The 55,392-nt window shown below is 69.1% G+C and carries 57 protein-coding genes (2 of these 57 running past the window's edge); 25 read left to right on the plus strand and 32 right to left on the minus strand.

Annotation, left to right across the window (positions count from 1 at the left end):
• Positions 1 to 1,073: the 3' portion of an alpha/beta hydrolase gene (locus AB0J16_RS36425; protein ID WP_358548209.1), read on the plus strand. The gene continues 478 nt to the left of window position 1, outside the view; the window shows 1,073 of its 1,551 coding nt (coding positions 479–1,551); its start codon lies off the left edge, out of view; the stop codon is at positions 1,071 to 1,073.
• Between the two features lie 55 nt (positions 1,074 to 1,128).
• Positions 1,129 to 1,353 (plus strand): hypothetical protein, encoded by a 225-nt coding sequence (locus AB0J16_RS36430; protein WP_358548211.1) that lies wholly within the window; start codon positions 1,129 to 1,131, stop codon positions 1,351 to 1,353.
• Here AB0J16_RS36430 and AB0J16_RS36435 read toward each other — a convergent pair.
• Together AB0J16_RS36435 and AB0J16_RS36440 are read right to left on the minus strand one after the other, a co-directional pair.
• Positions 1,337 to 2,101: an NAD(P)-binding domain-containing protein gene (locus tag AB0J16_RS36435; RefSeq protein WP_358548213.1), complete on the minus strand. Its 765-nt coding sequence runs from the start codon at positions 2,099 to 2,101 to the stop codon at positions 1,337 to 1,339. The genes AB0J16_RS36430 and AB0J16_RS36435 overlap by 17 nt on opposite strands.
• A 73-nt stretch (positions 2,102 to 2,174) precedes the next feature.
• A complete protein-coding gene (locus AB0J16_RS36440) occupies positions 2,175 to 3,089 on the minus strand; it encodes a LysR family transcriptional regulator (protein WP_358548216.1) in 915 nt (304 codons plus the stop codon).
• Positions 3,090 to 3,219: 130 nt separating this feature from the next.
• On the opposite strand from AB0J16_RS36440, the gene dnaE reads away from it, so the two are divergent.
• A complete protein-coding gene (gene dnaE, locus AB0J16_RS36445) occupies positions 3,220 to 6,762 on the plus strand; it encodes a DNA polymerase III subunit alpha (RefSeq protein ID WP_358548219.1) in 3,543 nt (1,180 codons plus the stop codon).
• 26 nt (positions 6,763 to 6,788) lie between these two features.
• Here dnaE and AB0J16_RS36450 read toward each other — a convergent pair whose 3' ends face one another.
• The 5 genes from AB0J16_RS36450 to AB0J16_RS36470 form a co-directional block, all read right to left on the minus strand.
• Positions 6,789 to 7,499 (minus strand): hypothetical protein, encoded by a 711-nt coding sequence (locus tag AB0J16_RS36450; protein ID WP_358548221.1) that lies wholly within the window; start codon positions 7,497 to 7,499, stop codon positions 6,789 to 6,791.
• A gap of 16 nt (positions 7,500 to 7,515) precedes the next feature.
• Positions 7,516 to 7,773, minus strand: a complete 258-nt coding sequence (locus AB0J16_RS36455) for a hypothetical protein (RefSeq protein WP_358548224.1) — start codon at positions 7,771 to 7,773, stop codon at positions 7,516 to 7,518.
• 192 nt (positions 7,774 to 7,965) lie between these two features.
• Positions 7,966 to 8,157 (minus strand): hypothetical protein, encoded by a 192-nt coding sequence (locus AB0J16_RS36460; RefSeq protein WP_358548227.1) that lies wholly within the window; start codon positions 8,155 to 8,157, stop codon positions 7,966 to 7,968.
• Between the two features lie 2 nt (positions 8,158 to 8,159).
• Positions 8,160 to 8,648, minus strand: a complete 489-nt coding sequence (locus tag AB0J16_RS36465) for an alcohol dehydrogenase catalytic domain-containing protein (RefSeq protein ID WP_358548232.1) — start codon at positions 8,646 to 8,648, stop codon at positions 8,160 to 8,162.
• 236 nt (positions 8,649 to 8,884) lie between these two features.
• Positions 8,885 to 10,339, minus strand: a complete 1,455-nt coding sequence (locus AB0J16_RS36470; protein WP_358548235.1) for an MFS transporter — start codon at positions 10,337 to 10,339, stop codon at positions 8,885 to 8,887.
• A gap of 168 nt (positions 10,340 to 10,507) precedes the next feature.
• On the opposite strand from AB0J16_RS36470, the gene AB0J16_RS36475 reads away from it, so the two are divergent.
• Complete coding sequence (locus AB0J16_RS36475; RefSeq protein WP_358548240.1) at positions 10,508 to 11,401, plus strand: helix-turn-helix transcriptional regulator; 894 nt, start codon at positions 10,508 to 10,510, stop codon at positions 11,399 to 11,401.
• A 29-nt stretch (positions 11,402 to 11,430) separates the two neighbouring features.
• A complete protein-coding gene (locus AB0J16_RS36480; RefSeq protein WP_358548243.1) occupies positions 11,431 to 12,033 on the plus strand; it encodes a class I SAM-dependent methyltransferase in 603 nt (200 codons plus the stop codon).
• On the opposite strand, the gene AB0J16_RS36485 is transcribed toward AB0J16_RS36480, so the two are convergent.
• On the minus strand, positions 12,000 to 12,341 hold the full coding sequence (locus tag AB0J16_RS36485; protein ID WP_358548246.1) for a hypothetical protein: 342 nt from the start codon (positions 12,339 to 12,341) through the stop codon (positions 12,000 to 12,002). The genes AB0J16_RS36480 and AB0J16_RS36485 overlap by 34 nt on opposite strands.
• 55 nt (positions 12,342 to 12,396) lie before the next feature.
• Complete coding sequence (locus AB0J16_RS36490; RefSeq protein WP_358548249.1) at positions 12,397 to 12,687, minus strand: hypothetical protein; 291 nt, start codon at positions 12,685 to 12,687, stop codon at positions 12,397 to 12,399.
• Between the two features lie 155 nt (positions 12,688 to 12,842).
• Between AB0J16_RS36490 and AB0J16_RS36495 the strand changes: the two genes are divergently transcribed.
• From AB0J16_RS36495 to AB0J16_RS36520, 6 genes are read left to right on the plus strand one after another with little or no spacing between them, the layout of a single operon-like run.
• Complete coding sequence (locus AB0J16_RS36495) at positions 12,843 to 13,769, plus strand: sugar ABC transporter permease (RefSeq protein WP_358548252.1); 927 nt, start codon at positions 12,843 to 12,845, stop codon at positions 13,767 to 13,769.
• Entirely contained in the window at positions 13,769 to 14,590 is an 822-nt protein-coding gene (locus AB0J16_RS36500) for a carbohydrate ABC transporter permease (RefSeq protein WP_358548256.1), read from the plus strand. Before AB0J16_RS36495 ends, AB0J16_RS36500 begins: the two co-directional genes overlap by 1 nt.
• On the plus strand, positions 14,587 to 17,310 hold the full coding sequence (locus AB0J16_RS36505) for a family 78 glycoside hydrolase catalytic domain (RefSeq protein ID WP_358548258.1): 2,724 nt from the start codon (positions 14,587 to 14,589) through the stop codon (positions 17,308 to 17,310). The genes AB0J16_RS36500 and AB0J16_RS36505 overlap by 4 nt, the downstream gene beginning before the upstream one ends.
• A gap of 32 nt (positions 17,311 to 17,342) precedes the next feature.
• Complete coding sequence (locus AB0J16_RS36510; RefSeq protein WP_358548261.1) at positions 17,343 to 18,596, plus strand: extracellular solute-binding protein; 1,254 nt, start codon at positions 17,343 to 17,345, stop codon at positions 18,594 to 18,596.
• Positions 18,597 to 18,638: 42 nt separating this feature from the next.
• Positions 18,639 to 19,514, plus strand: coding sequence for a dihydrodipicolinate synthase family protein (locus AB0J16_RS36515; RefSeq protein WP_358548264.1), 876 nt, complete (start codon positions 18,639 to 18,641; stop codon positions 19,512 to 19,514).
• Positions 19,515 to 19,554: 40 nt separating this feature from the next.
• On the plus strand, positions 19,555 to 20,757 hold the full coding sequence (locus AB0J16_RS36520) for a sialidase family protein (RefSeq protein WP_358548267.1): 1,203 nt from the start codon (positions 19,555 to 19,557) through the stop codon (positions 20,755 to 20,757).
• Between the two features lie 40 nt (positions 20,758 to 20,797).
• Here the strand turns inward: AB0J16_RS36520 and AB0J16_RS36525 are convergent, their stop codons facing one another.
• The 5 genes from AB0J16_RS36525 to trpB all read right to left on the minus strand — a co-directional run bounded on the left by AB0J16_RS36525 (position 20,798) and on the right by trpB (position 24,249).
• Positions 20,798 to 21,109, minus strand: coding sequence for a type II toxin-antitoxin system PemK/MazF family toxin (locus tag AB0J16_RS36525; protein ID WP_357955136.1), 312 nt, complete (start codon positions 21,107 to 21,109; stop codon positions 20,798 to 20,800).
• On the minus strand, positions 21,106 to 21,357 hold the full coding sequence (locus tag AB0J16_RS36530) for a hypothetical protein (protein ID WP_358548269.1): 252 nt from the start codon (positions 21,355 to 21,357) through the stop codon (positions 21,106 to 21,108). Before AB0J16_RS36530 ends, AB0J16_RS36525 begins: the two co-directional genes overlap by 4 nt.
• 81 nt (positions 21,358 to 21,438) lie before the next feature.
• Positions 21,439 to 22,194: a GntR family transcriptional regulator gene (locus AB0J16_RS36535; RefSeq protein ID WP_358548271.1), complete on the minus strand. Its 756-nt coding sequence runs from the start codon at positions 22,192 to 22,194 to the stop codon at positions 21,439 to 21,441.
• 40 nt (positions 22,195 to 22,234) lie between these two features.
• Positions 22,235 to 23,047: a tryptophan synthase subunit alpha gene (trpA, locus tag AB0J16_RS36540; RefSeq protein WP_358548273.1), complete on the minus strand. Its 813-nt coding sequence runs from the start codon at positions 23,045 to 23,047 to the stop codon at positions 22,235 to 22,237.
• Positions 23,044 to 24,249, minus strand: a complete 1,206-nt coding sequence (gene trpB / locus AB0J16_RS36545; protein WP_358548418.1) for a tryptophan synthase subunit beta — start codon at positions 24,247 to 24,249, stop codon at positions 23,044 to 23,046. The genes trpA and trpB overlap by 4 nt, the downstream gene beginning before the upstream one ends.
• Positions 24,250 to 24,374: 125 nt before the next feature.
• Here trpB and AB0J16_RS36550 point away from each other — a divergent pair, with 125 nt between their 5' ends.
• Both AB0J16_RS36550 and AB0J16_RS36555 read left to right on the plus strand, forming a co-directional pair.
• Positions 24,375 to 24,707: a helix-turn-helix transcriptional regulator gene (locus AB0J16_RS36550; protein ID WP_358548276.1), complete on the plus strand. Its 333-nt coding sequence runs from the start codon at positions 24,375 to 24,377 to the stop codon at positions 24,705 to 24,707.
• Positions 24,704 to 25,663, plus strand: coding sequence for a hypothetical protein (locus AB0J16_RS36555; protein WP_358548278.1), 960 nt, complete (start codon positions 24,704 to 24,706; stop codon positions 25,661 to 25,663). The genes AB0J16_RS36550 and AB0J16_RS36555 overlap by 4 nt, the downstream gene beginning before the upstream one ends.
• On the opposite strand, the gene AB0J16_RS36560 is transcribed toward AB0J16_RS36555, so the two are convergent.
• Both AB0J16_RS36560 and AB0J16_RS36565 read right to left on the minus strand, forming a co-directional pair.
• Positions 25,611 to 26,240, minus strand: coding sequence for a class I SAM-dependent methyltransferase (locus AB0J16_RS36560; protein ID WP_358548281.1), 630 nt, complete (start codon positions 26,238 to 26,240; stop codon positions 25,611 to 25,613). The two genes, AB0J16_RS36555 and AB0J16_RS36560, sit on opposite strands and share 53 nt — an antisense overlap.
• Positions 26,241 to 26,355: 115 nt before the next feature.
• A complete protein-coding gene (locus AB0J16_RS36565; RefSeq protein WP_358548284.1) occupies positions 26,356 to 26,919 on the minus strand; it encodes a TetR-like C-terminal domain-containing protein in 564 nt (187 codons plus the stop codon).
• 75 nt (positions 26,920 to 26,994) lie between these two features.
• On the opposite strand from AB0J16_RS36565, the gene AB0J16_RS36570 reads away from it, so the two are divergent.
• A complete protein-coding gene (locus AB0J16_RS36570) occupies positions 26,995 to 27,498 on the plus strand; it encodes an FBP domain-containing protein (protein WP_358548287.1) in 504 nt (167 codons plus the stop codon).
• A 19-nt stretch (positions 27,499 to 27,517) separates the two neighbouring features.
• Here the strand turns inward: AB0J16_RS36570 and AB0J16_RS36575 are convergent, their stop codons facing one another.
• Together AB0J16_RS36575 and AB0J16_RS36580 are read right to left on the minus strand one after the other, a co-directional pair.
• On the minus strand, positions 27,518 to 27,853 hold the full coding sequence (locus AB0J16_RS36575) for a PadR family transcriptional regulator (RefSeq protein WP_358548289.1): 336 nt from the start codon (positions 27,851 to 27,853) through the stop codon (positions 27,518 to 27,520).
• A 75-nt stretch (positions 27,854 to 27,928) separates the two neighbouring features.
• Positions 27,929 to 29,074, minus strand: coding sequence for an ROK family protein (locus tag AB0J16_RS36580; RefSeq protein WP_358548292.1), 1,146 nt, complete (start codon positions 29,072 to 29,074; stop codon positions 27,929 to 27,931).
• Positions 29,075 to 29,171: 97 nt separating this feature from the next.
• On the opposite strand from AB0J16_RS36580, the gene AB0J16_RS36585 reads away from it, so the two are divergent.
• The 4 genes from AB0J16_RS36585 to AB0J16_RS36600 are packed head-to-tail and all read left to right on the plus strand — an operon-like array spanning position 29,172 to position 33,502.
• The gene (locus AB0J16_RS36585) at positions 29,172 to 30,446 is read left to right on the plus strand and encodes a sugar ABC transporter substrate-binding protein (protein WP_358548294.1); all 1,275 of its coding nucleotides are present in this window, start codon (positions 29,172 to 29,174) and stop codon (positions 30,444 to 30,446) included.
• Between the two features lie 8 nt (positions 30,447 to 30,454).
• Positions 30,455 to 31,381: a sugar ABC transporter permease gene (locus tag AB0J16_RS36590; protein WP_358548296.1), complete on the plus strand. Its 927-nt coding sequence runs from the start codon at positions 30,455 to 30,457 to the stop codon at positions 31,379 to 31,381.
• The gene (locus AB0J16_RS36595; protein WP_358548299.1) at positions 31,374 to 32,213 is read left to right on the plus strand and encodes a carbohydrate ABC transporter permease; all 840 of its coding nucleotides are present in this window, start codon (positions 31,374 to 31,376) and stop codon (positions 32,211 to 32,213) included. The genes AB0J16_RS36590 and AB0J16_RS36595 overlap by 8 nt, the downstream gene beginning before the upstream one ends.
• Before the next feature lie 23 nt (positions 32,214 to 32,236).
• Positions 32,237 to 33,502 (plus strand): alpha-L-fucosidase, encoded by a 1,266-nt coding sequence (locus AB0J16_RS36600; protein WP_358548302.1) that lies wholly within the window; start codon positions 32,237 to 32,239, stop codon positions 33,500 to 33,502.
• A 68-nt stretch (positions 33,503 to 33,570) separates the two neighbouring features.
• On the opposite strand, the gene AB0J16_RS36605 is transcribed toward AB0J16_RS36600, so the two are convergent.
• The 3 genes from AB0J16_RS36605 to AB0J16_RS36615 form a co-directional block, all read right to left on the minus strand.
• A complete protein-coding gene (locus AB0J16_RS36605; protein ID WP_358548305.1) occupies positions 33,571 to 35,652 on the minus strand; it encodes a S8 family serine peptidase in 2,082 nt (693 codons plus the stop codon).
• Between the two features lie 146 nt (positions 35,653 to 35,798).
• On the minus strand, positions 35,799 to 37,394 hold the full coding sequence (locus tag AB0J16_RS36610) for a phospholipase A2 (RefSeq protein WP_358548308.1): 1,596 nt from the start codon (positions 37,392 to 37,394) through the stop codon (positions 35,799 to 35,801).
• A gap of 355 nt (positions 37,395 to 37,749) precedes the next feature.
• A complete protein-coding gene (locus AB0J16_RS36615; protein ID WP_358548311.1) occupies positions 37,750 to 38,751 on the minus strand; it encodes an LLM class flavin-dependent oxidoreductase in 1,002 nt (333 codons plus the stop codon).
• Positions 38,752 to 39,063: 312 nt separating this feature from the next.
• On the opposite strand from AB0J16_RS36615, the gene AB0J16_RS36620 reads away from it, so the two are divergent.
• A complete protein-coding gene (locus AB0J16_RS36620) occupies positions 39,064 to 39,603 on the plus strand; it encodes a DUF1062 domain-containing protein (protein WP_358548314.1) in 540 nt (179 codons plus the stop codon).
• A gap of 1 nt (position 39,604) precedes the next feature.
• Here the strand turns inward: AB0J16_RS36620 and AB0J16_RS36625 are convergent, their stop codons facing one another.
• Positions 39,605 to 41,302 (minus strand): FAD-dependent monooxygenase, encoded by a 1,698-nt coding sequence (locus AB0J16_RS36625; protein ID WP_358548317.1) that lies wholly within the window; start codon positions 41,300 to 41,302, stop codon positions 39,605 to 39,607.
• A gap of 71 nt (positions 41,303 to 41,373) precedes the next feature.
• Here AB0J16_RS36625 and AB0J16_RS36630 point away from each other — a divergent pair, with 71 nt between their 5' ends.
• On the plus strand, positions 41,374 to 42,105 hold the full coding sequence (locus AB0J16_RS36630) for a TetR/AcrR family transcriptional regulator (protein ID WP_358548319.1): 732 nt from the start codon (positions 41,374 to 41,376) through the stop codon (positions 42,103 to 42,105).
• Between the two features lie 79 nt (positions 42,106 to 42,184).
• Here AB0J16_RS36630 and AB0J16_RS36635 read toward each other — a convergent pair whose 3' ends face one another.
• Entirely contained in the window at positions 42,185 to 43,528 is a 1,344-nt protein-coding gene (locus AB0J16_RS36635; RefSeq protein ID WP_358548321.1) for an FAD-binding oxidoreductase, read from the minus strand.
• A 74-nt stretch (positions 43,529 to 43,602) separates the two neighbouring features.
• Between AB0J16_RS36635 and AB0J16_RS36640 the strand changes: the two genes are divergently transcribed.
• Entirely contained in the window at positions 43,603 to 45,018 is a 1,416-nt protein-coding gene (locus AB0J16_RS36640) for a PLP-dependent aminotransferase family protein (protein ID WP_358548323.1), read from the plus strand.
• Between the two features lie 126 nt (positions 45,019 to 45,144).
• Here AB0J16_RS36640 and AB0J16_RS36645 read toward each other — a convergent pair whose 3' ends face one another.
• The gene (locus AB0J16_RS36645; RefSeq protein WP_358548325.1) at positions 45,145 to 45,720 is read right to left on the minus strand and encodes a TetR/AcrR family transcriptional regulator; all 576 of its coding nucleotides are present in this window, start codon (positions 45,718 to 45,720) and stop codon (positions 45,145 to 45,147) included.
• A 63-nt stretch (positions 45,721 to 45,783) separates the two neighbouring features.
• On the opposite strand from AB0J16_RS36645, the gene AB0J16_RS36650 reads away from it, so the two are divergent.
• On the plus strand, positions 45,784 to 46,755 hold the full coding sequence (locus AB0J16_RS36650; protein WP_358548327.1) for an SDR family NAD(P)-dependent oxidoreductase: 972 nt from the start codon (positions 45,784 to 45,786) through the stop codon (positions 46,753 to 46,755).
• 60 nt (positions 46,756 to 46,815) lie between these two features.
• Here AB0J16_RS36650 and AB0J16_RS36655 read toward each other — a convergent pair whose 3' ends face one another.
• The 3 genes from AB0J16_RS36655 to AB0J16_RS36665 all read right to left on the minus strand — a co-directional run bounded on the left by AB0J16_RS36655 (position 46,816) and on the right by AB0J16_RS36665 (position 49,118).
• Positions 46,816 to 48,087 carry an MFS transporter gene (locus AB0J16_RS36655; RefSeq protein ID WP_358548329.1) on the minus strand — a complete coding sequence of 424 codons (1,272 nt, stop codon included), beginning with the start codon at positions 48,085 to 48,087 and terminating at the stop codon, positions 46,816 to 46,818.
• A gap of 48 nt (positions 48,088 to 48,135) precedes the next feature.
• Positions 48,136 to 48,282 carry a hypothetical protein gene (locus AB0J16_RS36660; protein ID WP_358548332.1) on the minus strand — a complete coding sequence of 49 codons (147 nt, stop codon included), beginning with the start codon at positions 48,280 to 48,282 and terminating at the stop codon, positions 48,136 to 48,138.
• A 95-nt stretch (positions 48,283 to 48,377) separates the two neighbouring features.
• Complete coding sequence (locus AB0J16_RS36665) at positions 48,378 to 49,118, minus strand: DUF4253 domain-containing protein (protein WP_358548334.1); 741 nt, start codon at positions 49,116 to 49,118, stop codon at positions 48,378 to 48,380.
• 149 nt (positions 49,119 to 49,267) lie between these two features.
• On the opposite strand from AB0J16_RS36665, the gene AB0J16_RS36670 reads away from it, so the two are divergent.
• Together AB0J16_RS36670 and AB0J16_RS36675 are read left to right on the plus strand one after the other, a co-directional pair.
• Positions 49,268 to 49,993: an ABC transporter ATP-binding protein gene (locus AB0J16_RS36670; RefSeq protein ID WP_358548337.1), complete on the plus strand. Its 726-nt coding sequence runs from the start codon at positions 49,268 to 49,270 to the stop codon at positions 49,991 to 49,993.
• Positions 49,990 to 51,303 carry an ABC transporter permease gene (locus AB0J16_RS36675; protein WP_358548340.1) on the plus strand — a complete coding sequence of 438 codons (1,314 nt, stop codon included), beginning with the start codon at positions 49,990 to 49,992 and terminating at the stop codon, positions 51,301 to 51,303. Before AB0J16_RS36670 ends, AB0J16_RS36675 begins: the two co-directional genes overlap by 4 nt.
• A gap of 28 nt (positions 51,304 to 51,331) precedes the next feature.
• Here the strand turns inward: AB0J16_RS36675 and AB0J16_RS36680 are convergent, their stop codons facing one another.
• From AB0J16_RS36680 to AB0J16_RS36695, 4 genes are all read right to left on the minus strand, one after another.
• Entirely contained in the window at positions 51,332 to 51,874 is a 543-nt protein-coding gene (locus AB0J16_RS36680) for an SMI1/KNR4 family protein (RefSeq protein WP_358548343.1), read from the minus strand.
• Positions 51,875 to 51,917: 43 nt separating this feature from the next.
• A complete protein-coding gene (locus AB0J16_RS36685) occupies positions 51,918 to 52,739 on the minus strand; it encodes a class I SAM-dependent methyltransferase (protein ID WP_358548346.1) in 822 nt (273 codons plus the stop codon).
• The gene (locus tag AB0J16_RS36690; protein WP_358548348.1) at positions 52,736 to 53,218 is read right to left on the minus strand and encodes a MarR family transcriptional regulator; all 483 of its coding nucleotides are present in this window, start codon (positions 53,216 to 53,218) and stop codon (positions 52,736 to 52,738) included. Before AB0J16_RS36690 ends, AB0J16_RS36685 begins: the two co-directional genes overlap by 4 nt.
• Positions 53,219 to 53,306: 88 nt before the next feature.
• A complete protein-coding gene (locus tag AB0J16_RS36695) occupies positions 53,307 to 54,137 on the minus strand; it encodes a helix-turn-helix transcriptional regulator (protein ID WP_358548350.1) in 831 nt (276 codons plus the stop codon).
• A gap of 153 nt (positions 54,138 to 54,290) precedes the next feature.
• On the opposite strand from AB0J16_RS36695, the gene AB0J16_RS36700 reads away from it, so the two are divergent.
• Complete coding sequence (locus tag AB0J16_RS36700) at positions 54,291 to 55,037, plus strand: NAD(P)-binding domain-containing protein (RefSeq protein ID WP_358548353.1); 747 nt, start codon at positions 54,291 to 54,293, stop codon at positions 55,035 to 55,037.
• A 1-nt stretch (position 55,038) separates the two neighbouring features.
• Here the strand turns inward: AB0J16_RS36700 and AB0J16_RS36705 are convergent, their stop codons facing one another.
• Positions 55,039 to 55,392: the 3' portion of a hypothetical protein gene (locus tag AB0J16_RS36705; RefSeq protein ID WP_358548356.1), read on the minus strand. The gene runs 207 nt beyond the window's last position; only the last 354 of its 561 coding nucleotides appear in the window; the start codon falls outside the window, past its right edge — the gene reads right to left on this strand; it ends in the stop codon at positions 55,039 to 55,041.

Genomic DNA, 55,392 nt, shown 5'->3' on the forward strand with positions numbered 1-55,392 from the left:
GCCTGCGCGACGACTGCCGGGCGCGTACCGGCCCGCTGTTCGACCACGTCGACTCGCTCAGCACGGCGGCCGACCTCGACGCCTTCCGCGCCGCGCTCGGTGAGCGGCAACTGTCGTTCTGGGGCGGTTCGTACGGCACCCTCCTCGGCCAGTTGTACGCCGAGCGCTACCCGAAGCGGGTCCGCGCCTTCGTCCTCGACAGCACCATGGACCACAGCCTGGGCACGCAGGCGTTCATGGACACCGAGACGTGGGGCGCGCAGGACGCCTTCAACGAGTTCGCGGCCTGGTGCGACCGGGACAGCCGCTGTCTCCAGCACGGCCAGGACGTCAAGGCGTTCTGGCGGGGGCTGCTGGAGCGGGCCGATCGCGGTGAACTGCACGTACCGGGGGAGCCCGACGTCCCGGTGACCGCGTTCGTGATCGCTAACGCGGCGCTGGGCGCCTTCTACGATCCCTTCAACTGGCTGGCGCTCTCCCAACTGCTCGCCGATCTTGACACTGGCCGGGCGACGGGTGACAGCACGTTGCGGATGTCGCTCACCGGCGCTCCGAAGACCAGCGCGGAGGAGGTCAGCCCGAACCCGTTGCAGATCTTCTGCCTGGACTACCGGCTGCCGATCCGGGACTACCGAGAGTTCGCCGGGCGCCTGCGCCGTATGGCCAAGATCGCGCCCGAAATGCGGTACAGCCCGATCGCGCTCGCGACGAGCGTCGCCTGCCTCGGGACGCCGGGCCCGATCCCCAACCCGCAGCATCGCCTGAACGTCCGCACGGACACGCCGCTGCTGGTCGCCAACTCCCTGCACGACCCCGCCACCGTCTACCCGTGGGCACTGGGTGCGACCCGCCAACTGGGGCGTTCCGGGCGGTTGCTCACGTACGAGGGCTGGGGGCACATCGTCCTGGGGCGTGGCGCGTGCGGCAACCAGATCATCGAGTCCTACCTGCTCACGCAGACACTCCCGGCGAAGGGAGCCCGTTGCCCGGCGGTCCCGCCCGCTGAGGTGAGCACGCTCGGCGAGCCCGTCGCTCCGCAGCCCGGCACACCCGGCTGGGGGTTCCGCTTCTGACGGCCACCCCCTGGAGCTCCTGATCACCACCCACTCGTGCACGTGTCGCGGACACGTGCACGAGTGCTTGATCGACTTCGAGGCCCCACGCCGCGGAATCACCACAGGTCACGGCTATATCCGACCGAAACTTCGTCAGTGCTACCGGGACCCCACCGAGCTCAGCCTCATCCCGCCCGCGCTGGCCCTGGCCGGCTGGGCCATGGAGCACATCACCGACATCGAGGCCGGCAGAACCGCGTACGAGGCCCAGCACTCACCGGCTAGTTCAGATCGGTGAGAAGGTCGTCGAGGGCCTTGCCGAGGGCGTCGGAGTTGGCGGGGTTGAACCAGGTGGTGCGGATGCGCTCGTTGCTCCCGTTCGGGGTCTCGTGATCGGCCGCGAGCCGTTGCAGCGAGCGGGTCTCGTCGCTGAGGGAACGGCCGACGCCCTGGAAGAGGCCGCGTACGTAGCGGTCCGCGTCGTCGGCGGCGATGCCGTGCTCGACGGCCCATGACGCGAGCGTGGCGAGGAAGGAGTAGTGGGTGGTCAGCGTCCCCGTCAGCGCGGAGAAGATGTTGAAGGCCGCCTCGTCCGCGGCCGGTTGCGCCCCGCCCAGGTGCTCGAAGAGAGCGTCCACCACCGGGTGCGACGGGTAGGTCACCGTGACGCAGCGACGCTCTCGTACGGTGGGCAGGGGGATGGCCCGCACCAGCGGCGCGTCCGTGGCGAGCGTCCGGCGCAGCTCGTCGTTGCCGACCCCGGCCATCAGGTTCACCACGACCGTGCCCGCGTCCACCCGCAGCCCGGCCAGCGCTTCGTGCCGGTCCGGTCGCCGGACGGCGATGATCACCACCTCGGAGCGATCCACCACCTCCTGGTTGTCCGCGCATACCCGCACGCCCTCGTAGCGCTCGGCCAGCTCCGCGGCGGTGCGAGCGCCGCGCGGGGAGAGAAAGACCTCCGGCGACTCACCGCCCCCGTCACACAGGCCCATCACGATGGCCCGCCCGATCTCGCCCACTCCGATGATGCCGATGCGCTGCACAGTGTCCGCCCTTGTCGTGCGTGATGGTCGTGACCCATGGTGCTCCGGCCGCGCGACTACCCGGAAGGCGGGGTTACCCAGCAGGGAATGAGGCGCGGTCGGGTTCGGGGAGCCATTGGTGGTCCGGGTCGAAGGGCTGGTAGTCGCGGGTGACGAAGTCGATCAGCGCGGTCAGCAGCGGGTGACGGTTCTGGTGGTGGTGGAGCAGCAGGAACGGGTACGCGGGCACGGGATCGACCAGCGGGATCCGTACGGTGTCTTGACGCCAGGGCAGGCGGGTGCGTTCGCCGACGATGCTCACCCGCCCGGCGACGCCGACCTGTTCCACGAAGTGCTCCCAGCCGAAGTCGGGCCCGGAGACGTCCATCGTGATGGCGAAGTCGGCGCCGAGGGAGTCGTAGAACTCGGCCCATTCGCTGCCGGGGGCGTTGCCGGGCATCCACACGCTGGTCCCTGAGAGCTGCGCCATCCGTACGGACGGCTGATCGGCGAGCGGGTGGTCGCGGTTGACCAGGAGGTGGAGAGGCTCGCAGTAGGCGGGGACGGCTCGGAGCTCCTCCTCCAGCGTGCCGCTGACGCGGCAGTAGGCGGCGTCGACGGAGCCTCGGGTGAGGGCGGCGCGGGCGCTTCTGTACCCGTTCGAGGTGATGATCTCGATGTCCGCCTCGGAGGTCGCGTCGTGGAAGGAGCGGATCAGGTCGATGGAGGCGACCCGGGTGTCGAGGACATCGACCCGCAGCGCGCGCCGCCGTCGGCGCAGCCCCTCCCGCGCCTGGTCGGCGATGCCGATCAGGGCGCGCGCGTGGGGCAGGAACGCCTGGCCGTCCTCGGTGAGGTCGGCCCCGTTGCGCGAACGGAAGAACAGCCGCAGGCCGAGATCGGACTCCAGCTTCGCGATCCGCTTGGAGATGGCCTGCTGGGTGATGCCCAGACGGGCCGCGGCCTCGCTGAAGTAGCGGTCCTCGGTGACGGCGACGAAGGCGCGCACGGTGCCGAGATCCAGGTCTGCGGATACAACCGATGGTTGTGAAGTTTCGGTGTGTCGATTGTTGGACAACCCCGCCTGCTCTCGGGTCGAATGCACGGGTTCGCCCAAGAGCCTACAACCAGGGGGAGTAGTGTTCGTACACCTGCACGTCCATACCGAGTACAGCATGCTCGACGGGGCCGCCAAGGTCGGCCTGCTGATGGACGAGGTGTCCCGTCAGGGGATGCCCGCGGTGGCGATGAGCGATCACGGGAACGTGCACGGGGCGTACGAGTTCTACCAGTCGGCGCGCAAGGCGGGCGTCAAGCCGATCATCGGCATCGAGAGCTACGTCGCGCCCGCCTCACGGCGTCACCGGCAGCCCGTGTACTACAGCGACAACCTGGCGCTGCGCCGCTCCAACGACGAGACGGGGGAGGGCGGGGACGTCTCGGGGCGCGGGCTGTACACGCACATGACGATGTGGGCTGATGGCGCGGAGGGGCTGAAGAACCTGTTCCGGCTCCAGTCGCGGGCTTGGCTAGAGGGCCATGTCCAGAAATATCCGCGCATGGATGATGAACTGTTCGCGGAGCACGGCCGAGGGATCATCGCCACGACCGGGTGCCCGTCCGGGGAGGTACAGACCAGGCTCCGGCTCGGCCAGTACGACCAGGCCCGCGAGGCCGCCGCCCGCTACCGCGACATCTTCGGCAAGGACAACTACTTCCTGGAGCTGATGGACCACGGCCTGGCCATCGAGCGCCGAGTCCGCGACGAGCTGCTCAAACTGGGCAAGGAGCTCAACCTGCCGCCCCTGGCCACCAACGACTCCCACTACGTCACCGAGGCCCAGGCCCAGGCGCACGACGCGCTGCTGTGTGTCGGCACCGGCAAGCGGCTCGCCGACGCCGAGCGCTTCCGTTTCAGCGGCAGCGGCTACTTCGTCAAACCGGCGGAGGAGATGCGGGCGCTGTGGGACGCCGAGGTTCCCGGCGCGTGCGACAACACGCTGCTGATCGCCGAACGGGTCGGCGACTACGGCGAGGTGTTCGCCCACCGGGACCTGACGCCGCGCTTCCCCGTACCGGAGGGCGAGAGCGAGTCAAGCTGGCTGCGCAAGGAGACCCTCGACGGCGCACGCCGACGCTACGACGGCCACCCGCCGCAGGACGTGCTCGACCGCATCGACTACGAGCTGTCGGTGATCGACACCATGGGTTTTCCCGGCTACTTCCTGGTGGTCGCCGACATCTGCCGGTACGCCCGCGACAACGGCATCGGCCTGGGCCCCGGCCGCGGCTCGGCCACCGGGTCGATGGTCGCGTACTGCACGGGCATCACCCAGCTCGACCCGATCGAGCACAAGCTCATCTTCGAACGCTTCCTCAACCCCGAACGCATCACCATGCCCGACGTCGACCTGGACTTCGACGACCGGCGGCGGGACGAGATGATCGACTACGTCACCCGCAGGTACGGCGAGGACCGGGTCTGCCAGATCGTCACGTTCAGCACCATCAAGGCCAAGGCCGCGATCAAGGACTCCTGCCGGGTGCTCGGCCTGCCGTACGCGCTGGGCGACCGCGTCACCAAGGCCTTCCCCGCGGCGGACGGCGGCAAGGAGATCCCGCTCGCCGCGATCCACGACCCCGGCCACCCCCGCCACGGCGAGGCGGCCGAACTGCGGACGATGTACGAGCAGGACCCTGACGTCAAACGGGTGATCGACACCGCGACCGGCCTGGAGGGCCTGACCCGGGGCACCGGCGTCCACGCCGCCGGGGTGATCCTGTCCTCCGATCCGCTGATCGACGTGATCCCGCTGACCAGACCGAAGGCCGACGGCCCGGTGATCACCGGCTTCCCCTTCACCCAGGCCGAGGACATGGGCCTGCTGAAGATGGACTTCCTCGGCCTGCGCAACCTCACCGTCATCGGCGACGCGATCGCCAACGTCCGCGCCAACAAGGGTGCCGATATCGACATCCTGGAGGTCCCGCTCGACGACGCCACGACGTACGAGCTGCTGGCCCGCGGCGACACGCTCGGGGTCTTCCAGCTCGACAGCGGCGGCATGCGGGTGCTGCTGAAGCTGATGCAGCCGACCACGTTCACCGACATCGCCGCCGTGAACGCGCTTTACCGCCCTGGCCCGATGGAGATGAACGCCCACACCAACTACGCGCTGCGCAAGACGGGCAAACAGCCGGTCGAGCCGATCCACCCCGAACTGGGCGAGGCGCTCGAACCCATCCTCGGCGACACCTACCACCTGGTCGTCTTCCAGGAACAGGTGATGGCCATCGCCCAGCAGCTCGCCGGTTACTCGCTCGGCGGCGCCGACATGCTTCGCCGGGCCATGGGCAAGAAGAAGAAGGAAGTCCTGGACGCCGAATGGGACAAGTTCTCGGCGGGCATGCGCGGGCGAGGCTTCTCCAGCGAGGCGATCTCGGCTGTCTGGGATGTTCTGGTGCCCTTCAGCGGGTACGGCTTTAACAAGTCGCATACCGCCGGGTACGGCCTGGTCTCGTACTGGACCGCCTACCTCAAAGCCAACCACCCGTGCGAGTACCTGGCCGCGCTGCTCACCTCCGTCGGCGACGACAAGGACAAGATGGCCGTCTATCTGTCCGACTGCCGGCGGCTGGGCATCAAGGTGCTGCCCCCCGACGTCAACGCCAGCGTGCTGGACTTCGCCGCCGTCGGCTCCGACATCCGCTTCGGGCTGGGCGCCATACGCAACGTCGGGTCCAACGTCGTGGACGCGATCGTCACCACCCGCTCGGCCAAGGGCAACTACACCGATTTCAATGACTTCCTCACCAAGGTCCCGTCCGTCGTCTGCAACAAGCGGGTCATCGAGTCGCTGGCCACGGCGGGCGCGTTCGACGGCATGGGGCATCACCGCAAGGCCCTGGTGGCGGTCCACGAGCAGGCCGTCGACGCGGTCGTCGACGTCAAGCGCAACGAGGCGCACGGCCAGGACTCCCTGTTCGGCGAACCGGGACAGACCAGCGCCTTCTCCATCGCCATCCCGGAGGGGGAGTGGGACAAGGCCACCCTGCTCGCCTACGAGCGCGAGATGCTCGGCCTGTACGTCTCCAGCCACCCGCTCGACGGCGCCGAACGCGTTCTGGACGCCAACCGCGACACCACGATCGCCGACCTGCTCGCCTCCGGGCGGCAGGACGGCCCGGTCCGGGTCAGCGGCATCGTCTCCGGCCTGCAGCGCAAGGTCACCAAACAGGGCAGCCCGTGGGCGATCGTCACCCTTGAGGATCACGACGCCGCCGTGGAGTGCCTGATCTTCCCCAAGACGTACATTCTGTACGGCGAGACGCTGGCCGAGGACCGGGTGATCTCGGTGCGCGGACGGATCAACGTCCGCGACGAGACACTGAGCGTGTACGGCGAGGACATCGCCGTCCTCGACATCACCACGGCCAACACCGAGCTACCCGTGGTGATCTCGCTCCAGGAGAGCCTGCTGAACCGGCGGGTTGTGGAGGAGTTCAAGCACATCCTGACCGCTCATCCCGGTCGCGCGCCCGTACATGTGCGCTTGCACCGCCATGGCGCGAAAGGGGTGCTCCTGAACCTGGAACCCTTCCAGATCACCCCAGGGCCGGCGTTCTACGGCGACATCAAGGCCCTGTTCGGCCCCAACGCCATCGCGTACGGCGGGGCGTAGGCGTCTCATCATGGGCCGCTGGCGCCCTAAGTGACGGCGATGGCGGGAGCCACGCGCGCCGATCCGATGCCGCGGTCGGGCTTGCCGAGCCGGAAACGCACCTTGCCCTTGAGCACGGTGCCGGATTCGGCATGGCCTTCGGTGAGGCCCTCGCCGGGGAACAGCGTGAACGTCCACCTCGCGTTCGATTCGCAGTCGGGCAGGTCACGCCCGCTTTGCAGGACTCGGGCGCCCCAGAGCTGACGGATCATCAGCGTCCTGGTGTCCGTGCCCGCCACCGTGAACGACGCCGCCGGCCCGTCCACGATCTGGTGGTGACTACCCAGAGACGGCCCATAGACCCCGGTGACCGTGGCGACCATGGTCCACGGCCTGCCGGGTCGGACGCCGAGGACACCTGCGGGCAGCCGCGCGTCGAACACGTCCTCGGTGGGCGTGTCGAGCTGATCCGCTCGCATGGCCGCGGCCATCGGGCCCCGGGTGTCCAACCGACCAGGGTCGGGTACCAGCAGAATCCCGTACATCGCCTCCTCCGCGAAGCGAGCCGAGGCGAAGTGGTTCCGAAGCGCGAGCACCGCGCGCCCGGCGGCCTCCCACAGATCGTCGGAGAACGCGGCCGCCAGGTAGTCAGGCGTCACCGCAGGTAGCCCGGCCCGCGCCACCGCTTCGGCCACGGATTCGCAGCACGACCACCCGGACTCGGCCAGCCGCGCGATCTGCTCGGCCTTGAACGACATCACTCACCCGCGATCGTCACAGATCCCTCTCATCGAGTACACCCTCATACAGGCCCGCCAACTCGGTCGTCTCCACGATCTCGGCGAGCCGCTCCAGTGCGTCCGGACGGGTCAGCGCCGCACGCGTGCCCTCGAACTCGGCCAGGGACATGTCCAGCTCAAGGACCGTGATCACCTGCCGGTCGTCGGCGACATTGCGCGAGACGCTGACCTTCGCGGGATAGCCGTCCGTATCCTCCGGAACCCAAGCTTCCTTGAACTGCTCATATGTCACACCAGCCTTCAAGGTTCGTACGAACACCGCACGCAACATCGCTACCCCTCCATAAGAGAAACGGACCGCCGAACGCGCCCGAGGCTCACGATACGGACATCGAGCTTGGAGACTACTCGGCTGCACGCCGAGCGCAGCAGTGTGCCGGTGACGACTCCGCCTCTGCCGCTCTTCGAACAGAGCGACGAGAGATCAGGGGCGGATGAGCGCCTTGAGAGCTTCACGGTCGGCCATGGCGCGGTAGGCGTCGGGGATCTCCTCCAAGCCGACGGTGCGGTCGAAGACGCGGCCTGGGTCGATGACGCCGTTCAGGATGTCGGGCATGAGTTCCTCGATATAGGCGCGGGCCGGTGAGACGCCGCCGGTCAGGGTGATGTTCCGCATGATCATGGCAGGGCCGATGGGGCCGTCCTCGTACTGCGGAACGCCCAGGCGGCTGATCGTGCCGCCGTCGATGACAGCGGCGAAGGCGGTAGCTTGACCAGGGTGCCGTCGGCCTGGGGGACCCGCACTGCCTCGCCCTGGCCGCCGTCCACGCCGTCCAGGCCGTAGCGGCCGCCGTGGCGGCAGGAGGGCTGCAGGCCCTTGCGGCAGAAGTCGCAGGTGTTGTCGCAGTAGGTGAACGGCGTAACGACCAGGTCGCCCGTCTTCAGGGTGCGCGCCTGGGAGCCGGTGTCCTCGATCACGCCGAGGAACTCGTGCCCCATCGGGCGTCCGGTGCCGGTGGCGGGCATGGACTTGTACGGCCACAGGTCGCTGCCGCACACACATGACAGCACCACGCGGACGATCGCGTCGGTGGGCTGCTGGATCTTCGGGTCGGGCCGGTTCTCGACGCGGACGTCGCCGGCACTGTACATCACGGCTGCACGCATGAGGTGCTCCTTTGGATTGCGGGAAGGCGGGTAGGTCAGCGCTCCAGCATCCGCAGCCCGGCCTCGGTGTGGGTGTCGCCGGCGGCCGGGGCAGGCTGGAGAGCGCCGCGAGCTGCTCCTCCGACAACCGGATGCCGTCGGCGGCGGTGTTCTCCTCGACCCGGCTCACGCGCTTGGTGCCGGGGATGGGAGCGATGTCGTCGCCCTGGGCCAGCAGCCAGCGCTAAACGTCCAGGTCACGCAGTTTGATGTGCTTCATCGTTGCTCTCTCCAATGGATCGATACCTTGATGTGTGTGATCGTCCCTCGCGGGGGACGGGCTTGAGCAGCAGGCTGGCCGCGGCGGTCGCCGCCAGCGCGGCCACGGCGATCAGCAGGCCGGTGTGCAGGCCGGGCACGAAGCCGGCCCGGTCGGCGACCAGGGCGCCGAAGACCGCCACGGCCAGCGCGCCGCCGGTCTGGCGGGAGGCGTTGAGCACGCCGCCGGCGGTTCCGGCGCGTTCGGCGGGGACCCGGTCGAGCAGCAGCGCGGTCAGTGACGGTACGGCCAGTGCGCCGCCGGTCCCGACCGGGATCATGAGTACGACCAGCAGCCACGTGGGCGCCGCCGCCGGGACGGCGATGAGGATCGCCAGGCCGGTCGCCATGAGAAGCTGCCCGGTGATGATCGGCATCCGTGCGCCGAACCTCGCCGACAACCACGCGGAGGTCGGGCTCACGAAGGCGGTCAGCAGGGCCATCGGCACGAAGGCCAGGCCGGTGGACAGCGCGGACAGGCCCCGCATCTCCTGCAAGTACAGGCCGAGCAAGAAGATCATGCCGTAGAAACCGACATTCATCGCGAAGCCCACCGCTGCCGAGATCGCCATGGTCCGCGAACGCAGCAGTGGCAGCGGCACCATCGGATGCGTCCCGCGCGCCTGCGCCACCACGAACACCACGGCCGCCACCACGGCCATGGCCAACGCGAGCAGCACCGGGGGCGCGGCCAGGCCGACGGCCCCGGCCTCGATGGCCCCGTACGTCAGGGCACTCATCGCCGCGACCGCGGCGATCTGCCCGATCCAGTCGATCGGCGCCTCCCGGCGCGGGGAACGCGCGGTGCGTGTGAGCAGGAACAGCGCCGTCAACCCAACGGGAACGTTGACGAAGAAGATCATCCGCCAGTCGATCAGGGTCAGCAGACCACCGGCCACCGGACCGGCCGCCGTCCCCACCGAGCCGCCCAGCGCCCACATGGAGATCGCCCACGCCCGCTTGGCGGAGTCGGGGAACGCCTCACGGATCAGCGCCAGCGTGGCCGGGAGCATCACCGCCGCACCCGCGCCCTGCACCAGACGTGCCGCGATCAGCACGCCCAGATTCGGGGCCAGGCCGCACGCGGCGGAGGAGGCGACGAACACCGCCAGCCCGACCGCGTACGCCTGCCGTGCGCCGATCCGATCGGACACCGACCCGGCCGACAGCAGCAGCGCGGCGAACATGAGCGTGTAGCCGTCCACGACCCACTGCAGCCCCGCCATGCCGCCCCCGAGGCCGTGGCCGATGGCGGGCAGCGCGACGTTGACGACGAGCGCGTCAAGGGTGATCACGAAGAACCCCAGGAGCGCGGCGATCAGCGCCGGGCCAGATCCGAAACGGCGGTTGGCGAGATCACCGATCGAGGACGTGGGAAGGGTAGCGGTGGACAAGGGATGAATCTCCTGACGAAAGGAAGTGCGACATCGTCACCAACATCCATCGTGCTCAGCGCATTCGCCCGGTGGCAGACCGTGCTGTGCCGGGGAGCCGCGTTCAGGGGTGTGACAGGGCCCCCCTCGGCCGCGCGGTTCGCGGCCGGCGGCTGTAAGACTGAAAGCATGGCTGAGCAGCACAACGACGCCGGCGGCAGCGAGCTGGGCCGCTTTCTGCGCGCCCGTCGTACCCAGATCACCCCTGCCGAGGTCGGCCTGACCGCCGGTCCCGGCCTGCGCCGCACCCCGGGCCTGCGCCGGGAGGAACTCGCCACCCTGGCCGGCGTCAGCATCGACTACTACACCAGGCTGGAGCGCGGCAAGGAGACCCGGCCCAGCCCCGCCGTCATCGACGCCCTCGGCCGCGCCCTGCGCCTGGACGAGGACGAGCACGAGCACCTGCGCGGCCTCGCCGCCCGGGCAGCCCACTACGCGCCCGAACCGCCGCCCCCGCCCAGCCGTACGGTCCGCCCGCACCTGAAGCTCCTGCTGCAGACCATGCGCCCGAACCCGGCCTACATCGTCAGCCGCAGCATGGACCTGCTCGCCTGCAACCCCGGCGGGCTCGCCCTGTACGCCGGGATGGACGACTGGCCGGCCAAGCAACGCAACCTCGCCCGCTACCTGTTCCTCCACCCCACAGCCCGCGAGCTGTTCCCCGACTGGGAGAACCAGATCCGCGGCTGCGTGGCCCGGCTGCGCGCCCAGGCCGGCACCGACCCCGACGCCCCCGACCTCACCAACCTCGTCGGCGAACTCCTGCTCAAGAGCCCCGACTTCGCCAAGCTCTGGGAACGCTACGAGGTCACCGGCCGTAAGAACGCCCGCAAGACCTTCCGCCACCCCCACGTCGGGACGATCACCCTCGACGTCCAGAGCATGCACCTGGAAGGCACTCCCGGCCAGCGCCTGGCCGTGTACGTCGCCGAGCCCGGCACCCCCGACTACGACGCCATGGTCCTGCTGGACCTGGCCACCCCCCACTACGCTCCGCAGACGGCCGAAGAGCGCCAACGCTGACTCACCAGGAGCTCTGGCAAAATGATCAAATGCCAGAAAAGGGCCGCAGGCGATGGAACCACAACATTCATTACCACCCCCGCATCCTCCACGCCGTCCCTGATGGAGCCCGGCGGGCGCTCGACGTCGGCTGCGGCGAAGGCATGCTCGCCCGTGAACTGCGGCGGGCCGTGCCGCAGGTCATCGGTATCGACCTCGACGCGCCCAGCATCGACCAGGCCCGTGAGCAGTCGGACGACGTCGACTACGTCCTCGGCGACTTCCTCACCCATCCGTTCGAGCCCGCCTCGTTCGATGTCGTCGCGTCGGTGGCCACCCTGCATCACATGGACGCCGCCGGCGGGCTGGCCCGGATGCGCGATCTGCTGCGCCCCGGTGGCGTCCTGGCCATCGTCGGCCTCGCCCGCAGCACCATGCCCAGGGACCTGCCGCGAGCCCTCGCCGGCGTCGCGGTCGGCACTTTCCACCGCGCCAGGAAGGGCCTCTGGCAGCATTCGTCCCCTACCGTGTGGCCGCCTCCGGTGACGTATCCGCAGATGCGCGCGTTGGCCGCGGAGATCCTGCCCGGCTCCCACTACCGCCGCCACCTGCTGCTGCGCTACAGCATCGTGTGGCGCAAACCGCAGAACTGAGCCTGCCTTTCCCGCCGCGCGACGGTGGGCATCAGGGTGAAGACGAACACCACGCACAGGACGCCCGTCGCGGCACAGGCCCACCACAGCATCCCGGCCTGGAACAGTACGGCGCCGACGGCCCATCCGGCGAAGCGGGCGATGGCGATGCTCCAGCCATAAAGGGCCTGGTAGGTGCCGTAGGCGCCGTCCGGGGTGAGGTCGGTGATCAGTGCCGCCTCGAAGCCCGCCATGCCGATCTCGCCGATCGACCACACCACCACCGTGACCACGTAGTGCCACGGCCGGCTGGCCAGGCCGAGGCCCACCAGACCGGCAGCCGGGGCAGGCGCGACAGCCAGGAGATGAACAGCGGCTGGAAGATCACAACGATCGCGCCCTTGACGGTGATGAGCAGACCGTACGGGGATGCCGGGAGTCCGTCGGCGGCCAGGCCAAGGGCAGCACGTACGAGGCCTGCGCGTACAGGATCAGGCCGAGCAGCAGGGCCGGCTCGCCGCCGATCAGGGGGCCTACCTGCTTGAACCACGGCAGATTCAGGGGCCGCCCGGCGGGGGTGCGCAGCGCTTGGATGCCGGCGGAGACCTCCCTGAGCGGGGAGTACGCGAACCTGACGGAGGTCAGGTCGTAGGCGGAGAACGCCAGCGTGAGCATGCCAGGGACCCCCTGGATTCTGCTACGGCCGAAGGTATCGCAGGAGCCCGGCCCAAGGGCTGCCGGTCTTGACGCACGCTCTTTGTTAACGGTTAACTGACCACCGTTAACAGTGAACGGAAGGTTTCGGAGTGCTCACGTCGAAGAGGCCCACCATGCGTGCGCGCCCGGCCACCCAAGCGCCGCGAACGGACGGCGGTGGGCGGCGCGGGCCGGCGGCGCCGTCGCGGAAGCTGCTGTGGTTCGCGCTGCCCGCGCTCGCCTTCTACGGGTTCGCCGTCGTGGTGCCGACCCTGCGCGGCGGGGCGCTCGCCTTCACCGACTGGGACGGGCTCTCCCCGGACTACAACTTCGTCGGCCTCGACAACTTCGCGCGGATCTTCTCCTCGGATAGTTCGCTCGAAGCGCTGACCATGACGCTCATCTTCGCGCTCGCGATCACGGTGCTGCAGAACGGCGTCGGGCTGCTGCTCGCGGTCGGTCTGCACACGGGCCTGAAGACGCGCAACGTGCTGCGCGTGGTCTTCTTCGCCCCGGTCGTGATCACGCCGGTGGTGGTCGCGTACCTGTGGAAGTTCATGCTCACGCCGGACGGCGCGGTCAACGGCCTGCTGGAGGCGGTCGGGCTGGGCGCGCTGCGGCAGAGCTGGCTCGGCGACCCGACGTGGGCGGCGGTGTCGGTGGTCATGATCGTGGTGTGGCAGCACGCCGGCTACTCGATGGTGATCTACCTGGCGGGCCTGCAGTCGATCTCGCCAGAGGTGATCGAGGCGGCGGCGGTGGACGGCGCGGGCGCGTGGCGCCGCTTCTGGTCGGTGACCTGGCCGCTGCTGGCCACGGCGACCACGATCAACGTGATGCTGACCCTGATCGGCGGATTCAAGATGTTCACCGAGGTGTACGTGCTCACGGGCGGCGGACCGGGTGGGGCGACGGAGACGCTCTCCACGCTGCTCTACAAGTCGGCCTTCCAGTTCGACCAGTTCGGGTACGGCATCGCGCTCGCCCTCGTGCTGGCCGTCATCGTCGCGGTGTTCTCGGTCGCGCAGTACCGGTTGTCCAACCGGCAGGCGGTGAGCTGATGTTCCGCTACACCAAGGGCGTGTTCGCGCGCGAGGCCGTCATGCTCCTGGCCGCCCTCGTGTTCGTGTTGCCGGTCTACATCCTGGTCAACCTGTCCCTGCGGCCGGCCGGCGACGCCTCCTCGCCGCTGCGGCCGGTGACGGCACCGACCTTCGACAACTACCTCGCCGCCTGGGAGCAGGCGGGCCTGGCGGGCGCGCTAGTCAACAGCGCGATCGTGACGGGCGTCAGCGTGGTGCTGATCGTGGTCATCTCCTCGATGGCGGCCTACCCGCTGGCGCGGATCACCTCGAAGCTGTCGTCCACGGTCTTCTGGCTGGTGCTGGCCGGCATGCTGATCCCGTTCCAGGTGGCACTCATCCCGCTCTACCAGACCATGCGCGACGTCGGGCTGCTCGGCTCGTTGTGGGCGCTGGTGATCCTCTATGCCGGCATGCAGGTGCCGTTCTCGATCTTCCTCTACACCGGTTTCCTGCGCGCGATCCCGAGGGAGTACGAGGAGGCGGCCTCGATCGACGGCGCGGGCGCGCTGCGTACCTTCCGCAGCGTCATCTTCCCGCTGCTGCGCCCGGTCACCGGCACCGTCGTCATCCTGAACGCGATCACCGTGTGGAACGACTTCCTGGTCCCGCTGCTGTATCTGAGCGGGACGCCGCGACAGACGGTGACGGTCGCGCTGTACGCCTTCGTCGGGCAGTACGTATCCAACTGGCCGATCGTGTTCGCCGGCCTGGTGATCAGCATCCTGCCGGTGCTGGTCGTCTACTTCCTGCTGCAACGCAGGATCATCAGCGGTTTCGCGGGAGGGCTGAAGGGATGACCGGGTTGCGACCTTACGAGCTGCGGACCGGCGGGCAGCAGGAGCCGCTGGGCGTCGTCGCCGCGCCCTCGTTCTCCTGGCGGCTGGAGTCGGAGCGGCGTGGCGCGCGCCAGCGCTCCTACCGTGTCCGGGTGCGGCACCTGCCGGCGACCGGCGGCGCGGTGCTGGTGTGGGACTCCGGCGTGGTGGAGTCGGACAGCACTGTCGGCGCCCGCTACGGCGGCGGGCCGCTGGTGACGTCGTCGGCCTACGAATGGGAGGTCGAGGTCGAGGACGAGACGGGCGCGCGTACGGTGGCGCGGGCCCGGTTCGGCACCGGGGTGGTGCACGCGGGGGAGTGGCGGGCCGCGTGGATCGGCCGCAACCCGATCTACCGCCAGGTGGCCTCGCCGCCACAGGACACCGACATCAGCTACACGGTGAACAAGCTGCAGCCGGTACGCCGCTTCGTCCACGGCTTCGACCTGACCGAGGCGCCGGCGTCGGCCCGGGTGCACGCGTCGGCGAAGGGCGTGTACCGGCTCTACGTCAACGGCCGTCGGGTCGGGCGGGACGAGCTGGTGCCGGGCTGGACCGAGTATCGGGAGCGGATCACGTACCAGACCTGGGACGTGACCGCCCTGCTGCGGCCCGGCCGCAACACGGTCGCGGCGCTGCTGGGCGACGGCTGGTACGTGGGCTTCATCGGCACCGACCGGCGCCACCAGGCGCAGCACTACGGCACCGAGCCCGAGCTGCTGGTGCAGCTCGACGTGGACGGGGCGGACGGGTCGCGCCGGTCGATCGTCAGCGGCGAGGGGTGGAAGGAGTCGCCGAGCGACATCCTCTACGCCGACCTGCTGATGGGCCAGTACGAGGACTCGCGCCGCGCCGAACCTGGCTGGGAACTGCCAGGACACGACACCTCGACCTGGTCGGCGGCGGTGGTGGCCTCCCGCGACACCTCCACGCTGGTCCCGGAGGCCGACCCGGCGGTGCGGGTGACGGGCCGGGTGCCCGCGGTCGCGGTGACGCCGCGGGGCGGCGGGCGGTTCGTGGTCGACTTCGGGCAGAATGTAGTCGGCCGCGTCGCCCTCACCCTGACGGGCCAGCCCGCCGGCACCCGGGTCCAGCTCACCCACGCCGAGGTGCTCGACGAGCACGGCGACCTCTACACGGCGAACCTGCGCACCGCCGAACCCGTGGACGTCTTCTGGACCGACGGCTCGCCGGCGCAGGTGTTCGAGCCCCGCTTCACCCTGCACGGCTTCCGCTACGCGGAGGTCTCCGGCCTGACCGGGGAGCTCGGCCCCGAGCAGGTCGAGGCGGTCGTGCTGCACAACGGCTTCGCGCTGACCGGCGCGTTCGAGAGCTCCAGCGCGGACCTGAACGCGCTGGCCTCGAACATCACCTGGAGTCTGCGGGGCAACTTCGTGTCGATTCCGACCGACTGCCCGCAGCGCGACGAGCGGCTCGGCTGGCTGGCCGACGCGCAGGTGTTCACGCCGACCGCGCTGCTGCTGGCCGACGTCGCCCCGCTGCTGCGCCGCTGGCTGCGGGACGTGCGCCTCGGCCAGTCCGCGGACGGCGCGTTCCCCGACCTCTCGCCCCGCCTCATCCACCTGCGGGAGGGCGCGCCGGCCTGGGGCGACGGCGGGGTGACGATCCCCTGGCACCTCTACCGCGCGAGCGGCGACGCCGACGTGCTGCGGGAGTCCGTGGACGCGATGGTCGCCTGGGTACGGCACGTCGAACGGCACAATCCCGGGCTGATCTGGCGCGAGCGCGTCGGCAACAACTACGGGGACTGGCTGCAGGTCGGCGCGGAGACCCCGAAGGACGTGGTGGCCACCGCCTACTTCGCGCACAGCGCCGAGCTGACCGCGCGCAGCCTCGCCGTGCTCGGGCGCGACGCCGAGGCGCGGGAACTGGCCGGCCTCGCCGAGCGCGTCCGCGCGGCCTATCGGGCGGAGTTCGTCGGCCCCGACGGCCGGGTGCACGGCGACACCCAAGGCGCCTACCTGCTCACCCTCGCCTTCGACCTGTGCGCGGCGGGGGAGCGCGGTGCCGTCGCCGAGCGGCTCGTGGCGGCGATCGAACGCCGCGGCGTCTCCCTCACCTCGGGATTCATCACCATCGGGCTGCTGTGCCCGGCGCTGACCGCGATCGGCCGCTCAGATCTGGCGTACGCGCTGATCAACGACGACCGCTACCCGTCGTGGCTGTTCTCCGTGCGCAACGGGGCGACGACGATCTGGGAGCGCTGGGACGGCTGGACGCCGGAGGGCGGTTTCCAGTCGCCGCGGATGAACAGCTTCAACCACTACTCCCTCGGCGCGGTCGGCGAGTGGTTGTTCACCGGGGTGCTCGGCATCGGGCAGGCGCCCGGCTCGGCCGGGTACGCCGACATCCGGCTCGCGCCGCAGCTCCACACCTCCCTCGACTGGGCGCGCGGCGCGATCGACACCCCTCGCGGGCGCGTCGCCAGCTCCTGGCGCCGCGACGAGGCGGGGTGGTGCGAATGGTCGGTCCTGATACCGCCGGGAGCGGCCGCCGAGGCCGTGCTCCCGGTGCCCTCAGTGGCGATGATCACGGAAGGTGGCGAGGCCGTCACCCGTTCGGAAGGGGTCATCCTCCAGGCGGAGCGGCCGGAGTGCACCCGGCTGCGATTGGCGTCGGGAAGCTACACCTTCCGCTTCCCGGCCGGAGCCGCAACGCCCGTTGTGACGCCGATCCACTGATTTCCCTTCGACCCCCCTGGAGTACGACCAGCATGTTCAACCGGAAGATCGCCGCTCTCGCCGCGGCGGCGCTGACCCTGACCGCCTGCGGGTCGCAGCCGCAGGCGTCGAGCAACGACAAGCCCAAGGCGCTCACCATCGCCACGACGTCGAACAACCAGGCGCCGATGCAGGCGGTGGTCGAGGCGTACAAGAAGAAGACCGGCCTCGACATCAACGTGACCGTGGCCGACACCGCGCAGTACCAGACGACGCTGCGTACCCAACTGTCGTCGGGGACGGCGCCCGACGTGTTCACGGTGTGGCCGGGCAGCGGCAATCCCGGCGCCATCTCCATCCTGCAGAAGGCCGGCTACCTGGCCGACCTGTCGGACCGGCCGTGGGCCGCCAAGATCGAGCCCGGCACCGCCGAGACGATGCGGATCGGCGGCAAGACCTACGGGCTGCCGTCCAAGCTCGACGCGATCGGCGCGATCTACAACGTCGCCACGCTGAAGGTGACCGGGCTGAAGACGCCGGCGACCTACACCGAGTTGCTCAAGTTCTGCGCGGACGTCAAGGCCAAGGGCAAGGTCGCCTTCGCGCTGGGCATCCAGACCGACTGGGTGACGCAGCTCATCCCGTACGCGCTGGTCGCCTCGACCGTCTACGCCGCCGACCCGTCGTTCAACGACAAGATGGCGAAGCAGCAGGCGCGTTTCGCCGACTCCGGCTGGGAGGCCGCCTTCACCAAGTACCTGGAGATGAGCAAGGCGGGCTGCTTCAACGCCGATCCGCTCGGCACCGACGTGACCGCCTCCTACAACCTGGTCAACACCGGGAAGGCCGTCGGCGTGGTGCAGGTGCTCGCCTCGTACTCGCAGATCACCTCGACCGCCCCGAAGGACGCGGAGTTCGGGTTCTTCCCCCTGCCCGGCGGTGACAGCGGCACCAACCCGGTCCCGCGGGGCATCGGCGTGAGCTTCGCGGTCAACGACAAGGCCAAGAACAGGGTGAACGGCCTCGGCTTCGTCGACTGGCTGGCCACGCCGGAGGCCATCAAGGTCTGGTTCGACACCGCGCCCGGCATCCCCGCGATCCAGGGGGCCGAGGTCGAGGCGGCGCCGGCCGTGCGGGCGGCGATCGACATCATCGCCGCCAGTCACACCGCGCCCTTCCCGGACTCCGGCTGGCCCAACGCGCAGGTGCAGGCCGCTCACTTCGCCGGGATCCAGCAGCTCTTCTCCGGACAGGCGGACGCCAAGCAGGTGCTGGCCTCGATGGACGAGGCGTACGCCGCCGGTTGATCCGCATATCTCCCCGTATCCCCCATCTCCCGCGAAAGATCCATGACTGAAACCTCGTCACATGACATCATCGCCGCCGTACCCGTGTCGTTCGCCGAGGACGGCGCACTCGACCTGGCCGGGACCCGTGAGATCCTCGCGTACGTCGCGGGCTCCGGGGTCCAGGGGGCGCTCGTGCTCGGCACGACCGGCGAGTTCCCGGCCCTGTCGATAGAGGAGCGCAACGCCGTCGCGGCGCTCGCCGTGGAGGTGCTGCCCGGCATCCGCGTGATCGTGCACGTCGGGGCCGCCAGCCGGTACGAGGTGTCGCGACTCATCGCGGGCGCGCGGGCGGCCGGCGCCCGCGAGATCGCCGTGCTCACCCCGTTCTACCTGCCGACGCCACCAGAAGAGGTCTACGCGTTCTTCCGGGACGTCAGCGCGGACGCCGCCGGGCTGGACATGTTCGTCTACCTCTTCGAGGCACGTACCGGCGTGGCGGTGGACGAGGAACTGCTGGTACGGCTCGCGGGCCTGCCGAACGTCGTGGGGGTGAAGGTCAGCGGCGAATCGCTCGACACGATCGCCTCGTACCGGGCCCGCCTGCCCGAAGGGTTCCTCATCTACACCGGCAGCGACGCCGACTACGCGGCGGCGGCCGCCGCGGGCGCCGACGGGATCGTGTCCGGCGTGGCGTCGGCGTTCGCCAAGCCGTTCGTCGCGATGCGAGCCGCACTGGAGCGCGCGGACGTCGGCGCCGTGGCGCGCCTGCGGGGCGACGTGGACGAGGTGGTGGACGCGATCCGCGGCGAGCCGACGCGGATGCTCGCCGTGCACCGCCTCGCCGGGCGGCCGGTCGGCCGCTCCCGCATGCCGATCCCGGAACCCGACCAGGAGGCCCTGCGGCGGCTCGCCCGCGACCTCCCGCTCCACCACTGACCACCTTGATCGCTTCGCATCCAGCCAAATGGAGAATGCCATGACGCGTACGCGTTCACACCCCTCTGTCCGCACCGCCGCCCTCGCCCTGGCGGCCCTCCTCGCCCTGTCCGCCGCCCCGGCGCACGCCACCACGGACGGCCCGCCGCTGAAGGTGCCCGACGGGCTCATCGACACCTCCAACACCGCCACGCTCGGCCTGGACCGCGCCGCGCGCGCCGAGACCATCACGGTCTTCGCGCCCGGCGCCGAAGACCGGAAGTACAACCACGGCGTCGTCCTCATACCGTTCAAGGGACGGCTGTACGCGCAGTGGCAGAGCTCCGCCGTGGACGAGGACGCGCCCGACACGATCGTCACCTACGCCACCAGCAAAGACGGGAAGAGGTGGTCGAAGCAGATCCCGCTCACCGCGCCGCGCACCGACGGCTACACCTCCAGCGGCGGCTGGTGGACCAACGGGCGGACCCTCGTCGCCTACCTCAACGTCTGGCCACGCGGCCTGACCCCGCGCGGCGGCTACACCGAGTACGTGACCAGCAGGGACGGCCGGCACTGGAGCAGCCCCCGCCGGGTGACCGGAGCCGACGGGCAGCCGGTGAACGGCATCATCGAGCAGGACGTGAAGGCGCTGCCGGGCGGGCGGGTGCTGACCGCGTTCCACATGCAGCCCGGCCTGTTCGTCAAGCCGTACTACACCGACGACCCGCTCGGCGTCTCCGGCTGGAAGCAGGGCGACTTCACCAACCAGCCGAACACCCCGGAGATGAGCCGCGAGCTGGAGCCGAGCTGGTACCGGCGCCCGGACGGCTCGATCGTGATGGTCTTCCGCGACCAGGGCGGCGGAACCCTGCGCAAGCTCGCCGCGGTGAGCACCGACGACGGCGAGACCTGGTCGGCGTCGGTGGAGACCAACGTGCCCGACTCGCGCACCAAGCAGAGCGCGGGGAACCTGCCGGACGGCACCGCCTACCTGGTGGGCAACCCGACCGGCACCCGCAACAGGTACCCCCTGACGGTGCTGACCAGCGCCGACGGGGTGACCTTCGACAAGGCCTACAACCTGCGCACCGCCGAGGACCTGCAGCCGCGCCGCTACGAGGGCCTGTACAAGAACGCCGGGTACAGCTACCCGAAGAGCATCGTGTGGAAGGGCTCTCTGTACGCGGCCTACGGCACCAACAAGGAGGATGTGCAGCTCAGCCGGGTCCCTGTCGCCGACCTCGCGCGGCGGGGGAGGTAGGCCCGCCCGCCGCCGCGGTCCGCGCCGCGCCGGCGGCGCGTCATCCCGTGACGGAGAAGATCGTGCCCAGCATGCTGCGCGCGGCGGCGAGCTGGGCCTCGGGCAGGTCGCCCACTTTGCTCTTGAGCCGGGTGGCCGCCACGGTGCTGATGCGGTCGATCATGGCGGCTCGGTCGTCGCCGACGTCGACGACGAAGGCGGTCAGGGCGTGCGCCAGGTCGGCGGCCTCGACGTGGGCGGTGAGCACGTTGTCGTTGTAGAGCGTGTGGTAGAAGTCGCCGGTCACGACGAGCCGGACTTCCTCACGGTCGCCGAGCTGGACGGTCCACAGCTCGCCGAATCGGTGGCTCACGCGGCCTCGCCGCGGCGCTCGTCGGCGGCCCGCGCGGTGTCGTCGGCGACGATCCGCTCGTCGGCTTCCTGGTGGGCGCTTTCGCCGTAGACCTTGGCGCGGGCGGCCGCGCTGTGGGTGGCGGCGATCTCGCGAAGGGCTCCGCGCTCCAGGACGGTGGAAACGCTGAGCCCGTTCGCCTCAGCGTGCTTGCGTACCGCCTCCAGGACCCACGGGGCGATGCTGACGGATGTTCTCTCCTTGGCCATGATCCGTATGCTACGGCCGATGCGGCGAGAGTGCTACCCGTCGTAATACTCGGGCTCATACTCTCGCTGGCGCGCCGCCACCTAGCTGGTGGCGCGCCAGGTGAGGGACAGGCCGGTCGCGGCGCGTTCGGTGCGGATCTCCATCATGGTGCCCAGGATGGTGGCATGGTCGGACACGACGGGAACGGCGTCGGGCGTATAGGCGATCCGGGTGCTGACGAGCACGGCACTGCCCTCGGGCTCGTGCAGGCGGCGCGCGGCGGCGGGGTCGAGCAGGCCGGGCCGGACCACCTCCGACGCCCGGGCCACCGCCACTCCCGCCTCGGCGAGCGCCGTGTAGAGGGAGACGGCGGTGAAGTCGCGCTCGCGGATCTGGTCGGCCGCCGGCCGGCGTACCCAGGACACCTGGTGTACGGCGGGACGGCCGGCGAACTCGCGGACCCGCTCCAGCCGCAGGGCGGTGTCGCCGGGAGGCAGCCGCAGCTCCGCGGCGATCCGGGCGGGGGCCCGGCGCATCGCCCGCCCGGCCACCACGGTGCGTACGTCGTGGCCTTGTTCCCGCAGATCGTCGGCCAGGCTGCGGAGCGAGCCGAGCTGGTACGCCAGATGGGCCGGGGCCACGAACGTGCCCTTGCCGGGCCGCTGCACGATCAGCTTCTCGTCGCTGAGCTCCCGCAACGCCTGGCGCAGCGTCATGAGGGTCACCCCGTAGGAGGTGCTCAGCTCCCGTTGCGGGGGCAGGGCCGCACCGGGGGCGTAGTGTCCCGACCGGATCTTCGCGGCGAGGTCGGCGGCGATGGCGCGGTATCTCGCCTCATGCCCGGCGTCGGGGGTCATCCTGGTGCGTCACTCCTGGTCGAGGGCCCGGCATCGGGAGTCATCGTGGTCGGTCACCCTCCTGGTCGAGGGCCTGGCGCAGGGTCGCGAGGAAGGCCCGCAGGTCGTCCGGCCCCGCCCCGTCGAGCACCCGCCGCATGACCGCGGCGCCGACCACCACGCCGTCGGCCTGCCGGCCTGCCTCCCGCGCCTGGTCAGGCGTGGAAATGCCAAATCCTAGCAAGACCGGCCGGTCGGTGCCGCGTTTGAGCCGCGCGGTGAGCTCCGCCGCCGAAGCGGCGAGGTCGGCCCGCTCGCCGGTGGTGCCCATCACCGACACCGCGTAGACGAATCCGCGACTGCGGCGTGAGATCTCCGCCAGCCTCGGTTGCGGCGTCGACGGCGACGCCAGCAGGGCCAGCTCGATCCCGGCGGCGGCGGCCACGTCCGTCAGCTCGTCCGCCTCGTGTACCGGCAGGTCGGGCACGATCAGGCCGCCGACGCCGGCCCGGCGCAGCGCGGCGCAGAACGTCTCGGGCCCGTCATGCAGCACCAGGTTGTAGTAGGTGCTGGCGACCAGCGGCACGCCCACGCTCTGGACCTCGGCCAGGTCGGCGAGGATCCGGCGGGTGCTCGCCCCCCGGGCCAGTGCCGCGTTGCTCGCCTGCTGGATGGTGACGCCGTCGAGCGTGGGGTCGGAGAACGGCAGGCCGACCTCGATCGCGTCCGCGCCGGCTGCGGCGAACGCTTTCAGGTATCGCGTCCAGCCGGGTGTGATGCCCCCGGTGACGTACGGCATGAGCAGACCGCGACCGGTGTCCCGGCGGGCACGCAGGTGGCGTTCGACCTCGCCCAGGGCCAGGATGTCCGTCACAGCAGCTCCTTCAGGGTAGAGATGTCCTTGTCGCCCCGGCCGGACAGCGTCATCAGGACCGTCGATCCGGCGGCCAGTTCGCCGTCGCCCGCCGCGCGGATCACCCAGGCGAGGGCGTGCGCCGATTCGAGCGCCGGGACGATCCCCTCGGTGCGCGCCAGCCGTAGCGCCGCGCCGACCGCCTCCTCGTCGGCCACCGTGACGTACCGGGCCCGGCCCAGCTCGCGCAGGTGAGCATGCTCCGGGCCGACCCCCGGGTAGTCGAGGCCGGGGGCGATGGAGTGCGCCTCGACGATCTGCCCGTCGTCGTCCTGCAGGAACAGCGAGCGGCAGCCGTGCAGGACGCCGAGCCTGCCGCGGGCCGCACCGGCGCCGCCCTCCGCCTCGACACCGACGAAGCGCGCCGAGGTGTCGGCGAAGCCGGCGAACGTACCGGCCGCGTTGGAGCCGCCGCCGACGCACGCGACCACATGGTCCGGCACGCCGGTCCGCAGTTCGGCGGCGCACTGCGCGCGGGCCTCGTCGCCGATGACCCGCTGGAACTCCCTGACCATCCATGGGTACGGATCCGGCCCGATGACCGAGCCGACGCAGTAGTGGGAGTCGCCGGTGACGCCCACCCAGTGCCGCATGGCCTCGCTGGTCGCGTCCTTGAGCGTGCGGCTGCCCGTGGTGACCGGGATCACCTCGGCGCCCAGCATGCGCATCCGGAAGACGTTCAGCGCCTGCCGCTCGATGTCGCGCTCGCCCATGAAGACCGTGGCTTCGAGCCCGAGTAGTGCGGCGGCGGTCGCGGTGGCCACCCCGTGCTGGCCCGCTCCCGTCTCGGCGATCAGCCTGCGCCGTCCCATCCGGGTGGCGAGGAGGGCCTGGCCAAGCACGTTGTTGATCTTGTGTGACCCGGTGTGGGTGAGGTCCTCGCGCTTGAGGTACAGCCGCACGCCCAGCTCCTGCGACAGCCGCCGGGCCGGTGTGAGCGGGGTCGGCCGTCCGGCGTGCAAGGCGAGCAGTTCCGCCAGGTCGCCGCGGAAGCCCGCATCCGCCCGTGCCTCCCGGAACGCCTCGTCCACCTCGCGGCACGCCTCCACCAGGGACTCCGGCGCGTACCGCCCGCCGTACTCGCCGAATCGGCCTCGCGCCTCAGGCTCGCCCATCGTCCCGCCCACCGGGACGGGCTCCCGCCATGGCGACATCTCTCGCATCACACACTCACCTCGTTCTATAACTCTTCATAGAGTTCTATAACAGTGAGTGTGACATGGACGAGGTGGGACGCGCCACCCCCTGCGCCGCCCTCATGGAAAGATCATCGGTATATGATGCTCGAATGAGATCGATGCAGGAGCCCACTTTCCTGATCCTTACCGCGCTCGCCGCCGGCCCCCAACATGGCTACGGCCTCATCACCGACGTCGAACAGATCTCCGAGGGCCGGGTGCGGCTGCGCGCCGGGACCCTCTACGCCGCCTTCGACCGCCTGCAGGAAGAGGGCCTCATCGCCGAGGATCGCGAGGAGATCGTGGACGGCCGGGTCCGGCGCTACTACAGGCTGACCGATGACGGGGCGACCCGGCTGGCGGCGGAGGCCGAGCGGATGCGCCGTCACGCGCGAGCGGCATCCACCCGGCTGCGCGCCGCCGGCCTCGGAGGAATGGCGTGACCTCCCTCGAAGCCCGATACCGGCGGCTCCTGGCCTGCTATCCCCACGATCACCGCACCCGGCACGAGGAGGACATGATCGGCGTACTCCTGGCCGGATCACGGCCCGGACAGACCCGCCCGCACCTCGCCGACACGGCCGATCTGCTGGCCGGCGCGGTTCGTGTGCACTGCCGGCGGGCCTTCGGTACGGTGTCGGCGCCCGCCTGGCGGGACGCCGTGGCCGTGGGTGCGGCGCTGTGGCCGCTGCTCATCCTGACCGACACGCTGGCCCGCCAGATCATTTTCCTGGCACCGAGCATCGGGTTCGGCCTGCTTCACCACTGGGCGCAAGAACCGGGGTCAATCCTGTTCTGGGCTCGGCCGGTCATCGTCTTCGCCCTGCCCGTGCTCGCGGTCGCGTTTCGCGACCGGGGGATCGCCGCACTGGGCGCGCTGGCGTTCCTCCTGCACGTCGGCACATCGCCCTTCTTCCTGCCCATGGCACTACCGAACGTCGCCCTGCCCCTTCTGGCGCAACTGGTGGCGGTCGCCGTCGCCTTCACCGGTCCGGCCCGCAAGGGTGCGTCGCACATCCCCTGGCGCACGGTCCTGCTCTGGATGCCGTTCGGCCTGATCGGGCTGGCCGCCAGCAAGGTCGGCAGGCACCTGCTCGACAGCGCCACCAACCATGAGATCGCACTCTGGAAACCGGTGCCGTGGCTCATCATCATGGCGGCGGCAGCGGGATACGCGGCCAGGTCCGTGGTGGGACGGCGCGCGTCGCTGCTGCTGTTCCTGCCCGCAGCGGCGCTGGGCGACCTCGGGAGGCTCCCTTCCCTGCCCACCTCTCTCGCCCTCGCGCAGATCGGCTGCGTGCTCGGCGCTTTCGCGATGGGGACGATGCTCCGGGGCTCCAAGAATCCTAGGAGGGCCGTCGGCGGCCGACGAACACATACTCGCGGCTGTCCTCGGTGAACGGCTCGCGGGCGAACCCGCCGTAGAGCGCCTCCACCTCAAGTCCGGCGACATCCAGAAGCCCGAGCCATTCGTTCTTCGTCGCCCACCAGAAGGAGCTCTTCGCGCCGTCGTTGAGGACAAGGTCGACGCGGTTGTCGCCAACCGCGTAACGAACCGTGTGCGGTACGGGCTTCTCCTGCCGCGCGCCGTCGAGCTGGACCGCGATCCGATGGTCGAAGGCGATGGCGTTCCAGGCGAATCGCCCCTCCGGCCGGAGCGAGGCGGCGACCCGCTCGAAGGTACGGCGACGGTCGGCCCAGGTCGGCAGGTGCTGGAGTGATCGGAACGGGCAGTAGATCAGCGCCGCGGGCTCGTCCAGGGCGAAGTCGCGCATGTCGCACTCGCGCAGGTCGAGTTCCACACCGGCCTCGGCCGCACGGGTGCGGGCTTGCGCGAGCATCGCCGGTGAGACATCGATCCCGACGACCCGCCGGCCGGTCTCCCGCGCCACCGGGATCGCGACCCGCCCGTCCCCGATCGCCAGCTCGACCACCGGCCCGTCCGCCTCGCGTGCGAGGCCAACGTAAAAGTCCACGTCGGCCGTCATATGACTCGACCATTCCTGGTACCGCTTCGCGAATGCTTCGTCCCAGGTCGTCGCCATCGATCCATGATCGCACCCCGCGTCCTGAAGCGGCCAATGAATAAGCTCAGGCCGGCGGCCAGTTGCGGAGAACGGCGTCGAGGGCGTCCAGCGCTCTGAACCACGAAGCGTCCACGTCACGAGGGTGGCGGCGGAACCCGCCCGCCGTCTCCAGGCTCACGTAGCCATGGAACGTGCTGTGCAGCATGCGTACCGCGTCCGTCTGATCGGGCTCCGAGAGCGCGTATCCGCGCAGTATCGCGCGGGTCATGTCCGAGTGCGGACGCCCCGCGCTGGTGTCCGCTCTGTCGAGCTCGATCTGCATCGCGGCGTACCTGCCCGGATGCTCTTTCGCGTAGCCCCGGTAGGCGTTCGCGAAGGCCACCAGCGCGTCCTTGCCCGCGCGGCCGGCCAGGGCGGCGGCGGCCCTGTCGGCGAGCTCCGCCAGGGCCAGCAACGCCACCCCCACCCTTAGGGCCTGCACGTCCTTGACGTGCGAGTACAGGGCCGCAGGCTTGACGTCGAAACCGCGTGCGAGCGCCGAGACGGTCACGTTCTGAAAACCGATCTCGTCGGCCAGGTCCGCCGCCGCCCTGGTCAGGCGTTCGGCGGTCAATCCCGCGCGTGCCATGTGCCGCCCTTCTCCGTTAACTTACAGGCCTTAAGTATTTGCATAATACCTGTAAGGAAGCTAGCCTCCCCGCCCATGAGAGCAATCACCGAGCGCGACATCCGTACATCATTCGTGAACTGTTCCAAGGGAGAGACCAAGCGGCTGAACGTCCCCAAAGACCTCGCGGACCATCCCTGGGAAGACCTCGACTTCCTCGGGTGGCGAGATCCGGGTGCGCCCGAACGCGCCTACCTGGTCGCCGAACGCGACGGCCCCCTCGTCGGCATCGCGCTGCGGGTGGCATCCGGCGCGTCGCGCGGCTTCACCTCGCGCAGCATGTGCTCGCTGTGCCTGACCACGCACACCAACGGCGGCGTGGCGCTGATGACCGCGCGCCGAACCGGCGAAGCCGGCCGCCTGGGCAACTCGGTCGGGCACTACCTGTGCACCGACCTGGCCTGCTCCCTCTACACGCGCGGGAAGAAGGAGGCGGCAGGGGGCGGGATCATCGATGAGTCCCTCAGCCTGGAGGAGAAGGTCGCCCGCATCCGGGCGAACCTGTACTCCTTCTTGGACAAGGTGGCCGGCCAGGGATAGCGGCCTGATGGCTCTGTGGTCATGTCTGCTTTCCTCCTTCGCGGAGCTGTTCGAGCCGTTCGGTGAGGAAGCTCCAGGTCCTCCAGAACTCTTCGAGGTAGGCCCGTCCCTGGTCATTGAGGGAGTACACCTTGCGCGGCGGACCCTTCTCGGACGGGACCTTCTCCACGTCGACGAGGCCGCGCTGCTCGATCCTGACCAGCAGCGCGTAGATGGTGCCCTCGGCGATGTCGGAGAAGCCCTGCTTCCGCAGCCACGCCGTGATCTCGTAGCCGTACGCGGACCGGCTGGACAGGATCGCCAGGACGATGCCCTCCAGCGTCCCCTTGAGCATCTCCGTCGCCTGCTTGCCCATGGAACACCTCTTCAACTACCCAGCAATGCTGACTACTAGTACATAGAAACGCTGAATAGCGATGACGCAAGCTCGTCAGATGAAGAGCGTTTCCGGAGCGGCGAGCGCCAGACCGGCGGCGCCGAGCGCATGCTGGGCGTCACTCCACGGACGGACGATCACCTGGACGCGGTGGGCCGCGGTGACCTGACTGGTCCGCATCACCACGGAGAACCCGGGCTCCAGGCCCGGCCAGAGAACGTGGTTCTCGCCGATGATCGCGATGGTGGGCGTGCCGAGCAGGTTGACGACGCCGGCGACGGCCCGCCCGAGCATGGCGCCGACCTTGGCGAGCACCCGGGCCAGCGACCGCTCACCGGCGACCCACCGCGAGCGGAGCTCCTCGATGGTGGTGGACGCCTCGGCCAGGCCCTCGCGACGGGCGGCGCGCAGGATCCCGTCGTCGCTGGTGAAGGTCTCCAGGCAGCCCCGCGCGCCGCAGGCGCAGCGCGGGCCGGTGGCGGCGACCGGCGTGTGGCCGAACTCGCCGGACAGCCCGCCCGGACCGCGGTGCACCCGCCGCCGCAGAACCGCGCCGACCCCCACCCCGTCGCCAATACCGAGCACCAGGAAGTCGTCGTGCTCAAGTCCCGCCCGATACAGGAGCTCGGCGGTGGTGCTGGCCGTCAGGTCGTTGTCGACGAGCACCGGGATCGGCAGCTCGGCGCGCAGCCGTTCGCCGAGGGGAAGGTTGCTCCACCCAAAGCGGGGACAGAACCGGATATAGCCCGCATCAACGGAAGCCGGTACGGCCACGCCCACGGCCTTGAGCCTGGGGCCCAGGACAGGGTCGGCCAATCGCCGGTCGATGACAGTGAGTAGCTGGGTGAGCGGGTCTGCGTGACAGTCGAAGGACGATACATCGGATGTGAGCAGTCGTCCATCCAGACCCGCGACCACCGTGACGAGGTGGTCGGTCGCGACGCGCACGCCGATGGTCGCGGCGGCCTCAGGCACGACCTGAAGGGGAATGCGCGGCCGGCCCACCACCCCGGCCTGTGGACTGAGAGTCCGCAGATAACCGCAGGCCAGAAGGCGTCTCGTGTGTTCGTGAACGGTCGCGTCGCCGAGCTTGAGCCGGGCCGCGATCTGACGGCGGTCCAGGGCGCCCGCAGTGCCGAGAAGCGCCAGGATCTCGACGCGGGTCAGATCGCCACGACCGGCTGTTCGGCGAGCAGTCATCGGATATTTCCTATCACGAGCTCATTGACATTACGGATTGCTACGCCCTAGTTTCGGATCAATTAACTCGGCCCCGAGCTTATTGAGTGGAGCTGCGATGGGCAGGCAGATGTATAGCGGTCGGAGATCGCTGGCGGTCGCAACAGCGGTGGTCATCGCGGGGGGACTAACGGCCGGTTGTGGAGGCGGCGGCCAGGAATCGGCGGGAGGCAACAAGGCGAGCAACGGTGCGGTCACGCTCACCTGGGGGATGTGGGCGTCCGGAACCGAGGACCGAAACGCCTGGCAGAAAGTGGCCGACCAGGTCACCCAGAAGTACCCGAACATCAAGATCACGCTCGAGACCTCGCCCTTCAAGGACTACTTCACCAAGCTCGGCACCCGCCTCGCCGGTGGCAGCGCTCCGTGCGTCGTCTCGATGCAGAGCCTGCGCACGGGCGGCTACGTCAGCGGCATGCGTCCCTTGGACGACCTGATCAAGAAGAACGGCCTGGACACCGCCGACTTCGACACTTCGATCATGGCCGGGCTGGCCTCGGGCGGCAAGCAGTACGCGCTGCCCTACGATGTCGGCTCGCTGATCATCACCTACAACAAGGACATGTTCAAGGCGGCCGGTGTGCCGGAGCCGAAGGTCGGCTGGAGCGTGGCCGACTTCGAGGCGGCGGCCAAGAAGCTGACCACCGGCGGCAAGTACGGCTTCGTGGGCTACCCCTCGGCCCTGGGGATGTTCTCGATGATCCTCGCCAAGACCGGCAACGCGGAGCCGATGGACGAGTCCGGCAAGCTCACCCTCACCACTGAGCAGATGAAGACCGGCTTCCAGTGGTACGCGGACCTGACCGCCAAGCAGGGAGTCTCGCCCAAGATACCCGGCGTGGACAACAACTTCACCGAGACCCAGTTCCTCAACGGCAACGCGGCGATGTCGGTGAACGGCCCCTGGTCCGTTCTGGAGCTCAAGGCGAAGGCCAAGTTCGGTGTCGGCCTGGCCACCATCCCCGCCGGTCCAGACGGGACCAAGAGTTACACGGCCGGGTCCGGCTTCGGCATCTCCCAGTCCTGCCCGTACCCCGACGAGGCGTTCAAGGCGGTCAGCACGATGACCAGCGCCGAGGTGCTCGGGCAGCTCGGCGCGGTCGGGCGCGCCTACCCGGCGCGCAAGTCCGTACAGAACAAGTGGTACGAGAACGCTTTCGAGGGCTCCAAGCCGGTCCTCGACGCCGCCAACGCCTCCGCGAAGCCGTTCCGGACGACCAAGAACTGGGACCCGGTGGAGAAGCTGCTGGCCCAGTACGGCATCCAGGCCTTCAACGGCCAGTCCACGGCGGCGGACGCACTCGACCAGGTGCAGCAGCAGTCACCGGCCTAAGGAGCGAAGTGTCCGACGACGCCATAGCCCGCCCCGCGGCGGTCGCGGGCAGACGGCGCCCCCGTCTGCGCCGCGACGGAAGGGCCGCGGCCTTCTTCGCGGCGCCCAGCATGATCGGGTTGACGGTGTTCACCCTCTTCCCGATCGTGCTGTCTCTGGTGATGGCCTTCTTCCAGTGGCCCGCGGTGGGCGAGCGAACCTTCACCGGACTGGAGAACTTCACCACGCTGTTCACCGACCCCGTCTTCCGGCGGGCGCTGTTGAACACATTGCTGTTCGTGGTGCTCTATTTGCCGCTCAACCTCATCGTGTCGGTGGGGCTGGCGGTGTGGATGGGCCCGCGCATCAAGGGCCGCAAGGCGCTGCGGGTGGTGTTCTTCCTGCCCGTGGTCACGCCGATGGTGGCCAACGCGATCGTCTGGCGGATGATCTACCAGCCGAACGGGCTGATCGACGGCTCGCTGTACGCCGCCACCGGCACGCACGCGCCGAACTTCCTCGGTGAGCCGGGCTGGGCCATGTTCGCCGTCGTCGCGATGAGCGTGTGGCAGGGGTTCGGCTACAACATGCTGGTCTTCGCGGCCGCGCTGGACGCCATCCCGCGACACCTGCTGGAGGCGGCGCAGATCGACGGGGCGGGACCGTGGCGGCAGTTCTTCCGCATCATGCTGCCGATGATCTCCCCGGCGCTGTTCTTCGCCTCGACCATGACGCTCATCACCTCCTTCCAGGTCTTCACCCAGCCGTTCCTGATGACCGGCGGAGGGCCGGGCATGGACACCGAGACCCTCATGATGTTCGTCTTCGACAAGGGGTTCTCGATCTACCAGTACGGACTCGCGTCCGCCGGAGCCTGGATCCTGTTCGTGCTGATCCTGGGCGTGACCGCGGTGCAGTTCGTCGGCCAGCGCAGATGGGTGACCTACGATGTCTGATCACGCCGTACGCCGCGTCAGGCTGGTCATCTCACACGTCGCGCTCTACCTGGTGGCCGCCGCGTTCCTGACGCCGCTGGTCTACATGCTGGCCACCTCGCTCAAGCCCGCCGACGAGGTGTTCCAGTCGCCACCGAGCCTGTTCGGCTCGCTGATCCGGTGGGAGAACTACAAGGAGACATTCGAGTTCCTGCCGTTCGGGAAGTTCGTCCTCAACGGGCTCGCCGTCGCCATCTGCGGCACGGTCGTGGTGCTCGTGGCGTCGGCCATGTCGGCGTACGCCTTCTCACGGCTGCGCTGGCGCGGTCGCGACGGCTTCTTCCTGGTCTTCCTGGCCACGCTGATGATCCCCCAGGAAGTGCTGGTCGTGCCGATGTTCATGCTGATGAAATGGTTCGGCTGGGTGGACTCCTTCCAGGCGCTGATCTTCCCCTGGGCCTTCACCGCCTTCGGGACGTTCATGCTGCGCCAGTTCTTCCTGACCGTTCCCGAAGAGATCTCCGAGGGCGCCCGCATCGACGGCGCGGGATCGGTGCGCATCTTCACCAGCATCATGCTGCCGCTGATCAGACCCGCGCTCGCGGTGCTGGCGGTCTTCACGTTCATCAATTACTGGAACAGCTTCATGTGGCCGCTGATCATCATCAACACCGTGGATGAGAAGGCCACCGTCCCGCTGGGCCTGTCGCTCTTCGTCGGCCAGCAGGGCACCCAGTGGAACCTGATCATGGCGGCCTCGGTGATCTCCATGGCGCCGACCGCGGCGATCCTGATCCTCCTGCAGAAACATCTCATACGCGGGATCGCCACGAGCGGTCTCGGCGGCCGATGAAACCCCTTTTTGAAAGGAACGTAGTGGACCACGCCTGGTTCTCCGAATCCCGCTTCGGCATGTTCGTGCACTGGGGGCTGTACTCCCTGGCCGCCCGCCACGAGTGGGTGAAGAACCGCGAGCAGATGACCGACGAGCACTACCAGCGCTACTTCGACCACTTCGACCCCGACCTGTACGACCCCGCGGAGTGGGCACGGCTGGCCAAGCAAGCCGGCATGCGCTACGTCGTTCTCACCACCAAGCACCACGACGGCTTCTGCCTGTGGGACTCCGCGCAGACCGACTACAAGGTGACGCGCACCCCCTGGGGCAAGGACCTGATCGCGCCGTATGTGGAGGCCCTACGCGCCGAAGGGCTGAAGGTCGGCTTCTACCACTCGCTGATCGACTGGCACCACCCCGAGTTCCCCGTCGACTCCCTGCACCCGCAGCGCGAGGACGAGGAGTTCAAGGCCGCCGCCAAGGGCCGCGACATCTCCAAGTACGCCGACTACCTGCACGCCCAGGTACGCGAGCTGCTCACCGACTACGGCCAGATCGACTACCTGTTCTTCGACTTCTCCTACGCCGGCCGAACGGGCTACTGGGGCGGCAAGGGCGCCGACGACTGGCGCTCACCCGAGTTGATGGACATGGTGCGCGAGCTCCAGCCGGGGATCATCGTCAACGACCGGCTCGGCATCCCCGGCGACTTCGTCACCCCCGAGCAGTACCAGCCCGCCGCCCCGATGACCATCGACGGCCAGGAGGTGCCGTGGGAGGCCTGCCAGACCCTCAACGGCAGCTGGGGATACGACCGGGACAACCTCGACTACAAGACCCCTGACCTGCTCGTACGCATGCTGATCGACAGCGTCGCCAAGGGCGGCAACCTGCTGCTCAACGTCGGCCCGGACGGACGCGGCCAGATCGACCCGCGCGCCCGCCAGAGCCTCGCCGACATCGGCGACTGGATGCGGCTGAACTCCCGCTCCATCTACGGCGCCGGCCCCAGCGGCTTCACCGCGCCTCCCGACTGCCGCTACACCCAGCGCGGTAACCGGCTCTATCTGCACGTGTTCGGCTGGCCGTTCCGCCACCTGCACCTGCCAGGGCTGGGCGGGCGCGTGAAGTACGCCCAGTTCCTGCACGACGCCTCGGAGATCCGTACGCGCGTGATCGACCCCAGCCAGACGGCCCAGAACACGGCGATCGGCGCCCTGACCCCCGACACCCTGACCCTCGACCTGCCGGTCCAGCGTCCCGACGTCGTCGTACCGGTCATCGAGCTGTTCCTCAACGAATAACCGCGGCAGAGTGAGGTCGGCCAGGAGCGCGTCCGCGTTCCTGGCCGGACCCCGTTTCGCGAGTGCCGCTACAGGGTCAGGGTCCATCCGTTGATGAAGCCCTTGTCACCCTTGGCTAAATCCTCCGCCCGGAGTTTCCAGGTGCCGTTGGCCGCTGAGGCACTGGCGTTCACCCAGTAACTCTCATCGATGTTGTCGGTGCCGTCCTTGGCATCGGCGGCGCGCAACGGGTACACCTTGCCGTCCGGCGCGACCAGGTCGAGCTTCAGGTCACCGCGCCAGGTGTGGTCGATCTCGACGTGGACCCGGGAGCGGGTGGGAGCGTTGCCGTTGATCCAGGCCAGGACGATGCTGGATTCGGCGACGCCGGGATCGGGGATGGCGGTGTCGTCCCAGTTGCCGAAGCAGGGCAGCCGGATCGACCAGCCGTCGATGAAGCCGGTGTCGAGGTATTCGACGTCCTGCACGCGCAGTTTCCAGGTGCCGCTGGCCGGCGACGCGCTGGCGTTGACCTGGTAGGTCTCGTGCAGGATGTCGGCGCTGTCGTTGGGGTCGTTGGCCTGCAGCGGGTAGACCTTGCCGTCCGGGGCGAGCAGGTCGATCTTCAGCTCGCCACGCCAGGTGTGGTGGATGTCGACGTACACCTCAGTGGTGGCGGGCGCGGTGCCGAGCAGGCCGGTGACCGAGATGGAGGACGTCACGGTGCCGTGGTCGGGGATCGCGGTGTCCTTCATGTTCTCGTAGTACGGAACGGGCCAGGCTCCGGCGTCAGGAGTCTTTCCGAGCACGGCGGCGTCGACCTGGATGCGGGGGGTGGTCACGCCGTTGTAGGCGATGGCCTTGCCGGTGGTCTTCAAGGCCGTTTCGAGCTGGGCCAGCGGGGCGTCGGGCATCGCCTGGCGCAGCACGGCCAGGGCGCCGGTGACGTGCGGGGCGGCCATCGAGGTGCCGTTCAAGGAGGCCCACTTGTTGCCGGGCACCGAGGAGATGATCGACACACCGGGGGCGAAGAGGTCCAGCAGCGCGCCGCGGTTGCTGAAGGCGGCCACGCCGTCCTGGTCGGTGGTGGCGCCGACGGTGATCGCCGAGGACACGCAGGCCGGGGCGGCCACGGCGGTGCCGAAGCCGTCGTTGCCGGCCGCGACCACGGTGGCCACACCGGCGGTGCGCAGGCTGTCGATGATCGCCTTGCGCGGGTCGCCGTCGCAGGCGGCGGTGTACTGGCCACCGCCCAGGCTGAGGTTGGCGGCCACCAGCGGCACTCCCTCGTCCTTCAGTTCCAGCACTTTCTCCAGGCCGGCGAGCTGAGCGCTGGTGAAGCTGAGCACGCACGGGGCGGCGCCCGCCCCACAGAGGTCTTCGGAGGTGAACTTGCTGAACACCTGGATGGCGACGAGCTCGGCGCCGGGCGCGACTCCGGCCGGCGGGGCGCCGGTCACACCCTGGCCGTTGCCGACCGCGATGCCGGCCACGTGGGTGCCGTGGTCGCAGTCCAGCGCGGCGTCGGCGCAGGGGCCCTGGTCGGCGTCGGCGGCGCCAGGCCCTTCCTGCTCGGCGGTGCCGTCGGGACACAGGCTGGTGGAGGAGTAGTCGGCGTCGATGGGGGAGAAGCAGGCCTCTTCCAGCACCCGGTCTTTGAGGAAGGGGTGGTTGACCGCGACGCCGGTGTCCAGCACGGCCACCACGGCTCCGGCGCCCGTCTTGCCCGCGGCCCTGGTCTTGTCGGCGCCGATCAGCGGGACGCTCTCGGCCAGCACCGGCCGCACCGGCTTGTCCTCGGTCACGCTCACCACACTGGGCAGCTTGGCCAGCCGGTCCAGCCCGGCCTGGTCGACGTGCAGGGTGACCACGGGGAAGCGGGACAGTTGCTGAACGACCTGGCCGCTGGAGGCCGCGTCCGGCAGGTCGGCGCGGGTCTTGCTGACGACGTTCACTCGTATCTTGCCCGCGGCCGCCACCCGCGCGCTGAGCTGGGGTTCGACATAGGGAGCCGCCGAAGTGCCCTGCTGAGCGGTCGAAGTGGTCTGCTGTGTGGCCGAAGCGGACGCTGCGGGAGTCGTGGGCGGGGCCTCTGCCGCGTTGGCCGGCCCGGTCGCGAGCGCCGTGGCCGCCAGCGCCGCGATGACACAGGATAAGACTCGCAATTTCATGACGTACCGCGCCTTACATGAAGGAGGTGCAGGGAGACGACGCCGGCATAAGGGGTGGCCGGATGGCGGCCGAGGCCGCCATCCGGCGGAGGGAAAGTCCCCCGAAAAGGTCAGAGCTCAGGTGTCACGTCGAGCTCGGGCGGTTATCAGGGATTGCCGTACCTCTTGACGAACTTGTAGTACACCCAGGCCCATGCCCGGCAGTCGGGCCGCACCAGGATGAAGTAGCCACCGCACACCTTGTCGCGCATGGTGACGTAGAACCGGTTGTCCACGTCAGCCTTTGAATGGGCGTTGGAGAGGTAGTAGCGGTAATGCTTCCTCTTGTTGGCTATCAGGCCGTACCCGTAGTCGTGGGAGTCACAGGCCGGCCGGAAGTCGAAGTTGTGTGGCTTGTCCGGAGAGCTCGTGCAGTGGTCGTAGTAGATGCCCCTGACCTTGAAGCCGCTGGCGGTGCGCTTCCAGTCGGGCTTGCGCCACTTGCCGCCGTGCCATGCCCAGGCCGAGCAGCCCGACTTCGTGTACCACATCCAGGTCGCGGCCGTGCTGCACTTCGCCGGGTAGGACTGCGGGGGATCCACGCCGTCCGGCAGGAAGTCGCCGGCCGGCGGCTCGGTGGCGTTGGGGTCGTCGAGCCCGGCCGCGCCCGTGGTGGTCCCGCCGTTGGCCGGCATGTCGGTGCCGGTGGCGGTCACCTGGGGAGCCGCGACGCCCGCCGGGAAGGAGAGCTGCCAGCCGCCGTTGGTGACGGAGTCGATCGACGACAGGCGTCCCACCGGGTCGTAGGAGTAGGTGCCCTGAACGGCGCCGACGCTGGGGTCGGTGACGGTGCGCAGCAGACCGTTCGGGTCGTAGGAGTAGCTCGCCTCGGTCTGCGGTGTCTCGGTCCCGTAGGTGACCGAGACCTCCTTGAGCCGGCCCGCGAAGTCGCCGTTGGAGGTGCTGGTGGCCGTGGTGGCCGTGGCGTAGGTGAACTTGGTGACGGACGCGGGGTCTGACACGCCGGCCGGCTCCTTGACGGTGCTGACGCGACCCTGGGTGTCGTAGGTGATCGTGGACTTGCCGAAGGCGGTGTTGCCCACGTCGGTCACCCGCCAGGGGTCGGCGCTCGGCGCACCGGCCGGCCGGGCCCAGGTGTAGGTGGGCTGGAGGTCGGTGGCGCTGACGGGGGTGCCGTCGGCGTTGGTGAAGCCGTCGTCGCCCGCCTCCTGGGCGCCCACGTCCGACACGAGCGTCTCGATCGTCGTGGTGCGCATCGCACCGACGACCGCGTCCCACTTGGTGGTTTCGGTGATCTTGGATCCGTTGGCGGCCTGGTAGATCTGGATGCCGCCGCCGTCAGGGGTGGAGACGCTGCTCTTGAGGGGGTAGCTGGTCGACGTCCCGTCGTCGAGTTCCGTGACGACAAGGGTGCCGTTCTGGTTCTCGAGCTTCCGGTTGATCTGACCGCCGGCGAACTCGGCCTGCCAGCTCGGCCCGAAGACGCCCAGTTCGGGGCGGGTCGCCGGGGCCGACTGCGGCCGAGCCAGGTCGCCACCGGCCAGCGCCACACCGTGCCTGCGGCTGATCGCGCCCGCGGACACGTCCAGCTCGGTGAGCTTGAAGGTCTGGTTGTCGGCGGAGTACTGGCCGGGGCCGATCTCCTGAACGTCGGCCGGCGGCGGGTCGGCGAGCAGGGCGGCGGAGGCCGTCGAGGTCTGCGTGGCGGCGGAGACCTCGGGGGCGAGGAAGGGGATAAGCATCGCCGTGACGGCGACGGGGAGCGCTAATCGGCGCAAGTGGTGCCTCCAGGAAAACTGAGAAAGAGATTTGATCACCTGGAGGATAAGCATGGATAAATCGCTTTGACAAGAGATTGACAATTTCACGGGCCGGTGTTAAATCGCCAGTGGAGCCATGCCTCTGCTGCGATTTATTTATGTGTTCATGCAGGCGAAGGGGCTGTGTAGCGAAATTATGGCGAATTTATGGCGATCGTGTGGGGCCTTCGGACAATAATGACCATGCGGCAGGGCATGGAGGCGCATTAAGCCATTCAGTAAAGTGCGCGCCGCTTTGCAGGCGAGTCGGTGGACGCTTTTCTCGGCAATGGCGGGGTCACGAGCGGGCGGCCTGGGCGAACGCCCGCAGTTCGCCGGGGATATCGCGTCCGGCCGGGACGTACACGACCTCGGTGACCCCGGCGGCACCTGCTTCGTCGAACCGGGCGGCGATCGAGGCGGCATCACCGGTCCAGCCCGGCTCCAGGATCGCCGGCCCGGCAGCGGTCACGACGCCGCGATCACGTTCGGTCAGCCGGGAGATATGGCCTTGGTGGGCGACGAGATGCCGTTCGCGCTCAGGGCGTTCGGCTTCGAGCGAGGTCCGCCATGCCTTTCCGCCTGGCATGGCATCGACCGCGATGCCCGCTTTCTGCCACACGGCGTGCACAATGCTGGCATAACCGGGACCGGCGGCCTCGATGACGCGCGGGGTGGTGTGGTCCTCGCCCGGGCGCAGGACGGTGCCGAACCTCAGTACCGCGCACCGTTCCCATCCGTGATCGCCGTCCACCGGGACGCTGGTCATCACGACGCCGGGCGCGGCGAGCTCCCGGGCCGCGGCGAAACCCTTCGGCCCGGAGGCGGCCACCCACAGGGGCACGTCGATCGGACGTGCGGGTGCGAAGCCGGGCAGGTGCGTCATCTGGCAGGGCCGGCCGTCGACCTCGACGACCTCGCCGTCGAGAAGTGCCCGCACCTGGCGGATATAGCGGACGGTGTCGGCCCAGGAGACGGGCTGGTGCCCAAGAGCGTGCCGCGCGGTGTAGCCGGTCCCGACGGCGGCGACGAGCCGGCCGGGCGCCAGCTCGTGGACCGAGCCGATGGCCGAGGCGGTCACCATCGGATGGCGCAGGCCCGGGACGGCGACCCCGGTGGCGAGTCCGATCCGGTCGGTCCCGGACGCGATGCGCGCCAGCGCCACCCAAACGTCGCCGTGCAGCGCCGGTGAGTCGAACAGCCAGACGCGCCGGTAACCGAGCTGTTCGGCGAGCCTGGCCGTGTCGACGACGCCGGCGGCCGGCGCGAGCGCGCAGGAGTAGCGGGGACGGGTCCTCATGAGGCGCGGAACGGGGAACGGCACGACGCGCCCGCGCGAGCCCACGCGTTGTTCTCCTATCTGCTGGGCACCCTCATGCAGCAGGCCGTACGACCATTGCCCTTCGCCACACTGAGACCCCAGATCGCCACCATCTGCGGCCTCGACTAGATTGGGCCCCCACCCCTACGTGAGGACTTCGCGCGCATGACGCCGCCTGCTCTTTAGACCTGACACTTTCCTGCGCATCGGTCGCCGACGGACGCCGTCGGCTCTGTTTTCCGTGCTCTTCGTCAGGTCTTCAGAGAGATCATGTCTTCACATCCTCATATCGTGCTGCCCTGGGCCGTACGACGCACCCGCCTGCCGCTGCTCGCCCTCCGGTGCGTGGCCTGCCCTTCCGGCCGCGCCACCATCGGCAACGGCAAGTTCCGCGTCAACGCCAACGGCAAACTTCTCGACGTCTGGCTCCTGGTCAACTGCGTTTCCTGTGACCGGACCAGCAAGCTCACCGTCCACGATCGCGTCCCGGTCCGTTCACTGCCCGCCGACCTTCTGGCCGGTTACTCGGACAACTCGCCGTCCCTCGCCGCCGATACCCTTCTCGACCCGTTGATCGCCCGACGCAACCGGTTCGCCCTCGATTGGGACGGGTGCTGGGAACTCCACGCACCTCCCGTTCCCGAGGATCCGTGGCCCGTTCAGATCACGGTCACCTTCGACGATCCCGTGCCGGTCCGTCCCGGACGGCTCATCGCCCATGGACTGGGCATCAGCCGTAATGAGATCGCTCGCCGGGTCAAGATCGATATCCCGCTGAACCGCAGGACGAAACTGGATTTCTCCTTCGTCCTGGTGTGGTCGGTCCAGTAGGTCAAAGCGTCGGTGCGACGCTCCCCGCCAAGGCAGAACACGGCTGTGCCGTGTTCTGCCTTGGCCAGATCGACGTTCTTGGCGAGCGGTATCTCACCAGTTCAAGCCCGCCGGGTTGGATCACATTCGGTGGCTTGGTTCGTTGGTGAACACGGCGACGTCCTTGCCGAAGCACTGGGCTGAACCAGCGGGTGAGGGCCACTTTCAGGCTGTCGGGATCCGCGCCCGCCCAAGCGACGTAGCCGTCGGGACGGATGAGCAGCGCGGGTGCTGGGGCGTCGTCGGCGGTCGCGGTCACGCGGCGCACTCGGTCGTACCAGGGCTCCGCGGTGGTGGCGAGGTCGTTTGCGCCGGTGAGGTCGAGAAGCAGGGGACGGGCGTCGCGCAGGAGCTCGGCGAGGCGCCGCGCGCGTCCGTCGTCAGTGGTCAGGTCAAGGGGTGGTACGAACCAGCCGGTGGGCGCGGCGGGGTGTTCTTCGCCCATGTCGTAACGGACATCGGCGCCCGCCATCGTGGCCGCGACCATGCGCAGGTTCTCGGTGCGGTCGAGGAGTTCCGCGAAGAGCCGGCGTAGTGCGGTGACGTCGCCTCCGGGCGCCAGCAGGGCGGACGCGGCCTGGGTATGCATGAGCACGCGCTCGCCGGTCGCGTGGCGTTCGGTTTCGTAGCTGTCCAGGAGGCCTTCCGAAGCCCAGCCCTGTACTGCCGCGGCGAGTTTCCAGGCCAGGTTGGCCGCGTCTTGCAGCGCCGCGTTCAGGGTCGGCCCGTGGCTGACGTGTGCGGCGTCGCCAGCGATGAAGACGCGGCCGTCGCGGTAGCGGTCGGCTTGCCGGGAGTTTCGATGGCACACGCGGCGAAGCAAGGTGGGCGCGCCCTCGGGCGGCGGAGTCAGGGGCAGGCGGACTCCGATGACCCGTTCGATGCTGTCCTCCATCTCGGCCAGGGTCATCGGCGCACCCGGCCCCGGGAAGTCGCCTGCCGGGTGCCGTTCCCATTCGGCCGTGTTGACCAGCGGCCGCTCCGGGTCGTGCGGCAGGAGGTTGAGAACGCCCCGGTCGGTACGGTGGAACATCGCCGGGATCTCGCCGAGGCCGTCGATCACGACACGTCCACCCGGCACGAAACGGAAGTGGTCGCTCGGCCCGATGAGGGCTGTCCGGTCGACAACGTGGTCGGTGGTGCCGAGGAAGCCGATTCCTGACAGCTTCCGGATCAGGCTGCCGCCGCCGTCGCAGCCGACGAGGTATCGGGCCGTGAAGGTCGTCTCGGTGCCGTCCGAACCGCGTGCCACGACGTCGACCCGGTCATCGGTCTGGCTGAAGGACAGCACGTCCCACCCTCGCCGGACCTCCGCGCCGAGTTCGGCCGCACGCTCGTTGAGCACCCGTTCAAGATCACGCTGGTTGATCGGCAGGAGGTACATCGGGTTCTCCTTACCGAGCGTGTGCAGCGGCAGCGGCATCCCGGCGAAGAAGAACCCAGGCGCGGGCTCCGGCACTCCTCGGCCCCCGCAGCGCTCGAAGAGGCCACGGTTGTCCATCAGCCTTACGACCTGACCGACGAGGCCGTGTGCCTTGTCTGACAGGTCTGGTTCCGGCCGTCGTTCCAGCACCAAAGGCTGGACTCCCGCGAGGCGGAGCTCGCAGGCCAGAAACAGGCCGGCGGGTCCACCGCCGACGATGATGACGTCGAACGTCACTGATATCCGCCTTAAGGTACGCGACTGTATCTAACCGGGGACACCGTAAGTGACCGCGATAAGATACGCAAGTGAATCTCAAGCGCGGGCGGAGCGCGGAGGAGCGCGAGGCGATCGGGGCGGTCGGGGCACAGGCGGCGGGACGTCGTGCTGGCGGCGGCGCGGCCCGTGGCGCCGGTGGATCCCGTCGGCGCGGCGCCGAACTCGAGGACGCGATCCTCGACGCCGCGTGGGACGTGCTGGTCGAGCACGGATATCACGGCTTCACCTACGAGACCGTCGCCGCCCGCGCCGGCACGAGTCGTCCCGTCCTCTACCGGCGCTGGCCACAGCGCGAGGACCTGCTGCTGGCCACCCTCACCAAGTTCTGGCAGCTGATCGCGGTGCCCGACACCGGCAACCTCCGCGACGACGCGATCGGCTTCCTGCGCAACGCCGACGCCGACCGAGCAGGCATGATCACGTTGATGAGCGTGCAGCTGGCCGGCTACTTCCGCGGCACCGGCACCAGCCTCAGTGAGCTGCGCGACACCCTTCTCCCGCCGGGCCAGGTGACCGCCTTCGAGATGATCGTCGCCCGCGCGGTCGAGCGCGGCGAACTGCCCGACGTGCCACGTTCGTCCCGCGTGGTGAATCTGCCGCTGGACCTGTTGCGCCACGACATGTTCATGACGATGCGCGCGGTGCCGGAGGAGTCGATCGTCGAGATCGTGGACGAGATATGGCTGCCGCTGCTGGGGACGCCTGGGGCCGTGTCCGCACCATCGGCCAGTGCTGTAGCCCGGCGGCGGCCACAGGAATGACGCCCACGCGCGGCAGGAGCGCGGTGATCAAGGGGTTGAGGGTGGGCCTTCTCCGGGGTTGCTACCCGGTTGGAGGGCCTCAGCGGGTGGCTGGCCTGCGACCCGTCACACCAGCAACATCTTCAGAAGGCTCCTGGACGGTCGGCCGGATGTTCTGGTTGAGGTGGAAGACGTTGGCCGGGTCGTAGCTGTTCTTCAGCGCGGTCAGCCGGGCCAGCTTGGCCGGTGGGAAGGCGCGGCTGACGCTCTCGCCGTTGAGGGTGTTGACGTAGGCGCCGCCGGCGTACGGGTCGAGGGTGGCGGCGTACGCACGGATCGTGGCGATCCGCTCCGCGTCGTCGGCGGGGTCCTCCCAGCGGGTGGCGGTGACGAACTCGAACTGCGTGTCGCGGTGGCTGAAGGCGGCGTCGTCATCCGCGACCTCGGCGATCGCGCCGCCGTACGCCTGCAGGCTGGCGCCGATGCCGGGGTTGCGGAGCAGGGCGCGGATCGCCTCGTCGGGCAGAGACTTGAAGTAGTGGCCTTTCCAGTAGCGGCGGAACCGATGTCCTTGCACGCTGTCTTCGCGGCTCTGCAGGGTCAGGTAGGACAGCTCCTCGACGCTCTCGGCAACTATCGTGCCGAGCTCGCGGAAGGCCGCGATCAGCTCGGCGCCCTCGTCCGGGTCACCGACCCAGACGAAGCCGATGGTCAGCTCCTGGCCGCTGAGGCTCGCGGTGAAGGTGGCCTGGCGGGGTGCGGTGGCGTTCAGGTCGCGCCAACCTCGCAGTACGGCGAAGGCATCTTCCCAGGCATAGGTGAACTCGGCGACGAGGGTGCGGGTGCCGACCTGGTGCAAGCGGAACTCGAACGAAGTGACGATGCCGAAGTTGCCGCCGCCACCGCGTAGCCCCCAGAACAGCTCGGGGTTCTCGGTCGCACTCGCTGTCACGATGTCGCCGGCGGCGGTCACGAGTTCGTACGAGGCCACGTTGTCGCAGGCCAGCCCGAACTGCCGGGCGAGCCAGCCCATCCCGCCGCCGAGGGTGAGGCCGCCGACGCCGGTGTGCGACACGTTGCCGGCCGTGGTGGCCAGGCCGTACTCCTGCGCGGCGCGATCCAGTTCGCCGAGCAGGGCGCCGCCTTGGATCCAGGCGAGCCGCCGCTCGGGGTCGACGCGGACCTCGTTCATCGGCGTCAGATCGATCATCATCCCGCCCTCGGGTACGGCGAGTCCGGCGATGTTGTGGCCGCCGCAGCGGACCCCGATCTCCAGGTCCCTGGCCTGGGCGAAGCGGACCGCCGCCGCGACGTCCGCGGTGCCGTGACAGCGGGCGATCACGGCCGGGTGCCGGTCGATCATCGCGTTCCAGACCGTTCGCGCCTCCTCGTACCCGGCCTCTCCCGGGTGCAGCAGTTCGAGGGTGAGAGCGGTGGTGGTCATCGTCGTACTCCTGTCGCAAGTGGTGGTGCTCACCACCCTGACAGCGAAGCGGTACTTCGATAAGGTCCAGTTCTGTGAGCCGATCCAGGACCAATTTGGGCACCGGTGAGCTGCTCGTCGAGCTCCGGCGCGACTTGTCCGTGCCGCTGCACCAGCAGTTGGAAAGCGGCATCCGGGACCGGATCCGGCAGGGGCTGCTCCGGGCCGGCGCGGTGATGCCGGCGACGCGCGCCCTCGCGACGGATCTCGGGCTGTCCAGGGGAGTGGTCGTCGAGGCCTACCAGCAGTTGGTGGCCGAGGGGTATCTGGTCAGCCGGACCGGCGGTTACACGCAGGTCGCGCCGGCGGCGGCCGGGATCCAGGTGGAGCAGAAGAGCGCCGCGGCAACCGGTGAGCCGCCCCGGATCGATTTCAAGTACAGCAAGCCGGACGTCTCCCAGTTCCCTCGCGCCGCTTGGTTGCGGTCGATCCGCAAGGTGCTCAACGAGACGCCGAACAGGAGCCTGGCCTACCTGGACGGGCGCGGCACCGCCGAACTCCGTGAGGCTCTGGCCGACTACCTGAACCGGGTTCGCGGTACGTCGGCGCGGCCGGAGAACATGCTGATCTGCAACGGCTTCGCCCAAGGTTCGCGGCTGCTCCTGCAGGTGCTGGCGGCCGCCGGGTATCGCCGGCTGGCGGTCGAGGACCCGTCCGACAATGAGGTTCGCGACGTCGCGACGAAGGCGGGGCTGGAGACGGTCGGCGTACCGGTGCTGGAGACCGGGCTGGAGGTGGAGGCGCTCGAGCGGTCGGGAGCCGACGTCGTCCTGGTGACCGCTGCGCACCAGTTCCCGACCGGTGCGGTGGCTTCGGCGCGGACGCGGGCCGGGTTGGTCGCGTGGGCCACGAAGCACGATGTCTTGGTCATCGAGGACGACTACGACGCGGAGTACCGCTACGACCGCGAGCCGATCGGCGCCATCCAGGGCCTGGCGCCGGAGTCCGTGGTCTACGCCGGTACGGCGAGCAAGACGCTGGCGCCCGGGCTCAGGCTCGGCTGGCTGATCCTGCCGAGCCGTCTGGTCGAGCCGATGTCGACGGCCAAGGTGCTCGACGATCGCGGCTCGCCGGTGTTCGACCAGCTGACCTTCGCGGACTTCGTCGCGCGAGGTGAGTTCGATCGGCACCTGCGCCGGATGCGGCCGCGGTACCGGCGGTTGCGGGACACGCTCGTCGGCCGGCTGACCGAGCGGGTGCCGGACCTCGTGCCGATCGGAGTCTCCGCGGGCCTCCATGTGATGACGTGGCTGCCGCCCGATCTGACCGAGGCCGCTGTGACGAACGCGGCGCTGGAACGCGGCCTCGGGGTCTACGGTTTGGCGCCCTACTGGGTGGAGAAGGCCGGACCGGAAGGTCTGGTCTTCGGGTACGGCAACCTGACCGAACCGGCCATCGTCGAGGGCATCGACCTGCTCGCCGATGCCCTCGGCTCCCTCCTCCGTCAGTAGCCGGCTACGCGAAATCGGTCGACGTGCTCAGGTGAGCCCACTCGGCGGCTAGCTCCCCGCCATCCGCGCGGCAGGCGGCGGGGCCGTGGTCGACAACGCCTCCACGTACGACTTTGGCGAGCGTCTTCAGCGCAGCAGGAGATCGATGGCTACCTCCAGTCGTTCGAGGTAGATCTCCCGTGATGCGATCTGATGCTTGAGGCCGATCGACGCGCTGATCATCGTCTGCGCGACAGGGGAAGCCGCCTCTCGTCCCGACTTCATGGCGATCGCGTCTGTGATCAGTTCCTCGAAACGTCGCCGCGGGGTCTCGATGATCTCTCCGAGGAGGTCGGGATTGTCCTCGATGACCACCGCGACATCGCTCGTCAGCGGGCCGATGTAACGACCCGCCCACTGATCGAACGCTTCGACGAGACGCTCCAGAAGGGGTCGGCCGGTGTCGGCCAGGACGTGTTCGACCGCTGTGATGTCGCGGTCCAAGGCCTGGGCGACCGCGGCACGGAACAGAGTCTCCTTCGCGGAAAACAGGAAATAGAGCCCGGGCCGGGAGATGCGCGCCGCCCGCGCCACCTCCTCCATCGAGGTCTTCCGGTAACCGAATCGCGCGAACGTGACCATGGCGGAGTCCAGAACCATGGACCGACGGTCGGTGTCGGCGACTGTCGACGGCGGCGGGTGACCAACCTCGGGACTGCTCATGAAGCGAGCATACGAGCGAGACGCTAACTATACAAACATTGTCTAGTCTGTATAGTCGCGACCATGACCACCGCCAAACTCATCTCCACACCCTTTACCTCGTCCAGCACCGCCGCAGAGGTGCTACGGGGCGTCGATCTCACCGGCGTCCGCGCGATCGTGACCGGAGCTTCCTCTGGAATCGGGACCGAGACGGCTCGTGTGCTGACCTCTGCCGGAGCGGAAGTGACGCTCGCTGTCCGAGACACGACCGCGGGTGACGCTGTCGCCGAGACGATCGCGAAGTCGACCGGAGGGATCCGGCCCCGAGTCGTCCGGCTCGATCTCACCGACAGGACCACCGTCACTCGATTCGTCGACGCGTGGAACGGCCCGCTTCACCTGCTGATCAACAACGCGGGCGTGGTCACCGGTGGCCTCGAACGGACGCCTGAGGGCTGGGAACTGCAATTCGCGACGAACCATCTCGGCCACTTCGCCCTGGCCTGCGGCCTTCACGACGCCCTGGCCCTGGGAGCGACCGACCGCGACGGAGCACGTATCGTCTCGGTCAGTTCGACAGCGCACATGCGTTCCGGCATCGACTTCGACGACCTCCACTTCGAGCGTCGCGGCTACGATCCGCAGATCGCCTACGCCCAATCGAAGACGGCGAACTCTCTGTTCGCCGTCGAGGCGACCCGCCTCTGGTCATCCGACGGCATCATCGCCAACACGGTGAACCCCGGCGGTGTCGCAACGGGACTGCAGCGGAACTTCACCGCGCAACAGAAGGCGTCGCTCGACGCGGCCGAGGCCGCCGGGGTCTTCACCTACAAAACGGTCGAGCAGGGAGCCGCCACCAGCATCGTCGCGGCCGTCGCCCCGGAGTTCGCTCACTCCGGAGGCCACTACCTCGACGACGCGCAGGAGGCCTACACCGTGCCGGACGACGCCGACCTCGCACAGCACCCCCACGGTGTCAAGGAATGGGCGCTCGATCCCACCGCCGCCAAGCGCCTCTGGACGGTCTCGTCCGACCTGCTCCGCGTCTGACCTCTCGACCCGGAGATGACACAACCCGAGATCTCGTACCGTCGCTGGTGACAGGTCCGTTTACCGCACCCGATCGCGCGTGGAAGGCGCGATCGACCCGGGCGCGCGTCTGAGCACGGCCAGTGCCGCGATCGGGAGCAGCAGCAGTGTCAGCCCACCGGACAACGCCAGCCCTCCGGTGCTCCCGGCCAGCTCGATCAGCGGTCCGCCGACGATCAGGCCGAGCGGGGCGGCCACCGTGGAGCCGGTCGTCCAGAGCGTGACGACCTGCTGTTGTTCGTCGGGCTCGAGCCCCGATTGCAGGAAGCTGTACGCGACAGGCGTGAACGGCGCCCACACCAGGCCGCCCAGACCGAAAACGATCAGCGCGAGAGTGAGATCGCCGACGAACGCCAGAGCGATCGGGCATATCGCCCACAGGCCGATGATGGCGATCAGCACATGACACTGCGGAAGGTTGCGCAACTGATTGACGAGAGCGGCGCCGACGAATGCGCCAATGCCCAGCGCACCCCACATGAGACCCAGAGCGGACGCGTCGGCGTCCAGCGTCCCGCGTACGTACAGGGGAAGCGCCACCTCGATCGGCATATAGCAGAAATTGAAGAAGAACTCGACCACCAGCAGCCGCGCGGCGACCGGTCGGCGACGCAGGATCCGCCAGCCCGATTCGCGGGCTCCTGGGCGACCAGGCGCGTCACGATCTTTGGTGGCTCGGGGAACGGATACCAGGACGGCGGCCAGCAGGATCAGCGCACCGCACGCGTCGAAGAAGAGCGCGACGCCCGCCCCGGTGGACGCCACGATCACTCCGCCCAGCACCGGGCCGACGATGTAGAGCGCGAACGTGGAATTCAGCCCGAGTAAGCCGTTGACCGCGAACCGCCCGCTCTCTCCCGCGATGGACGTCGCCAGCAGACGTCGGCTGCTTGAGCCGGCCATCCGGAACGTCGCGCCGAAGAGGAGACCAACGATCAGCACGGGCAGCGAAAGTTGTTCGGTGACGGCCAAGACGCCGAGGATGGCGAAGGTCAGCGACCGTAGGACACAGTCGGCGATCAGGAGGGTTCGCGGCGGCACCCTCACCCGCCCCAGTCCGATGGCCAGGGCGAGGATGGTGGACAGGACGAACGGCGCGGCCTCCACCAGCCCGATGGCGATCGCCTTGGGCACACTGCCGTGGATGGACAGCGTCTGGACAGGCATGGCCACGATGATCATGCCCGTACCGGCGTTGGCCAGGAGGTCGCCCAGCAGGAGCCCGGCCATCTGGCGGTCGCGCAGCACCGCGCGGTAGGACCGGTTGGCCTCGGGGGTCGCTCCGGTGGGCATGTGGGCTGGTCTCCTCCTCAGAGTCTGAGAGTCGTCTCGAACGTCCGGTCAGTGCCGGGTCGATGGTCTCACCGTTCCGGTCGGCTCAGCGAACTGCCGTCGCCGGTCGTGAGCCGGCCTGGCCCTGTCGAGGCTCAGCGCGAAGAGGTCGGGGTCGTCGTGCGGCAGGAAGCTCGGGTGAATGGTGATACCCATAGCGGTCAGGCTAGGCGCGGCTCGGTTCCTGACCGGTCCGTTCACCTGTTTCGCCGTCGCTTGCCTCTGGAGCTTGAGGGTCACTGGCCGAGATGTCAGTCCCACCAGAAGGACCAATCGTCGGAGCCGACCAGTGCTTTGGCATAGTCCTCGAAGTCTCCGCAGCCCTGCCAGATGGTGTCCGGGGCGAACGCCTCATGCTCGGCCGCCACCTGGCGGGCGTGCTCGAGCGTGGTCGGTAGTGCGGCCACGGACAGCTCAAGCGTGCTGTAACCGACGGTCACCACACGAGCCCCGAACCGCTCTTCCCACGAACGGACCACGGCCGAGATCTTCTCTGTTTCGTTGGTGTGGTTGAGCGGCCCGGTCCATCCGCACAGCGTCAGCGTGTCCGCGCCGCGCGTGGCTGGGACCAGGCCGAGCAACCAGGGGCGGGCCGCGCCGAGGGACTCCGCGAGCAGTGCGGCGGCCGTGTCAGGATCCCGGCCCGGCACGCCCGGCGGCGCCAGTCCGGGCCAAGGGCCGAGCGGGCCGTCGGTCCAGAACCCGACCAGTACGTTCTCGGCGGTCAGCGCGTCGATGGCACCGATCGGCGCGGCATTGAGTTCGCCGTCGTGCCACGGTCGTCCGGAGTCGTCTCGGAGCTCGTCCAGCAGCAGTGGGTAGAGGCCGGTCTTGTCGCGAAGTTCGAAGAGTCGCCGCCAGTGTCGTCCCGCGTCAGGAAGCCGTTGGTCCGAGACCCACATGACGGGGCTGTCGGAGCCGCGTTCGGGCGTCACCAGACGGCCCGGTGGCAGTCCGTCGGGTAGCGCGTTGAGCGGCGATTCGTGGTGCATACCGGAGAAAGTTAGCGGCATGCTCCGACGTTCTTGAGCGGTTCATGACAAAACGACGCACCCTCAGGAGGCGTGCAGCGAGCCTCAGGGACCGATCAGGGAGATACCTGATGGGCGATGATCGACACGTTGCGGCAGGCTTGCCGATCATGAGCGATCACGTGGTTCTCCTTGAGGGAGTTACCAGGACATATGGGAAAGGTGCTGCCGAGGTGGCCGCGCTGCGGCAGGTCAGCGCCGGGTTCCCCCGCGGCAGTTTCACCGCAGTGATGGGCCCGTCGGGGTCGGGGAAGAGCACACTGCTGCAGTGCGCGGCAGGGCTGGACCGGCCGGACTCGGGCGCGGTCCTGATCGCCGGGCAGGACATCACCCGCCTGGCGGAGAAGGAGCTGGCGGTGCTCCGCCGCGACCGGATCGGCGTCATTTTCCAGGCGTTCAACCTGGTGCCCTCACTGACTGCCTGGCAGAACGTGATCCTGCCCCGCCGCCTGGCCAGGCGGCGGCCCGACCCGTCACACGTGCGCGAGTTGCTGCACCGGGTCGGCCTGGCCGGGCGGGAGGGGCATCGCCCGGCGCAGTTGTCCGGTGGCCAGCAGCAGCGGGTGGCGATCGCCCGCGCCCTGCTCGGCAGGCCGGAGGTGCTGTTCGCCGACGAGCCGACGGGCGCGCTGGACCGCCGCACCGGGCACGAGGTGCTGGCACTGCTGCGGGAGGCGGTCGACGAATTCGGCCAGACGGTGGTGATGGTCACCCATGATCCGGAGGCGGCGGCTCGGGCGGACCGCGTGCTGTTCCTGACCGATGGGCTGATCGTCGACGTCCTGGAAAGGCCCTCGGCGGACCAGATCGGCATGCGGTTGAGTGGTCGCCGGTGACACTCGTCCTCGCCTGGAACAACGTCCGGGTCAATCGAATGGGCCTCGCCGCTTCGTTCACAGCGGTACTCCTGGCCGTGATGCTGGTGGGTGGCAGCGGCCTGGTGGTCGTCGGCGCGGGCGCAAGCGACGATCTGAACGGCGTCATGGGCTTGCTGGTGCTGTCGGCCGTGGTGTCGGGGTTCGTGTCGATCTTCGTGGTCGCGGGCATGCTGAGCCTGCACGTGCTGAGTCAGCGCAGGACCTGGGCGCTGCTGCGCTCGATCGGCATGACGCCGCGGCAGGTGGGCCGGCTGGTCACGGCGGAGGCACTGGTGGTGGCCGTGCTGGCGAGCACGGCGGGCTGCGCGCTGGCCGTGCCGTACGCCACGCTGATGGCGGCGTTCATGCGGATGACCGGATTGGCGCCCGAGGGCGTCCCGGTGGAGATCACGACGGGGCCGTTCATCCTGGCGATGGTCGTCGGGCTGGTGGTGACGCTGCTGGCGGCCCGGTCCGCGGTACGCAAGGCAGTGGGTGTGGGCCCGCTGGAGGTGCTGCGGGAGAACGCGGCGCAGCGGCGACTGCTGCCCTGGCCCAGGGCGGTGGCTGGAGGAGTGGCGCTGGCCGGGGGCACCGTACTGCTGTTTCTGGTGCCGCTGGTCAAGGCGAAGGCCGCGGTGCCCACCGGGCTGGGGGCGACCATGGTGCTCTGCGTGGGCGCGTCCGCGCTGGGCCCGGGGGCGCTGCGCGGGATGGGCTGGCTGCTCGGGGGCGTGGTGGCCTGGCTCGATCCAGGAGCCGGGATGCTGGTCAGGTCCTCGCTGGTCACCCAGCCTCGCCGGGCGATGTCGGCCGCGTCCCCGGTGATGCTGACCGTGGCGCTGGCGTGCACCTTCCTGTTCGCCGTGGCGACCTCCGACGCGGCGGCGGGTGTCACCCGTACCGGTGCGTCGGCGTGGGCGGCTCCGATGCTGGTGGGCTCGGCGGTGGTCTACACCGTGATCTCGGTGCTCAACGCGACGGCCATGACGATGGCCGAGCGGACCGAGGAGATCCGGCTGCTGCGCAGCGTGGGGATCAAGCCTCGGCAACTGGCCAGGGCGGTGTGCTGGGAGACGCTGATCGTGACGTGCGCCGGGACGCTGCTCGGAACGGGCATCGCCGCCGCCTCGCTCACCGCGCTCGGAAAGGCCGCGACCGGCGAGGCGTGGTTCGCCTACTCCCTGCCGCAGTACGCCGGGCTGGTGCTGGTCTGCGCCGTGAGCGGCCTGGCCGGAGGACTGGCATCCACGCGGAGAGCACGGCACGGGTCGCTGCTGACCCTTTGACGGCGAGATAAGGCCGAGTGAGTCTCACTCAGCGACACATCGCGTCGATGAGATCCGTGAACTGCGGGAACTCGGCTCGTGCGGCAGCGACGATCTGCGTGGGGGTGCGGCGACGGCCGGGTGCGTGTCGCTCGGCGATCACATGGAAGGCCTCATTCGGCTCGGTGGGGGAATCGGGGTCCGTGAAGGCCTCGGCGGGGCCCAGCCCGGCGGCGAACAGCCAGAGGAGGTCGCCGAGATCCCGGGCGATCACACCTGACTCACCCTCCGAACCGATATGGACAACGGGCTGCTCAGTGATCGCCGCATCGGGCCGTACCAGCCAGAAGCCGGTGTAATCACCCGACCCGGTCGTGCCGAAGAAGCGGAACTCGCCGCCGTCGACCTCTTGGTTGCCGGTCCACAGGCGAAACCACCACGCCGTCCGGTCGGGCTCCTCGAAGTGATCGTATGGCTCGAAGTCGCAGCCGCGGGTCTCGTCGGTCTCCTCGTCCCACTCCCACTCGAAGCCGACCTCAGCCACCTCGGCCAGGGCAGTGGGCAACGCGAGACCCTCAGGTGTATCCGTCACCCGGAAAGGTTAAACGATCAATCGGGTCCAGTGTCCGGCACGGTCAGAAACCGAAGCGGAACATCCGGTAGAAGTCTCTGGACGCGGGGATCATGTTCATGAGCCGGTACGTGAGGCGGTAAACGCGCACCGGAATCTTCGCGTAGAGCGAGGGGAAGGGGACGTCCTCGAGATACCTGAATCGCGGATTCCACCGCTCGATCTCCCGGCGGTCCCGAATCGCCGTCGAGTAGGACGGATATCCCTTGCGGGCCAGCCTCTTCGACATCCGTTGTGTCAGGCGAACGACCCATGGGGCGAATCCATCGAACAGTAATTCGCCGCTGCTGAAACGGTCGGTTAACTGTTGGAGCAGCCGCTTGTTCTCGTTTTCGGTGAGGTACATCAGCAGCCCTTCGGCGATGACCAGCACCGGATACTCCGTGGGAATCTCATCCAGCCACCTCGTTTCGGTGACCGAGGAACCGATGGTGCGATACCCGTCCGGCTCCGGATAGAGCTTGCGGCGCAGGTCGATGACATCGGGTAGGTCGACGTCGAACCAGCGGACGCCGACCGGCAGGTCGAGCCGGAAGGCCCGGCTGTCCAGCCCGCAGCCCAGGTGCAGCACGACGGCGTCCGGATGCCGGCGGAGGAAATCGGCGCTCCAATCGTCGAGTTGCCTGGCGCGCAATGCCAGCATGAACCGGTTGCCCGCCCCACCGCGTAGCATTAATTTGCCGAAGTCGTAGTCGATACGATCCACGACCCCGGCCGCGATGTGATCCCGGAGAATCGAATCCTTCGAACGACTTTCCCAGGCCCGGAGATACAGGGTGGCGAGCATCGTCTGCTCCACGCCGGTGAAGTCGATCTTCTCCGTCATCGCCCTCTCCTTTTCGCCGCGCGGTAGTCCTCCCACCGCCGCATGAATTCGTCGTGTACCTCGGTGGCGGAGAACTCGCAGAAGTCGCGGAGCTCTTCGAGACGGTCCCGTTGCTCCGGGCGGCCCTCCCCGATCACCGACAGCCCGAACTCGGCCGCCTCCGCACCGGCCCCCATACGATCCAGCTGGACCTGCAGCACGCGGGTGAAACCGCCGGGTGTGAGCCGGTAACGGTGCTCGCGGGTCGATGAGGGCAGCCGCTCCACCAGGCCGCCTTCCTGCATGGGCCGGATGACGGTGCTGATCGACGGCTTGCTCACCCCGAGCGCGGCCGCCAGTTCGGTCAGCGACTGCTGCGGCGGATCACAGATCATCAGCCAGCCGTAGATCCGTCCCATCGTACGAGGACCGCCCACCATCTCGAAGAACAGCCCGAGCCGGTCAACGAACTCGGCCTCGTCCGGGGCGATCTCGGTCACCGTATCTACCGCCTATATAGCATCGATCGTTAAGAAGAATCTTAACGAACTATACGCGCTTGGCGCCGGAGGGGACAGGGCACGCGGCCTACAGGCTCCCGAGTTCTTTCAGTGCCTGCTCAGCTGCCGAACCCGGCTCGGCGGCGTACAGGTCCAGCCCGCAGCACGACGGTTCGTCGGGCAGCGTGATGAGCTCGCGGTGCAGGGTCAGTTCGCCCACGACCGGGTGGTGCAGCACGTACGTCCGGGACCGCAGCCGCGCGACCGGATGCTCGGCCCACATCCGCGCGAAGTCCGCGCTCAGTTCCCGCATGTCGCCGATGTGCGCCGCGAGTCCGGCGTCCCCGCGATGGCGCCCGAGCAGAACGCGCAGATGCGCCACGTGCTCGCGCGCGGCCCGCTCCCAACCGGCGTGGTGCAGCACGCGCGCGGAGGGCTCGGTGAACAGCAGGTGCGAGAGCGTGCGGCGGTTCTCGGCCAACGCGGGGAAGTCCCCGAACACCGCCACGGCGAGTTGGTTCCAGCCGAAGATCTGGGTGTGCCGTCCGATCACCAGCGCCGGCGTCGTCACGAACGACGCCAACAGGTGGCGAAAGCCAAGAGGCACCTCCGACGGGTCTCCGGCACCCGCGCACGGCTGCGGACGCCGCGCTACCCGGTGCAGGTAGGTCAGTTCGTCGGTGTCCAGGCGCAGCGCCGCGCCGATGGCGCCCAAGATCTCGTCCGAGACGCTGTCGCCCTTGCCCTGTTCCAGACGCGTGTAGTGGGCGATGCTCACGCCCGCCAGCCGGGCCAGCTCCTCACGCCTCAGACCCGCGACCCGGCGCGCTCGGCCGTAGTCGCGCAGCCCGACGTCCTCCGGGCGCAGACGGGCACGGCGTGACTTGAGGAACTCGCTCAGCTCGATCCGGTCGTCCACGCGACAACCCTACGTCTGGGCGTGCGGCGGGTGATCACGCCGTGAGTACGCAGGACACGGGCCTGGCCGGGCGGTCGCGGCGGCTCCACGCTGTCAGGCGAGCCACCCACGAGCTCCTGTCCCGGCATCCACCCGAATGAATGGAGATAAGTCGTGTCCCAAACGCTCGGACTCATCGGCAGCGGAATGATCGGTTCTTCCGTTGCCCGCCTGGCCATCGCGGCCGGCCTCAAGGTTGTCCTCAGCAATTCGCGAGGACCCGAGACCCTCGCCGATGTGGTCGCCGACCTGGGCGGGGGTGCCCGAGCGGCCACACCGGCAGAGGCGGCACGCGCCGCGGACCTGGTGGTGGCGGCCATCCCGCTGAACGCCTACGGGCGGCTCCCCGCCAAAGCGCTGGCCGGCAAGACGGTGCTGGACACGGCGAACTACTACCCCGAGCGGGACGGCCACCTGGCCGAGCTGGACGCGGGCGAACTGACCTCCAGCGCGCTGATCCAGCGCCACCTCGCGGACTCCCAGGTGGTCAAGGTGTTCAACACCATCACCCCGCACCAGTTGTTCTCCCTCGCCCGGCCCACGGGAGCGCCGGACCGCAGCGCCCTGCCCATCGCCGGCGACGACGCGGCGGCCAAGGCAGAGACCATCCGGCTGCTGGACGTCCTCGGTTATGACGGGGTGGACATCGGCCCACTTGCCGACAGCTGGCGCAGCGAGCCGAACACGCCGGTATACATCCACCCCTATCTCGGCGAGACGCCCGCCATGAACGTCGAGGCCTTCCTCCGCTGGACCCTCCAGACACCCGGCGTCGCCGTTCCCGCGGCGCGGGTCGGCAAGCTCGTCGAGATCGCGGTACGCCGGCCGGCCGGCGAGGCCAGGCTCCCGAGCGACGACTGAGTCAGCCGCCCTTCCTGCTGGCCATGGGGGAGACCCGGCGAGCCGCGATCACCAGCAGGACGATCGCGCCGACCGTCGAGATGGCGTTGCTGGTCAGGTCGACCACCTGGCTCACGGGCTCGGTCGTGACCGGCTCCCACGGGAACGAGTGCCACGCGTACGTGAGCATGGCCCCCGCCGCGAGCGCCAGCCGGTGCGCGTCCGACCAGCCGAAGCGATGCGACCAGCGGGCCACCAGCGCGCCGAACAGGGCCAGGTAGATGAGCACGCTGCCCCACGCCGGAAGAGGGATCGCCGGCCATGGCGACAGGCCGGTGGGGTCGACCGCGTAGAGGAGGACGAAGATCGCGCCGGC

This window comes from Nonomuraea sp. NPDC049750, from assembly GCF_040659625.1.
Taxonomy (GTDB): Bacteria; Actinomycetota; Actinomycetes; order Streptosporangiales; family Streptosporangiaceae; genus Nonomuraea.

What these genes read in the sequence shown, in the direction of transcription:
- AB0J16_RS36450 (WP_358548221.1), bottom strand. Translation starts at nt 7,499, where the DNA reads ATGTCGTTCAAGGCCGAGCAGATCGCGCGGCTGGCCGAGTCCGGGTGG.
- AB0J16_RS36460 (WP_358548227.1), bottom strand. Translation starts at nt 8,157, where the DNA reads ATGCGGAACATCACCCTGACCGGCGGCGTCTCACCGGCCCGCGCCTAT.
- AB0J16_RS36465 (WP_358548232.1), bottom strand. Translation starts at nt 8,648, where the DNA reads ATGCGTGCAGCCGTGATGTACAGTGCCGGCGACGTCCGCGTCGAGAAC.
- AB0J16_RS36475 (WP_358548240.1), top strand. Translation starts at nt 10,508, where the DNA reads ATGGCTGAGCAGCACAACGACGCCGGCGGCAGCGAGCTGGGCCGCTTT.
- AB0J16_RS36480 (WP_358548243.1), top strand. Translation starts at nt 11,431, where the DNA reads ATGCCAGAAAAGGGCCGCAGGCGATGGAACCACAACATTCATTACCAC.
- AB0J16_RS36490 (WP_358548249.1), bottom strand. Translation starts at nt 12,687, where the DNA reads ATGCTCACGCTGGCGTTCTCCGCCTACGACCTGACCTCCGTCAGGTTC.
- AB0J16_RS36495 (WP_358548252.1), top strand. Translation starts at nt 12,843, where the DNA reads ATGCGTGCGCGCCCGGCCACCCAAGCGCCGCGAACGGACGGCGGTGGG.
- AB0J16_RS36500 (WP_358548256.1), top strand. Translation starts at nt 13,769, where the DNA reads ATGTTCCGCTACACCAAGGGCGTGTTCGCGCGCGAGGCCGTCATGCTC.
- AB0J16_RS36505 (WP_358548258.1), top strand. Translation starts at nt 14,587, where the DNA reads ATGACCGGGTTGCGACCTTACGAGCTGCGGACCGGCGGGCAGCAGGAG.
- AB0J16_RS36510 (WP_358548261.1), top strand. Translation starts at nt 17,343, where the DNA reads ATGTTCAACCGGAAGATCGCCGCTCTCGCCGCGGCGGCGCTGACCCTG.
- AB0J16_RS36515 (WP_358548264.1), top strand. Translation starts at nt 18,639, where the DNA reads ATGACTGAAACCTCGTCACATGACATCATCGCCGCCGTACCCGTGTCG.
- AB0J16_RS36520 (WP_358548267.1), top strand. Translation starts at nt 19,555, where the DNA reads ATGACGCGTACGCGTTCACACCCCTCTGTCCGCACCGCCGCCCTCGCC.
- AB0J16_RS36530 (WP_358548269.1), bottom strand. Translation starts at nt 21,357, where the DNA reads ATGGCCAAGGAGAGAACATCCGTCAGCATCGCCCCGTGGGTCCTGGAG.
- AB0J16_RS36535 (WP_358548271.1), bottom strand. Translation starts at nt 22,194, where the DNA reads ATGACCCCCGACGCCGGGCATGAGGCGAGATACCGCGCCATCGCCGCC.
- trpB (WP_358548418.1), bottom strand. Translation starts at nt 24,249, where the DNA reads ATGCGAGAGATGTCGCCATGGCGGGAGCCCGTCCCGGTGGGCGGGACG.
- AB0J16_RS36550 (WP_358548276.1), top strand. Translation starts at nt 24,375, where the DNA reads ATGAGATCGATGCAGGAGCCCACTTTCCTGATCCTTACCGCGCTCGCC.
- AB0J16_RS36565 (WP_358548284.1), bottom strand. Translation starts at nt 26,919, where the DNA reads ATGGCACGCGCGGGATTGACCGCCGAACGCCTGACCAGGGCGGCGGCG.
- AB0J16_RS36570 (WP_358548287.1), top strand. Translation starts at nt 26,995, where the DNA reads ATGAGAGCAATCACCGAGCGCGACATCCGTACATCATTCGTGAACTGT.
- AB0J16_RS36575 (WP_358548289.1), bottom strand. Translation starts at nt 27,853, where the DNA reads ATGGGCAAGCAGGCGACGGAGATGCTCAAGGGGACGCTGGAGGGCATC.
- AB0J16_RS36580 (WP_358548292.1), bottom strand. Translation starts at nt 29,074, where the DNA reads ATGACTGCTCGCCGAACAGCCGGTCGTGGCGATCTGACCCGCGTCGAG.
- AB0J16_RS36585 (WP_358548294.1), top strand. Translation starts at nt 29,172, where the DNA reads ATGGGCAGGCAGATGTATAGCGGTCGGAGATCGCTGGCGGTCGCAACA.
- AB0J16_RS36595 (WP_358548299.1), top strand. Translation starts at nt 31,374, where the DNA reads ATGTCTGATCACGCCGTACGCCGCGTCAGGCTGGTCATCTCACACGTC.
- AB0J16_RS36605 (WP_358548305.1), bottom strand. Translation starts at nt 35,652, where the DNA reads ATGAAATTGCGAGTCTTATCCTGTGTCATCGCGGCGCTGGCGGCCACG.
- AB0J16_RS36610 (WP_358548308.1), bottom strand. Translation starts at nt 37,394, where the DNA reads ATGCTTATCCCCTTCCTCGCCCCCGAGGTCTCCGCCGCCACGCAGACC.
- AB0J16_RS36615 (WP_358548311.1), bottom strand. Translation starts at nt 38,751, where the DNA reads ATGAGGACCCGTCCCCGCTACTCCTGCGCGCTCGCGCCGGCCGCCGGC.
- AB0J16_RS36635 (WP_358548321.1), bottom strand. Translation starts at nt 43,528, where the DNA reads ATGACCACCACCGCTCTCACCCTCGAACTGCTGCACCCGGGAGAGGCC.
- AB0J16_RS36645 (WP_358548325.1), bottom strand. Translation starts at nt 45,720, where the DNA reads ATGAGCAGTCCCGAGGTTGGTCACCCGCCGCCGTCGACAGTCGCCGAC.
- AB0J16_RS36650 (WP_358548327.1), top strand. Translation starts at nt 45,784, where the DNA reads ATGACCACCGCCAAACTCATCTCCACACCCTTTACCTCGTCCAGCACC.
- AB0J16_RS36655 (WP_358548329.1), bottom strand. Translation starts at nt 48,087, where the DNA reads ATGCCCACCGGAGCGACCCCCGAGGCCAACCGGTCCTACCGCGCGGTG.
- AB0J16_RS36660 (WP_358548332.1), bottom strand. Translation starts at nt 48,282, where the DNA reads ATGGGTATCACCATTCACCCGAGCTTCCTGCCGCACGACGACCCCGAC.
- AB0J16_RS36665 (WP_358548334.1), bottom strand. Translation starts at nt 49,118, where the DNA reads ATGCACCACGAATCGCCGCTCAACGCGCTACCCGACGGACTGCCACCG.
- AB0J16_RS36670 (WP_358548337.1), top strand. Translation starts at nt 49,268, where the DNA reads ATGAGCGATCACGTGGTTCTCCTTGAGGGAGTTACCAGGACATATGGG.
- AB0J16_RS36685 (WP_358548346.1), bottom strand. Translation starts at nt 52,739, where the DNA reads ATGACGGAGAAGATCGACTTCACCGGCGTGGAGCAGACGATGCTCGCC.